Raw genomic sequence first — 57,131 nt, 5'->3', positions numbered from 1 at the left:
GCGCAGGTGTTGGTGGACAATACCTTCGCCACCCCGTACCTGCAGAACCCCCTCGCACTGGGTGCGGACCACGTCTTGCACTCCACCACGAAGTACTTGGGTGGGCACTCCGATGTCCTCGGTGGCGCCGTAGTTACCAATGACCCCGAGGTGGACGAGCAGCTGCTGTATTTCCAGGGCAACGTGGGCGCGGTCGCCTCGCCCTTCGATGCCTACCTGACTGCGCGTGGCATTAAGACCCTCGGCGTGCGCATGGATCGCCACTGCGCCAATGCGCAAAAGGTGGCGGAATTCTTACAGGCCCGCCCAGAGGTCAAACAGGTGCGCTACCCGGGATTGGCGGAGCACCCGGGCCACGAGCTGGCGGCGCAGCAGATGCGTGGGTTCGGCGGCATGATGTCCGTGCGCTTCCACGACCCAGAGCACGCCAAGCAGATTTGTTTGAATACGCGCCTTATCTGCCTGGCAGAATCGCTGGGTGGGGTGGAATCGCTCATCGAGCACCCGCAGAATATGACCCACGTTTCGGCCGAAGGCTCCGAATTGGTGCCGCCGGAAGATATGGTGCGCATCTCCATCGGCATCGAAGACATCGATGACCTGCTAGCGGATCTGCAGCAGGCGCTCGACGCCCTCTAAATCGCGCTCACAGCGCAACCGCGAACTTACTGGCCACCGGCAACCTTGAGCAGGGAGCCGGCGGTCTTATCGGTTTCCTGCAGCATGAGCGGATCCGTTCCCGGCATGGGGGAAATCGTTGTATCCGGCCACTGCGCATAGGTGGGAATGCCCACGATATGGAGTCGTGCATCCAGGCTGCCGTCCGGATGGACGGTGCGCCGCGTGGCACCATCGGTTTCGGGGGAACCGGTGGCCTGCCCGTGATCGGCAAACGGGCGCACCCGTCCACCCTCGATCAATCCGCGGGTGAGCGGGTCGCCGGCGACGCGGATATCGGGCTTGTGCATAAAGGCATCGACAAGCGTGGGCGCCGATGCCGAGCGCGGGCCAGAAGTCAGGGTGTAATGATCTGACTCGATCGCGAGGGTGGGGTGATCGCCGAGGAAGTGGACTAGGTGGGCATCGACAAGCGCGAGCAGCTGGCGCACGCGGAAAAGCGGAGGTCCCGAGCCCACCATCTGCCCAAAGGACATGAATTGCGCGTAGCGGCCTGTGCGGGACTCGCGGGTATAGCGGCCTTCTGCGCCGAGGATGGAGGCGGGCTTGCGCGACTGGGACAGTGACCACAGCGCGGCCTTCATGGGCGAATCGTGCCCGGCGGCCGCCTCCTGGATATCACCCGCCAGGCTATCCGCAATGTGGGCGGTGAGCGCCGAAATATCGCCGGTAAAACCAGCGACTTGGTACATCAGCTCGGTCATATCCCAGGGCTGGGTGACCAGGGGAGTAAGGGCGGCGCCGAGATCGTCAGGCGCGGTGGCATCGATGACCGCGAGGATCTCTTCCCGCGGGCGGAGCAGCGCGGCCGGATTCACCCGTTCCAGCGTGGTGATATACGCCTCGTAGCTATCGCGGGCGATGGCGGGCCAAACCTGGGCATCGAAATCGATGTCCTCAGTGCCCTGGAGTTTATCGATGACCTCTTGCAACCGCCGCCGCGGCATCGTGGGCGGCAGCTCGTTGTACTCGGACTTGGGGTGGAAGGGATAACCGCGGCCGGATGAAACGATGAAATGGGGTTCGTTCCCGCTCGCCTCGTAGCGCAGGCCAGAGCGAGTGGTGGCATCCTCGACGAACCTGCCGCCGCGCTCGAGGGTGGTTAGCGCCATGATGTCGTAAAAGCCCATGCCAAGACCGCGCACCAGCACGTCTTCGCCGGCGGGAATGGCGGCATAGTCTTGTTCCACGGGGTTGCCCGGTGCGATCCAGCGCAGCCCGGACTCCGCCAAGCGCTGTTCCTCGTCATTAAAGCGCGGCGCCATCCAGCCATAGGCTAGGACCGTGGCATCGGCGCGCACCTGCGAGCCATCGTCCAAGTGCAGGACATCGACCGCGCCGTCCGCGGTAACGGTGTCCACGCGGTGGTGGTGGTTGACCGTAGAAATGCTCTCCGGCAAGCGCGCTAGCACAACGTCATACACCCAGCGCAGGTACTCGCCGTATAAAGCGCGCGTGGGGTTGGATTCCGGGCGGGTAGCGGCGAGTTCCGCGCGGTACTCGGTGGCAATATGCGGGGCCGGAGGGTGCTGGGTAAAAAGCTCGCGCTTGGCAGCAGCGACCTTATCGCCCTCGCCGCGCAGCAGCTGGATCCACTCGTATTGCGTCGGCCCCTCGAGGACTGGGGCGCTTACCGTCGCGCCGGGCTCAGTAAAAAGCGTGACGGCGCCCGCGCGCGTATTCATGCACAGGGTCTTGGTTTGGGCGGTGTCCCAGACCCGGCCGGCGCCGTGCTGGGCTTCGTCGATGAGATGGACGGTAACGGGGGAGCTGGAATCATTCATGCGGGCGGCGAGGCGTTCCATGATAGAGATGCCGCGCGGGCCCATGCCGACGATCGCGATTGCAGGAGTAGCCATAACCCCTATCGTTCCACACCGCACCCTGGACGGTTTTATTGGACTCTCCGGTTTTAGATAAGTAGACCAAGATGTCTACCTTAAAATTAGTAAACCGTAATGAGTGCTGGGTAGAGGGTAGACCGAGCGGTCTTGTGTTTGTGGTGGCGGTGTGTTCTAATGGGCTGGTCCAACTTCAACCTTTAAGGAATTGACCTCCCTTATGAAGTATCTACATCGGCTTTTTAAGCCTCTCGCCGCGGTGGTTGCCAGCACCGCGCTCGTTGTAACGCTCAGTTCTTGCGCGAATACTACCCACGCGGCCGAAGATGGCATGGTGACCTATGCCGAGCCGAATATGTTCAATAACCTCTATCCACCGGCGGGCGGCTATTATCCCAACGGCGGCGTGCTCAATAACATCGCGGACCGCCTGCTCTGGCAGGACCCAGAAACCTTGGAGCTTCACCCATGGATTGCGGAGGACCTGCCTGACACCAATGCGGATGACACGGAATTTACGTTCCATATTCGTAAAGGCGTGACCTATTCCGATGGTTCCGTGCTGGATGCAGCAAACGTGAAAAAGAATTATGACCTGTATGCCAAGGGTGATGATTCCCGCATGCTTACCCCGTCGGAGCAGCTTCCAAATTACGTGAAATCCGAGGTCATTGATGACTACACGGTGAAGTTTTACTTCAGCGAGCCGTCCCCAGGTTTCCCGCAATCCACGTCTGTAATGAATCAGGCCCTGTTGTCTAATGACACCTTGGACTTGGATGACACGGGCTTTTCACCTGGCCACGCAACGGATATTTCTGGTTCGGGGCCCTTTGTTATTGAGGAAGAGGATATGGGCACCAAGCTGGTGCTAAAGGCGCGCAAGGACTATGACTGGGCGCCGCCCGCCCGGAAAGACCACCAAGGCCCTGCGGAAATTGAGGGCATCAATGTGGTGTTGGCGGCCGAAGATTCCGTGCGCGTGGGTTCCCTCGTGGCTCATCAATCCGATATCGCCCGTCAGATCGAAGCCCCCGATGAGAAGCATTTGAAAGATAAGAACCTTCAGGTCCTTGCTGCGCCAACCCGGGGTGTGAATAATAGCTACCACTTCCACTTCCGGCACCCGCTATTGGCAGATAAGCGCGTACGCCAAGCACTGATTCACGCCATCGACCGCGATAATATCCTGAGTACCTTGTATTCGGATTCTTATCCCAAGGGTTCATCTATCCTTGCTCGCACCGCCGTAGGCTTTAAGGATCAATCCGAAAATTATGCCTTTGATCCAGATAAATCCCGACACCTACTCGATGAAGCCGGCTGGATTCCAGGCGAGGATGGCATCCGCGTGAAAGATGGGAAGCGGCTTTCTCTGACATTCAATGAGTCCGTCCCACAGCCTCGTTCCCGCGAGATGTTTACCAAGGTCCAAGAGATGCTGAAAAACATCGGGGTTGAAGCCAACCTCTATCCGGGAGACCGGACTGCACAGGATAAAGCCATGAAGGACCAGGATTCCGTACAGGTCCGCCACTCCATGGTTGGGCGCGCCAACGTGGATACCTTGGCTACCTGGATCAACGGCAAGGGTCGCAATTCCTTCCTCAATTATGACGAAGGAACCGATTCCTTCGGTGACCCCAAGCTGCAGGACATGGTGGAGGAGCATTTCTCTTTAAAGAGCGAAAAAGAACGTCTCGAAATGAGCGGCCGGATGCAGGATTACCTTTCGGAGCAGGCCTATATTCTGCCGCTCTTTGAGGAACCACAAGTTTATGGCTTCCAGCCCTATGTGGAGGGCCTTACCACCGAAGCCATCGGGCGCCCTTCCTTTTATGCGGTGAAGATCAATGCGGAAGAAGGGCAGGAATAAGACATGAGTCCAACATCGATTGCGTTGCGAATAGGTCAAGCCGTTGTGGTCATCTGGGCCACGTTTACCGTGGCATTTATCCTGCTTACAGCGCTTCCTGGGGATGCCGTTGCCTCCCGGTACGACAACCCCAACTTGGGTCTTACGCCTGAGCAGCTCGCCACCATTCGAGAGGTTTACGGGGCCGATGAGCCGCTAGTTAATCGTTATATAAATGCTCTAGGCGGGTTTATTACCGGTGATTTCGGCTTTTCCGTGGCTACTGGTACGCCAGTGGCAGACATGCTTGCTGATGCCCTACCGTCTACCCTCGCCCTTGCGCTGCTTGCCTTCCTATTTGGGGTGGTTCTGGCCTTTGTCATTGCTATTGCCGCTACCTTTGGCCCGCTCGTCTGGTTGCGTGGTTTCTTTCGCGGCCTGCCTTCCGTCTTGGTGTCGGCCCCAACGTTTTGGGTAGGCATCATCTTGATCCAAGTATTTTCCTTCGCGCTGGGCTGGGTTCCAGTCATTGGTGCTTCTACAGCGCAGGGGCTGGTCCTACCGGTGATTACCTTGGGACTTTTCGTCTCCGCGCCGTTGGCCCAGGTGCTGATGCGCTCTATCGATGAGGTGATGGATATGTCATTTGTACAGGTAGTACGCGCTAAAGGGGCCAGCGAAGCCTGGCTGTTGTGGCGCAATGTCTTGCGCAACGCCATCCTGCCGGCACTTACCATGGCTGGTCTAACCTTCGGCGAGCTAGTGGGCGGTTCCGTGGTGACGGAGGCCGTCTTCGCGCGCCACGGTATCGGTGCACTGACCGTGGATGCCGTAGCAAATCGCGATACCTCGGTGCTACTCGCCATCGTAGTGCTGGCGGCTACCATATTTGTCCTCATCAACCTTGTGGTGGACTTGCTTTACCCAGTTCTCGACGTTCGCCTACGTGACCGAGATAAGGGTAGTGCCACTTCCGTCGCAACGTCGCATGCCACTCACCACGTTGGGGTGCAACACGCGGCCCGTGAAGCGGATGAAAAGAAGGCTCAAGCATGAATCTTAAGACGAAGAAACTCCTGACCTCTCCCGGCTCTGTAATTTCCGTGTTGGTCTTAGCTTTCGCTGTTGTATGCGCGCTATTTCCGCATCTTTTTGCCTCCCAGGATCCTAACCAGGGCGGCGATACACAGGCACTATTGGCTCCCAGCTCGCAACACTGGTTCGGTACCGATGCCGTAGGACGCGATCTCTATACTCGCGTTATCTACGGCGCACGCCAATCCTTGCTCGGTGCCCTCATCGCGGTGCTCTTCGGTCTTACCGTAGGCACCGTGCTTGGCATTATTGCCGGCGTACAGAAAGGCTGGGTGGATGCGGTCATTATGCGCGTTGTGGATGTGCTTCTATCCATTCCGGGCCTCCTGCTATCGCTATCTGTCATCATCGTTTTGGGGCATGGCACCTTTAACGCCGCTATTGCTGTCGGTATTACTTCTGTTGCCACTTTTGCCCGCTTGGCCCGCTCGCAGGTATTAAGCGTGGCCGAATCGGACTTTGTGGAGGCGGCCTATGGCTCGGGTGGCACGCCTTTCCAAGTGCTAACTCGCCATATTTTGCCTAACTCCTTGACCGCAGTTTTTGCAGTCGCGGCATTGCAATTTGGCTTGGCCATTTTGCAGCTGGCAACCCTGGGATTTTTGGGTTATGGCACTCCGCCACCTACGCCGGAATGGGGGTTATTGATTTCGGAATCACGTGACTATATCGCCACCGCCGGCTGGCTAACCCTAGCCCCCGGCGCCGTCATCGTCGCCGTAGTACTTGCGGCTAATCACTTAAGCCAGACACTGCGAAAGGCTGCCTGATGTCTCTTCTAAGCGTAAAAGATCTGTCCATTACCTATCGCACAGACAAAGGCGATTTTCAGGCCGCCAGCGGCATTAACCTTGAGGTAAATGCCGGGGAAATGACCGCCATTGTCGGCGAATCTGGTTCCGGTAAGTCCACCTCCGCAATGGCAGCCATTGGTCTGTTGCCGGAAAATGCCTCCATCGTATCCGGTTCCATTTCTTTCGATGGCCGCGATGTCACGCAATATTCGCAGAAACAGTGGCGTGAATTGCGTGGTCGGCGCATCGCTTTGATCCCGCAGGATCCCAATAATTCCCTGAACCCCCTAAAAACCATCGGTGCCGCGGTGGAAGAAGGCATGGCCGTGCATTCGCAGGGCACTAAACACTCTCGCCGCCAGCGCGCGGTGGAGCTCTTGGAACGCGTCGGCATTGATGATCCTGAGCGCCGCTACGGCCAGTATCCCCATGAACTTTCCGGTGGTATGAAACAGCGTGCGTTGATTGCCGCAGCCGTAGCATTGGAACCGGAACTTATCATTGCGGATGAGCCCACCTCGGCGCTCGATGTCACCGTGCAGAAGATCATTCTGGATTTGTTGGATGATATGCGCGATGAACTAACTATGGGCATATTGTTTATTACCCACGATCTTGCCGTGGCCGGGGATCGCGCTAATTCCATCGTAGTAATGGAAAAGGGCCATGTGCGCGAGTCTGGAGTGGCCGCCAATGTGTTAACCGCGCCCCAGCATGAGTACTCCAAGCGCCTGCTTGCCGATGCCCCCTCATTGTCCACTCCCACCCTCACTCGCCGCACCGCAACCGAAGGGGCCACGCCTTTATTGGAGGTGGAAGGGCTGAGCAAACGGTTCGGGGAGTTTAGTGCCGTGCGCGATATAAGTTTTACGGTTGCGCGAGGCACCACCCACGCCCTTGTAGGTGAGTCAGGTTCGGGTAAAACCACCACCGGCCGTGCTATCTCCCTTTTTTCTCGGCCCACCGAAGGAACCATTCGGCTCTCGGGTGAGGAATTGACCGGTGTGAAGGGAAAGCGCCTGCGGGAACTGCGGCAAAAGATTCAACTGGTGTACCAAAATCCTTTTAGTTCGCTCGATCCGCGCCTGAGTATTGGGGAAACGATTGCTGAGCCGGTCCGGAACTTTACGCGTGCTTCGCGGCGCGATGCCAATAAAAAGGCACAGAAGTTCTTGGACTTGGTTGCTCTTGATTCAGCGATGGCAGGCCGCAAGCCGAAGGAGCTATCCGGCGGGCAGCGACAGCGCGTAGCTATCGCCCGTGCCATGATCGTCGAGCCGGAGCTGGTGGTGCTTGATGAAGCCGTTTCGGCGCTTGACGTTACAGTGCAAGCGCAGATCCTACGCCTACTTGATGAGCTGCAAAAAGAACTAGGTCTAACGTATATCTTTATTTCGCACGATTTGGCCGTGGTCAATCAGATTTCGGATACGGTATCCGTGCTGTCACATGGGCAGCAGGTGGAATCGGGCCGAACCGCAGAGGTCTTTGCACATCCGGAAACGGCCTATACCCGCGAACTTATTGCGGCCATTCCCGGCTCTCGCTACCGCGCGGGCGACCTAAACTTAGGGCTGTAGTCCAACTAGGCCCCTCCATTCGCATTAAGCATAACGATAGAAAGGTGACACCGATGGTAGATATTATCAACGAACTCTCCGGTGCTTCTCAGGAGGTACAGCGCCTGCGCACAGCACGCCCGCAAGCCCAAGACAATGCCCAATTAAGCTTTAGTGCATTGCTCGAACCGGAAGACCCTGGCACCTTTTCTTATGCCGAACGCTACGCGATTGCTGCCTTTACCGCGGCCATCAATCATGCGCCCGCGGCGGAATTCTATTTCGACCTGCTCAGCGATGAAGCAAGCGAGCCCCTTGTAGCCGCAATTCGCGCCGCGGCCCGACGCGGGGCATCGACGGGGCCGTACCAAGACGCGGATTTTCTCGTCTTCGGCGAAAATACGACTGGGGAAGCCCAAGACTCCGAAGGAGCATTAGGGAAGCGCTTATCCGCTGCATGTGACTGGGCGCATCTTTTGTCTTTCCACCCCAAGGACGCGTCCCCGCAGGCACTTGGTCATCTCGATGCCGCTGGGTGGTCTGCCACCGATATCGTGAGCCTTTCCCAGCTCGTTTCTTTCCTCGCCTTTCAACTCCGCGTGGCCCACGGGCTGAGCGTGCTTTCGGGGCAGGCTCCGACTGTCTCGGAAGCGCGCCGGGCTACCGGCGGAGTCCAACCTGATTGGGAAGCAACCGAGAATACTCTTCAGCCCGAAGGGGTTATCCCAGACCATTTTGTTAATCATTCACTCGGTTGGCTGCCGTGGGTGGCACCGCTTCCCAAAGAGGACTTCACCCCGGCGCATATGGATGCGCTTATCAAGCCCGAGCGCATTGACTCTGAGTACTTCCGCGTGCTCGCGCGAGATCCCGCCGCCCTGAAGGCGCGTACCCTGACGGACTTGGATATTTTCTACAACACCGAAGGAGGATTATCGCGCGCGGATAGGGAACTGGCCGCTACTGTTGTGTCGCGTTTCAATGGGTGCGCTTACTGCGCATCCGTGCACCAGGCGCGGTGCGTGAAAGAAGGCGGGGAGAGGGAAATCGTGGATCGCCTTCTTGCAGAAGGTATTAAGGCGGATCTTGGTTCTCAAGAATGGGATCTTATTCGCCGTGCTGCTCTGGCGCTGACTTCATCGCCGATAAGCTTTGATGCTGAGCTTTGCGATGAGCTGCGCGATTCCGGATTCGACGATCAGTCCATCGTGGATATCATTTATGCATCCTCCTTTTTCAACTGGGCTAATCGCCTTATGCTTACCTTGGGCCAGGCCAACGTTCCGGAGCGTTTTCGGTAGGGAGAGGACACTGCGGTGTCGCGTCAGGGACACAGCATTTTGCCTATGATGGGGCGGCATGACTGATACCACGAATGTGCCAGAGAAAATCGCCGTCGTTACCGGTGCCACCGGTGGCATGGGGCGCGAGATCATCAAGGACCTCGCCCGCGATCACCACGTGTATGCGCTGGGCCGCAGCGCCGATGAGCTCCCGGAAGCCGCAAATATCACGCCGGTTGCCAGCGACTTGGTCGCCGGATTGGATGAGGGCATGCAGCTGCCCGAGCTAGAGCGGGTCGATGTGCTTGTGCACGGCGCGGCGCGCGCCAAGAAGTTCTCGGTGGAAGAGGCCACCCCGCACGATTGGCGCGTCCACATGGACTTAAACGTCCACGCGCCAGCAGAGGTTACCCGCGCGCTCTTGCCGCAGCTGCGCAAGGCGGAGGGCACCGTCGTCTTCATCAACTCGGGGGCGGGGCGCAAGAGCTACGGCGATAACGTGGTTTATGCCGCCACGAAGCACGCGCTCTATGCGCTTGCCGATGCCCTGCGTATCTCCGAACCCGGCATTCGCGTCTCCACCGTGGCGCCAGGCCCCACCGACACCCCGATGCTGGAGGGCCTGCAGGCCTACAACCCAAACGAGGTTATTGCGCCCGTGGAGGTGGCGCGCGCCATCCGCACCGTCGTGGAGGCTGGGCCCACCACCCAGCTCACGGAGATTCAGGTGCGCCCGCGCATCGAACTGAACCTCCGCAAGAACTAAGCATTAAGCGGCGTCGACCTCGCGGTTGCGGAGGGCGCGGGCCACGCGGTCGCGCTGCTCGGTAATCGTGCGGCGCAGGCCGCCTGTCAGATCCTTCTGCAGGAAGGCATCGGCGCGATCGAGGCCGTCTTGGCTGATATCCCAGGAGGGGAATAACCCAGTCACGGTGGTCAGGCCCACTTCGGAGGACTGGGAATCCCAGATCTTTTCGGCCACCTCGAAGAATTCCGCGGTGGGCAAGAGATCATCGGAGTGCGGGTAGTTTAAGCCCTCCAGCTTGGAGGTGAGCTCGCGGTTGGTGAGATCCCCGGCTACGATTTCTTCCCATACCGCGCGCTTATTTTCCGCGGTGGCAATCGCGGCGCGGGCGCGCAGGGAAGAGTAGTAGCCGGTAGCGGAATTATCGCGCTTGAGTTGGGCGGCGATGGCGGCCTCGGCATCGGCAAGCGCGCCCGCGGCAGCGAGCGCTGCGACGGCGGACCAGCGCAGCCCGGCATCATCGGAATCCGCGAGGAGATCGTGCAGGTAGTCGAGGGCCGGCTGGTGCAGCCGAATCCTAGACAGCGCCTGCGTGCAGATGATGGAACGCTGCGTATCGGTGCTCCGGGCGCCATCGACAAGCGCCTGCGCCAAAACAGTGCTATCTTTCGCCCACGCCGGATCGGCGTAGTTCTTCAGCGCGGTAGAAGCCTGCGAGACGATGCGCTCGAGGACGGCGAGCTCAGTTTCCGCCTTCATGCCGCGGGCCACCAATCGTATAAAGTCGCGGGCGCGCATGGTGCCGGCGCGGGTCATCTCCCAGGCGGTGGACCAGCAGAGGGTGCGCGCCATGGGGTCGTCGAATTTCTCGATATTATCCAGCAGGAATTGCAGGGATCCCGCATCCAGATCGATGAGGCAGTAGGTCAGATCGTCATCGTTGGGCAGGATGAAATCGATGTCATTGAGGTTCCGTCCGACCAACTCTGGAATCTCGGTGGCTTCCCCTTCCACGTCCATTTCGAGGCGCTCGGTGCGCACGACCTTGCCGTCTTGGGTGCCGTACAGACCCACTGCAATGCGGTGGGTACGCAGGGTATCGCCGCGCTGGGCAAGTTGCGCCTGGGTGATGGTGCCGTCATCATTGGCCTCCGTGGCCACCGCCAGGGTATTGATGCCGGTGGTCTTGAGCCACTGCTGCGCCCAGAAGGATAGATCGCGCCCGGATGCCTCCTCGAGGTGGCGGAGTAGATCGTCGAAGGTGGCATTGCCCCACGCGTGGGCGGCGAAGTGGCGGCGCACGCCGGCGAGGAAGTTCTCGCGGCCGACATAAGCTTGCAGCTGCTTGAGCACTGAGGCGCCCTTGGCGTAGGTAATACCGTCGAAGTTTTGCTCCACGGTCTCGATATCGCTGGCATCGGTGGAAATGGGGTGGGTAGTAGGCAGCTGATCCTGCTGGTAAGCCCAGGACTTTTCCACGTTGGCGAAGGTGACCCAGGCGGTATCGTATTCGGTTTCTTCCGCCTGCGAGATTGCTGCGGACCAGGTGGCGAAGGACTCGTTGAGCCATAGGTCATTCCACCACTGCATGGTCACGAGGTCACCGAACCACATGTGGGCGAGCTCGTGCAGAATGGTATCGGCGCGGCGCTCGTATTTGTAGTGCGTGGCCTGCGAGGTAAAGACGTATTCATCGCGGATGGTTACGCACCCGGCGTTTTCCATCGCACCTGCGTTGAACTCGGGGACGAAAATCTGGTCGTACTTGCCAAAGGGGTAGGGGAAGCCGAAGTTGCGGTGGTAGAAGTCGAAGCCCTGCTTGGTCTCGGTAAATAGGCGCTCGGCATCGAGGGAATCAGCCAGCGAGGCGCGGCAGTAAATGCCAAGCGGGACCTCGAGCTGCTGGGCCGGCTTGCCCTCGGGGTGCTCGGTCAGCTCGCCGCGCCAGGTATCGGTGACCTCGTGGTATGGGCCAGCGCACAGGGCAACCAGGTAGGTCGACAGCGGGTAGTCGATCTCGGAGTGGGTGGTATCGCCCTCGCGGGTGACCGGGCCATTGGTGATAATGGTCCACTCCTCCGGAGCCTTAAAGTGCAGGGAATAGGTGGCCTTCAAATCCGGTTGATCGAAGCAGGCAAAAACGCGTTTGGCATCGGCGGTTTCAAACTGGGTGTATAGGTAGGCCTCGCCATCGGCAGGGTCCACGAAGCGGTGTAGGCCCTCACCGGTGCGGGAGAAGGGGATCTCAGCGGTGACCTCGAGCGTGTAGTCCGCTACCTGCAGCCCGGAAAGGGGAATGCCGTAGGTGGAGTCATAGGACTGCGTGGGCAGCGGGTTTCCATTCAGGCGCACCTCGTGCAGCTTGTCCGCACGCAGATCGATGAAGGTAGAACCGGCTTCCTGGGTGCTAAAGCGCACCGTGGTGGTGGACAGGAAGTGGGTATCGGAATGCTTAAGGTCTAAAGCGACATCGTAATGGTCAACCTGGAGCATCTGGGAGCGATTTTTTGCTTCCTCCCACGTGAGGTTTACAGAGGTCATTGCCTAGATTCTCCTTTGCTAACGAAAATAGTGATGCATCAAGGTTAGCAGCGCGTTTACAGTGGTGGGGCAAACTGCACTTATTTCAAGGAGGAATAATGACTACCCCAGTTAAGTTTTGGTTCGACGCTTCCTGCCCGTTCGCATGGGCAACGTCCCGCTGGATCAAAGAGGTAGAAAAGGTCCGCGATATTGCGGTGGAATTTGAGCCGATGTCCCTGTCGGTGCTGAATGACGGCCGCGATCTCGACCCCGAATACATGGAAATGATGGAGGCCAACTGGGGCCCTGCCCGCGTATTCGCCAAGGTAAAGACCGAGCAGCCAGAAAAGGTAGATGAGCTTTATACCGCCATGGGCACCTTGATTCACGCCAAGGGCAACGGCGGCAAGAAGGGCGATGGCGGCTATGACGAAATCATCGCCCAGGCATTAGAGCAGGTTGGCCTCCCCGCAGACTTTGCGGAGGTCGCCCACACCGAGGAGTACGACGAGAAGCTGCGCGAGTACCACCACAACGGCATTTCTTCCGTGGGCGATGAGGTAGGAACCCCGGTTATTAAGCTGGGCGATACCGCTTTCTTTGGCCCGGTTATTACCCGCGTTCCCAAGGGTGAGGAAGCCGGCGAGCTTTTCGATGCCTCCGTGCGCCTAGCCCAGTTCCCTTACTTCTTCGAGCTCAAGCGCTCCCGCACGGAGATGCCGCAGGTAGAAGAGGACTAGTTATGAGCGCTGCTGGCCTTGCTTGCGGCGCACGGCGGCGGCGAGGCAGCACACCGCGATGATCGGCGTGAGTAAAAACGCTGGCACCCCGGCGATATTGATGATGGGCAGGGCCGTCTGAGCCTGGAATTCTGACCAAGCGGCGGCCACCCACGTAGCCCATGATGCCGCGGTGAGCAGGGATAAAATCCCAATCGCCGCAGCCAAACCCCCGAGACGATTTTTCTTTAGCACCCGCTGATTCAGCCACCACAGCCCCAGAACAAGGTGGGCGACAGTGAACAGTGCGGTATGGATAAGCGGCACGAGGTAGTTCTTATTGGTTAAGAAAATATTTGCCGCAAATAACAGCACCGCGATGGCAAGGATGCTGCCGTAGAGGGCGAGGACGCGAGGGCTCATGTTTTAGCCTTTCTGTGCAGCACGTAATCTGCGCTTTAGCTTAACAGCGCCGGACTATGAGCGAAATAGGTTATGCAAAGTGGTGCCCAGAAGGCGGCGGTGCCGGTACTGTAGGGGTTATGCGCGTATATCTTGGAGCTGACCACGCAGGTTTTGAGACTAAAAACCTGATTTCTGAACACCTCACCAAACAAGGCCATGACGTTATCGACTGCGGCGCTCATACCTATGACGCCGAGGATGATTATCCCGCATTCTGCATTGAAGCGGCGCTATGCACCGTCAACGATCCAGGTTCCCTGGGAATCGTGCTGGGCGGATCCGGAAATGGAGAGCAGATTGCCGCCAATAAGGTCAAGGGTGCGCGCTGTGCGCTGGCATGGTCGCCAGAAACGGCACGCCTAGCCCGCGAGCACAATAATGCGCAGCTCATCGGCATCGGCGGGCGCATGCACTCGCAAGAAGAAGTCCTAGAAATCGTGGATGCCTTCGTGGATCAAGAATGGTCCCGCGCCGAGCGTCACCAGCGTCGCATCGATATCCTCGCAGAATACGAGCGCACCAATATCCCACCCGAGCTGCCTAAGGACCCGCGCTAAAACCGCCAGGATCCTTGAATAGACATAAGTGAACGCCGCGGGCCATTGTGGCCACGCGGCGTTTTATGTGGTGGTTACACCAAGCGCATTAGGCGTCGTTCATGTCATTGGGGTGGTGCCCACCGCGGCCGTCTTCGCCTTCCTCCAAAGAGGTAATGGCGGCCATCTCTGCATCAGTGAGCTCGAAGCCGAAGACATCGAAGTTTTCTGCAATGCGCGATGGCGTCGAGGACTTGGGGAAGAGGATGACCCCATTTTGCAGGTGCCAGCGAATAATGGCCTGGGCTGGAGAAACACCGTGCGCCTCGGCGGCTTCAGTAACCTCTGGTGCCTCCAAGATATCGCTCTTGCCCTGACCCAGCGGGCCCCATGCCTCGATGGCGATGCCGTGGGCGCGGCCAGCGTCCAGTTCGCGCCAGCGCTGCAGGTAAGGGTGCAGCTCCACTTGGTTAATCGCGGGGACGACGTCCGTGTGTGACTCCAACTGATCTAAGTGCTCCGGCTCAAAGTTGGACACGCCGATGGACTTCGCCTTGCCCTCTTTACGCAGTTCAATGAGCTGCTTCCAAGCTTCAACGTACGTGCCCTTGGCTGGGGTAGGCCAGTGGATGAGGTATAGGTCAACGTAGTCAAGGCCCAGCTTCTGTAGGGATTCATCCAGTGCGGCAGCGGCATCGGTGTGGCGGTCATTCCATAGCTTGGTGGTGATGAAGATCTCCTCGCGCGGGATTCCGGAGTTGGCGATGGCCTTGCCCACGCCCTCCTCATTGCCGTAAATGGCCGCGGTATCGATGTGGCGGTAGCCCACGCGCAGCGCTTCGGCTACGTATTCCTCGGTCTTTTCCGGGTCCATTTGGAAGACACCAAAGCCCAACTGGGGGATTGTATTGCCATCGTTCAAAGTAATATTAGGTACGGTCATGGACACCAGATTACGCTTTTCTGGCCACCGCCCCAATGTGATGTATTTATAGCCGCGCTTGGCGGGAGATGGGCGGCGGGATGGAGGGAGGCGCCGGCAAGCAGGGGCCTCGATAAAACTAAGGAACCAGCAAGGAGGCCTAACGGCGGAGCTGGCTGGGTGACCCCGGCCGGGACGCATGCCAGCGCTTAATATCCTCAGCAAGCCACAATGCGCTACGGCCATCGAGCATGGCCACAGGGGCGGGTGTGCGCTCATTTGCGTAATAACTCGCCCACGTGCGTGTGGTGATGCTGCAGTACTCGGCGCACTCTGCAGTGCGCCACAGCTCTTTTCCTGTGTCCGCGTCAATGATTTTAGGCTGCACGGTTTTTCCTCCCTTGGGTAGTGGCTGTAGCTAGGTTGTAGCCGGATAGTGCCGCTAAGGCTATGACAATAAGCCAGATGGGCGAATCGGCAATTATCGAGTAGGCGGCGGCGACTACGATGCCTGAGACGGCGGAGGCCTGTTTCAATGTCACTGTAATGTGTCCGTTCGGTATATTGGGAGGTGTGCCCCTAGAGGCTATTTGCGATGCCTACCCGATTTGGCGGGTGGTCGTTGCGGTACTGCTTTATCTGAATAGCTAGGCTACACAGTGAAATTATTAGCGCCGCGACCTCCATCACCTCTTCAGTTTTGTAAGTGCCGTGCAGACTTACATTTACTAGTATAACATATTAATGCGTTATTGGTAAACTGGAAGAACGAACATTTTAAGAATATTTCCCAAAACAGCCCAACCCCGCACCACACAAGCCGGATGGGGGCCGCCCGCCGTGGCCGCACTCTGGAAGAAACTCTAACCAAAGCTAAAACTATTCAAACCCCACAGACTATACAATCCGTGAGGGTTTAAACATGCCAACCAAGATGGTTCTACCAACGGTTCCACTTACTGCCAATAACCAGCTACGATAGTCAATTATTGCAGTACAAACATGGAGGGAATGACGGGAATCGAACCCGCGTCTTCAGCTTGGAAGGCTGAGGTATTAGCCACTATACGACATTCCCACAGCGTTGCCTTGAACGCTGTCGGCTACTTTAGCGCATGAGCGCCCCAAAACGAAAATAGGGAACACGCGCAGTGGGTAGGCCGTTAAAATAGGTAGGACCAATTCCAGTAAAGAAAGCGATGATTGTTGTGGAACTCCTACTTCTTGTAGTCGTACTCGGTGGCGGCGCGTGGTATCTATCCTCGCGCAGCTCAAAAAAGAGCCGGGAGGAGCGAGAGGCGCAGCAGTTAGCGGATGCCCAGGCGGATGCGCGTCGGTGGATTGAGCGCCTAGGCGGCCAGGTCATGCAGATTTCCGGTACGGATACCGCCTCGCAGCAGGCAATGGCGGATGCATCGGAGCGCTTTACCGCGGCCAATTCCGCTATTTCGCGGGCCACTACGGTCAAGCAGGCCAACTTGGCCCGTGAATCGGCGCTTGAGGGCATGCATTACGTCAATGCTGCCCGCGAGATTATGGATATGAATCCGGGGCCGGAATTGCCGCCGCTGGAAGGCCAGCGCGCCGCGGGCAAGGTCACCGAGAAGCGCACGGTGGATGCGAATGGAGAGCAGCTGACTGCGTCCCCGTACGCCTCCGAGGAAACCCCGAACTATTACCCCGGCGGAACCGTGGCTGGGCGCCCCGTTCCGGCCGGTTGGTACTCCCGCCCTTGGTGGGCGGATGCCCTGCAAACGGGCGTGTGGATGATGGGTTATTCCATGATGTTTAACGCCATGTTTGCCGGCATGTCCGGCGTGGGCTATTCCGCAGCCGCCGCAGAAAACGGCGACTGGGGCGGCGCCGAGGGCGGCGACGGCATGGACGGCGCCGACGGCGGCGGAGACGCAGGAGATGCCGGAGACGCCGGGGACGCCGGCGATATGGGCGGCGATGCCGGAGGGGGAGACGCCGGTGATGGAGGCGGCTTCTTCGACGGACTATCTGACGGCGATGGCGGCGGATTCTTTGATGGCATGTTTGATTTTGATTTCTAAGTCAAGCGGCCGGAAATTATGCCGCTAACCTGCGTCTACGCCCTCAACAGGGGGTTGATTTAGGAGATTTAAATCCAACACGCTAAACTGTCTCAGGTATGCAACGCAGCCAAGGCAACTTGGTGGCCTACATACGGGGCGTGGCGCAGTTTGGTAGCGCACCTGCTTTGGGAGCAGGGGGTCGCAGGTTCAAATCCTGTCGCCCCGACGTATGGGGGTCTGAAAATGCCCTAATAAGGTTTTTCAGACCCCCTTTAATTTTTATGTACGTAGAAAAACAATGAAGCCAGGGAGATTCACTCGTGAAGACCACCGTAGACAAGCTGAGCGATACCCGCGTTAAGCTCACCGTCAACGTTCCGTTTGCGGAGCTGGACCAGGAAATCGATCAAGCTTACGCGGCAATCGCGCAGCAAGTTTCTATTCCAGGTTTCCGTAAGGGCAAGGCCCCGCGCCAGCTGATCGACGCTCGCTTCGGCCGCGGCCCGATTCTGGAGCAGGTCGTCAATGACATGCTGCCTTCCCGCTACGAGCAGGCTGTTCAGTCGGAAGACCTGAAGGTCATCGGCCAGCCGGACGTGGACATTTCCAAGATTGAGGACAAGGACTTCGTCGAGTTCACCGCCGAGGTTGATGTTCGCCCTGAGTTTGAGGTTCCGGACTTCTCTGAAATCTCCATCACCGTCCCCGCCATCAAGGCCGGCGAAGAAGATGTGGACAAGGCCCTCGAGGACCTTGCAGAGCGCTTCGGTGAGCTGAAGGACACCAAGCGCAAGATGAAGACCGGTGACTACGCCATCATCGACATCACCGCCGAGGTAGACGGTGAGAAGATCGAGGATGCTTCGACCGAAGGTCTGTCCTACTCCATCGGTGATGACAACCTCATCAAGGGCCTGGACACCGCACTGCGCGGCATGAAGACCGGCGAGGATAACGAGTTCACCTCCACCATCCAGTCCGGTGAGCACAAGGACGAAGAAGCTACCTTCAAGGTCCACGTGCAGCAGACCAAGGAGCGCAAGCTGCCGGACATGGACGATGAGTTCGCCCAGATGGCCTCTGAGTACGACACCATCGAGGAGCTGCGCGAAGCTACCAAGACCGAGGTCGAGGAGTCCAAGAAGGCTGAGCAGGCCGGCCAGATCCGCGATGAGGTTCTGAAGGCTGCGCTTGCCGATGTCGACTTTGAACTGCCACAGTCCGTCGTCGACGAGCAGGCTCACGCCCAGCTGCACCAGATCCTGGGCCAGCTGGCACACGATGAGAAGGCACTGGCACAGCTGCTCGAGGCACAGGGCACCTCCCGCGAAGAGTTTGATAAGCAGACCCGCGAGCAGGCTGAAGAGTCCGTACGCACGCAGATTTTCTTGGATGCTGTGGCAGAAAAGGAAGAGCCGGAAGTTTCCCAGCAGGAGCTCTCGGACCACATCCTGTTCACCGCGCAGTCCTACGGCATGGACCCGAACCAGTTCATCCAGCAGCTGCAGTCCAACGGCCAGATTGCCAACCTGTTCTCTGACGTACGCCGCGGTAAGGCACTGGCTGCCGCCATTTGCCGTACCACCGTCAAGGACGAAGAGGGCAACGACGTTGACGTTGAGCAGTACTTCGGTGAGGTAGAAGAAGACGAGAACGAAGCTACCGACGCGGAGTAAATCTTCTGCTTAAAAGCCCAGCTTGACCCCTCGCACCGGCGAGGAAGTCTGGCTGGGCTTTTCTCATCGCCGGGTCGAAAAAGCAGACAAAGATCGGTGCAAACGCTGATAGCGAACAGACCCCACAATTATCGCCACATTAAGTAGTGTGGTGGCATTAGAGATTAACCGTCCTCAAGGAGACTTTTCGAATGTCTAAGAAATCTGACCAGCTTCAGATGACCACCCCAGCAGGCTCCGGCCTGAACTTGGGTGACAGCGTCTATGAGCGCCTGTTGCACGAGCGCATTATCTTTTTGGGCACCCAGGTAGACGATGAAATTGCTAATAAGTTGTGCGCACAGATCCTGCTGCTTTCCGCAGAGGATCCGACGCGCGATATTTCGCTTTACATCAACTCCCCGGGTGGCTCCGTGACCGCGGGCATGGCCATTTATGACACGATGAAGTACTCGCCCTGCGATATCTCCACCTACGGCATGGGCTTGGCTGCTTCCATGGGCCAGTTCCTGCTTTCCGGTGGTACGAAGGGCAAGCGCTATGCGCTGCCGCACGCTCGCATCATGATGCACCAGCCTTCCGCTGGTGTGGGCGGTACCGCTGCCGATATCGCCATCCAAGCGGAGCAATTCGCCCAGACCAAGCGCGAGATGGCTGAGCTCATTGCAGAGCACACCGGCCAAACCTTCGAGCAGATCACCAAGGACTCTGACCGCGACCGCTGGATGACTGCGCAGCAAGCCAAGGACTACGGCATTGTTGACCACGTTATCGAGTCCGTGAACGGCCCACTGAGCAACTAGGGAATAAGGAGAAAATCATTATGAATAAGTCGCAGATGCCAAGTTCCCGTTACGTACTGCCTTCCTTTATTGAGCAGTCCGCTCAGGGGACGAAGGAAACCAACCCGTACTCCAAGCTCTTTGAAGAGCGCATCATCTTCTTGGGCACCCAGGTCGATGACACCTCTGCCAATGACATCATGGCCCAGTTGCTGGTTCTTGAGAGCCAGGACCCAGACCGTGACATCACCATGTACATCAACTCGCCTGGTGGTTCCTTTACTGCCTTGATGGCAATTTATGACACCATGCGCTACGTGCGTCCTGATGTGCAGACCGTGTGCCTGGGCCAGGCGGCTTCTGCTGCCGCAGTGCTGTTGGCTGCTGGTGCTCCGGGCAAGCGTGCGGCGCTGCCGAACTCCCGCGTATTGATCCACCAGCCTGCAACCCAGGGCACCCAGGGTCAGGTCTCGGACTTGGAAATCCAGGCCGCAGAGATTGAGCGTATGCGCACCTTGATGGAAAACACCCTGGCGGAGCACACCGGCCGTACGGCCGAGCAAATCCGCATCGACACCGACCGCGATAAGATCCTGACCGCGGAAGATGCCGTGGAATACGGAATCATCGATACCGTCTTTGAGTACCGCAAGCTCAATTCTTAATACGGTCCTGATGGACTGAATCCATCAGTGGAGGCCCTGCGAGGCCGCTTCGAGAGGAGCGCTCGCAGGGCTTTTATTATTTGCGCATAAGTGACTGCAGTATATTCCTATGAGGGGTATGTCAGGGGAGCAACGGAGGGCGAACATCTACCCCAAACGGGGTGAATCTTTCAGAGAAATATCTGCAGGTCGTTAGGCAGATTAATATAGTGCGATGTTTCACGTATAATGGCCGATTTGTGAATTAGGCCTCTGAGTGGTCGTATTATGTTATGACAAATAAGGAACCAGAAGCGGAGGATCGAACCTCCGCACCCGCTGCTTCGAGCGGGGAGCGCACATTTTTCGGCCACCCGTGGGGGCTGGCTAACCTGTTCGGCGTGGAGATGTGGGAGCGCTTCAGCTTCTACGGCATGCAGTCCATCGTGCTGCTGTACATGTACTACGCCACCACCGATGGCGGTCTAGGCCTCGACCGCGGCGACGCGACGTCGATCGTCGGTGCCTACGGCGGCTTGGTGTACATGGCATGCCTGTTGGCATCGTTGGTAGCTGACCGCATCCTTGGTGCGGAGCGCACCCTGTTCTACTCCGCAATCATGGTGATGGCTGGTCACCTCGTCTTGGCCTTCATTCCTGCCGTAACCGGCCTGGCTATCGGCCTGATCCTCATCGCCGTTGGTTCCGGCGGTGTAAAGACTACCGCTTCGGTGGTGCTGGGGTCGCTGTATAGCCGCGACGATCCTCGCCGTGACGGCGGCTTCTCCGTCTTCTACATGGGCGTTAATATAGGTGCCCTCTTCGGACCGCTTCTTACCACCGCAATGTGGGGCTGGAAGGGCTTCCACTGGGGCTTCGGTATCGCTGCCGTCGGTATGGCCCTAGGCCTTATCCAGTACACTGCCATGCGTAAGACCACGATTAAGGACGCTGGCCACGAAATTCCTAATCCTGCAGATTTTAAACAGCGCATGCTGGGCTTGGGCGCGATTGTCGTCGCTGTCCTCGTCATGGTTATCGGCCTGGGTACTGGGATCATCAAGGTAGAGTGGCTGTCTAATATCGTCACCGCCGTTGCCCTGATCGCCGCCGTGTACTTCTGGATTCAGATGTACACCTCTGATTTGGTGACCCGGAAAGAAAAGAACCGCCTCTTGGGCTTTATTCCAATGTTCATCTCCGGTGTGCTGTTCTTCGGTATCTTCCAGCAGCAATTTACAGTGATGACCATCTACGCCGATGTGCGCCTGGACCGCCACATCTTTGGTATCGAGATTCCGCCGTCATTGGTGCAGTCCATTAACCCGATTTTCATCGTTATCTTCTCTGCAATCTTCGCGGCTATGTGGACGAAGCTCGGTGACCGTCAGTGGTCCACGCCGGTGAAGTTCGGCGTGGCCAATATCATCATCGGTATCTCGCTGTTCTTCTTCCTGCCATTCTCCGGCTCGGGCGCAAACTCCACGCCAATGTATGTCATTATCTGGATCCTCTTCCTATTCACCATGGGTGAGCTGATGTTGTCCCCAGTGGGCAACTCTCTGGCCACCAAGGTGGCACCTGAGGCGTTCCCATCGCGCATGATGGCCGTGTGGATGATGGCCGTGGCCATGGGTACCGCACTTGCCGGTTCGCTGGCTAGCTTCTACAACCCAGAGGATGCGGGTGCGGAAAACACCTTCTTTATTTCCTTAGGTGTCGTCTCCATCGCACTGGGCATCGTCCTACTCGTGCTGAGCCGCTGGGTGGTCAAGAAGTTTGCTACCTTCCGCTAAAAAGGGAAGCTAAAACCTTTATTTCGAGAGGTGTGTTGGTGTTAAGCCGGCGCACCTCTCTAAGTGTTTTCTACCACGCTATTAAAGGATGAAAATAGATTAGGTGTCTTAAAAATTGCTGGTAAACCGCAGATCTTTGGCAGGTGCCTAGCGCTCAGGCATATGTGGAAGGTTAACACTAGGCAAAGTGCAGTTTACTTCTTAGAAAAGCTATTGGCTCAACTTATTGTTGCGGAGTACGCTGCACTTCGTACGCGACGCGTGATGGCGCCGCAATAACACTTTCTTCTCATTTGTTAATTGCTTACAAGGGGCCAATGCTGTGACAGCGACTCTGATTATCTTGGGCATTGTGGTGTTTACCGCCTTAGCCTTCGACTTCACCAATGGTTTTCACGACACAGCCAATGCGATGGCAACCTCCATTGCTACTGGCGCGCTGAAGCCATTTACTGCGGTGGCGATTTCTGCCGTACTTAACCTCGTTGGCGCGTTCTTGTCCGTGAATGTCGCGGCAACGGTGGCCAAAGGCATCGTCAACCTCGATTCCTATGACCTTTCGGGTGCAGCCGCCGACTCGGATGGCCAAGCCCTGTTGATGGTGGTCTTTACCGGCCTTATCGGCGGTATTTTGTGGAACCTTTTCACTTGGTTGCTCGGGCTACCGTCCAGCTCTTCCCACGCCCTTTTCGGCGGCCTTATCGGTGCAGGCTTTGCAGCGATGGGCACTGGGGGAGTGGAGTGGACCTCCATTATGGCCAAGATCATCATTCCGGCGGTGGCGTCCCCGATTATCGCCGCCTTGGTATCTGCGTGCGCCACCTTCCTCGTTTATTGGGTGACCAACACCATTCCGAATAAGGAAAAGAACGAGCACTTCCGCCATGGCCAGATTGTGACCGCCTGCTTGGTATCGCTGGCACACGGTGCCGGTGACGCTCAGAAAACCATGGGCGTTATCTTCCTCGCCCTCGTGGCTTCGGGCCACGCGGCTGCCGATGCCCGCATTCCAACCTGGGTCATCTTCGGCTGTGCGATTGCCATTGCGGCCGGTACCTTGTCCGGCGGTTGGCGCGTTATCCGCACCCTGGGTAAGGGCTTGGTGGAGATCGAATCCCCGCAAGGTATGGCAGCCGAGGCTACCTCCGCGGCCATCATCTTGACTTCCTCAGCCGGTGGTATGGCTCTGTCTACGACCCACGTGTCCACCGGCTCTATCCTTGGTACTGGTTTGGGCCGCCGTGGCGCGGAAGTGCGCTGGGGTGTTGCAATGCGCATGGTGGCTGCCTGGCTCATTACGCTGCCCTGTGCCGCCTTTGTTGGCTTCGCATCGTGGTGGTTGGCGCACGGCGTCTCTTCCGCTACCAATGTGGCAACCGGCGCTATCGTGGACTTCGTTCTACTCTTGGCCATGACGGCGCTCATCGTCATCCGCTCCCGTATGAACCCAGTTGATGCATCCAACGTTAATAATGACTGGGATGAGAACGCTGAGTCCGTGGATTCGTCCTTGGAGCCACGCGTTGGTGCGAAAGAGTCTGTCGCAGCTTCAGGGGGCATGACCCCGGTAGCGGCGGTCAACGGGGACAACGACTCCACCTCATCTACTCCACAAGAGGAGCGCTAAAACATGACTGTTGCAGAAATCTTCGAATCTATACTCCGCGTCGCTGGCCTGGCCCTCGTCTTCGGTGCTGGTATCCCGTTGCTCTTCGCCTTGGGCATGCGTTCCATGACGGGTGATCCCATTCGGGATGACAATGGTGTGGTGGTAGGAGATACTCCCGCTAGCCGCCAAATGAAGCTGCTGGGTTGGACCGTTTATGCCGTACTGGGTGTCATTATCGTGGTGGCAATCGCGTGGATCGCGCGCGATTCCCTGGACCACTACTTTGGTTTCGCACCATTTGGCGACCTTTAAGAATAACTCGCGGACTATATAGCAAGCCCGTGACCATGGAATATTCCTCAGAGCCACTTAAAGTTAACAAGAGATAAACTTTAAGTGGCTTAGGGGTTGCTTAGTGGGTAAGTACCAAGTATATTTGTACCTATCAACAAAGCAACATTGAGAGGTGAGAGAGATGAACACGATGCGGACCTTCATTGGTGGCATTAGCGATATGTTCAAGGACTCCACCACGGGTACGGGTTTGGATACCGTGTCTCAGGCACCGGTTTCTGCCCGCGTAGCGGAAAATCTCGTTGACGCGGGGCTTACCCCCGCGACGACCAAGGACGTCGCTGAGTCCTTCGCATTCGTTGTCGGCCATGCGCCAGATGAGCTGGAAATGCTCGATGTCGAGGCATTCTTGCTCGACTTTGACTGGCTGCAATAAAAACCGTACGAGATAACCCCGCCGCGCACCATAACGGTGTCGGCGGGGTTATCTGTGTCTTAGGGCAGGGCATCGGTAAGCGCTAGCCGGGCAGGCGCAGGCTAGCGCGGCGGCAGGATGGCCTCGGGGGTTTCGGGCAAGAGCTGGCCCCCGTCAATAATGAGCGTTTGTCCGGTGATGTATCCGGCCTCGGTGGAAGCGAGGAAGGCCGCGGCATTGCCAATATCGCGGGGGCTGCCAAGCCGGTGCAGGGGAATGGAGCGCGTCATCTCATCCAGGTACTCCTGGCCCTGCGCCTCGAGGCCCTCGGTGAGGATATTTCCGGGCAATACGCCATTGATGGTGATGCCATCGCGGGCGATTTCCAGGGCTGCGGAGCGGATAAAGCCTTGTTGGGCCGCCTTGGAGGCGCCGTAATGCGCCCAGCCGGGAAAGCCGGTGTGCGAGCCAGTAATGGAGGTGGTGATGACGATGCGCCCGTAGCCGCGCTCCTTCATATACGGCAGGGCTTCTTGCACGACCTTGAACGTGCCGTGGGTATTGATTTCAAACATGGTTTCCCACTGCTTATCCGTCATCTCTTCCAGTGGGCAGTTAGGGAAGACCCCGGCATTGGAACAGACGATGTCGATCGCCCCGTGCGCGGCGTGGACCTTGGCAAACATTTCTTTGATGGAGGCCCTATCGGTGACATCGACGGGGTAGGCGGTCGCGCCGAGCTCTGCGGCGGTGGCTTCGGCCTTATCGGTATCGATATCGGCAATGACGACGCTGGCGCCGGCTTCACGCAGGGAGGCAACGATGCCCTTGCCGATGCCCGCAGCCCCGCCCGTGACAATCGCGGTACGGTTGGTGAGGTCAAACATGAAATGGCTCCTTCGGCGGTGGTGGAGGAATGTGGAGGATCCAATCCCAAGTTTAGTGGTGTGGGAGGACAAAGTTCTGCGAATTTCGCCACGCGGAGGGAATGAATAGGAGCCGTGTCGGGTTGATTTACTAAGGTAGATTTTTGAACAAGCAACCGCGGGGACGGAAGTGAGCGAGCCTTCCGCCCCACCTTTAAAAAGCGGTAAACAAGAGCGAGTGTGAAAGTACTGAATGGCACGTATGCAAGAAAGCGCTGATCTCCTGAAGTGTTCCTTCTGCGGAAAGAGCCAAAAGCAGGTGAAAAAGCTCATCGCCGGCGGCGGGGTCTACATCTGCGATGAGTGCATCGAGCTCTGCAATGAGATTATTGAGGAAGAGCTCGGCCACGAGCAGGCCGAGGAGTCTTCCGAGGCGGAGGTGCGCCTGCCCAAGCCTTCGCAGATTTCTTCCTTTTTGGATAAGTACGTCATTGGCCAGGACAAGGCCAAGCGCGTGCTGTCGGTTGCGGTGTATAACCACTACAAGCGCATTAAGGCAGAAGAATCCGCTGCGTTAGATGCACGCCGGAAGAAGGCCGAGGGCGAAGAGGTAGAGATCTCCAAGTCCAATATTTTGATGCTGGGGCCCACCGGTTCCGGTAAGACCTACCTGGCGCAAACCTTGGCGCGCCTGCTGGATGTGCCTTTCGCTATCGCGGATGCCACCAGCCTGACCGAGGCCGGCTATGTGGGCGAGGACGTAGAAAACATCCTCTTGAAGCTGCTGCAGGCAGCGGATTTTGATGTGGAGCGCGCCCAACGCGGCATCATCTACGTTGACGAGGTAGATAAGATCTCCCGCAAGTCTGAAAACCCCTCCATTACCCGCGATGTTTCCGGCGAAGGCGTGCAGCAGGCGCTGCTGAAGATCCTGGAGGGAACTGTGGCTGCTATTCCGCCGCAGGGCGGGCGCAAGCACCCGAACCAGGAATTTATCCAGCTGGATACCTCCAATATCCTCTTCATTGTCGCCGGCGCGTTTGCGGGCCTCGACCAGGTGATCGCGGATCGCGTGGGTAAGAAGGGCGTTGGCTTTGGTGCCAAGCTGGGCACCGAAGACGAGCGGGAAAAGGTGGACCTATTCTCCCAGGTGCGTCCGGAAGACCTCGTGAAGTTCGGCTTGATTCCAGAATTTATCGGCCGTCTGCCCGTGGTGGCGACGGTGGATAACTTGGACCGCGAGGCCCTGGTCAAGGTATTGACCGAGCCCAAGAACTCCTTGCTCAAGCAGTACAGCCGCCTATTTGAGATGGATGACTGTGAGCTGGACATGGATGCCGGGGCGCTGGATGCCATCGCAGAGCTCGCCCTCGAGCGCAAAACCGGCGCGCGCGGTTTGCGCGCGATTCTGGAAGAACTGCTCGTGCCGGTGATGTTTGAGCTGCCAGACCGGGAAGATATTTCCGCCGTGCACATCACCGCAGAGTGCGTTACCCAGGGCGCAGAGCCCGAATTTACCTATAAGGATGAGGCAAAGGAATCGGCCTAGCGAGGGGAAGGCTGCAGTAGGAAAGAGGGGCATCGGCAAGCAGCCGGTGCCTTCTTTTTATGCTTCGCCGTAGATATCTTGTGGGGAGGCCTCGTCGCCCTCGTCGGCATCGGAAGACACTAAATAAGACTCGTGGCCGGAATCGGGGATATTGGCGGTGAGAAACGCCAGCACGGTATCGACGGTAAGCCTGTGCAGGCCGTCGATATTTGCTTGGCTGGACATATCTACGCCTAGAAGGTTGTCCATCATTGCCCGGTTGGTCACGCGGTACGAGGTGAGCGAGGCGATGATGGTGAAAATATCGTTGGTGGAAATGCCTGGGCGGAAGGCGCCGGCGTCTTGACCCAGCATGAGCAGGCGGTCTAGGTGAAGGGCGACGCCGCTGAAATCTGCGACGGGATGAGTAGAAGAACCCACGATGGACTGGGCGGTTTCCCAGGTCATCATGCGAATGGCCTCGGGGTGATTGACGTACCGCCAGAAAATCCAGTCCACTAGCTTGCGCACACCCTCGACTGGGACCGCGGAATCGAGCTCCAGATCTTCTTCGTCGGGGCGGAGGCGCTCGGCGGCGGTGCTTAAAGCGCTCAAGTACAGGCCCTGCTTATCGCCAAAGTGGTAGTGAATCATGCGCTTGGACATGCCGGATTCCGCGGCGATGGTATCCAGCTTGGTTTCAGAAAAACCCAATGCGGAAAACTGGGAAATGGCAATATCCACCACGGCATCGGTGCTGATGGAATCCGCAGCGTGAGCGTCGGAGTCCTCCGCCTGCTCCGCAGCGTGCAGCGGTTCGATGTGATCAGTGCTCATAGCATGTGTCCTATCTCTGCTTCGCGGCGCCGATGTGGCGATGGTGGGTAGTGTCTCGGGAACTGCACGGCCGGCCTCATGCTGGTTCGATGCGGCAGTGGTTGGCCACCGTGCAGCCGCCCACAGGCAGTGAATGCATCCCTGCGAGCGCGCTCCCCAGTGGGGTCTGTGCCGCTTCCATCATGCCCGATTAGCCCCACCCCGCGGGAGGAATGTGCCCATTGGGGGCGTTAATTTGGAGGTAAACGGGGGTAATATCCGGAAATTTGGCGGCGTTTTCCCTCCGAAAGAGGGGGATAAATTTCACAACACGTTACCTCCGTATAGCGCTAAGCTCGGGGGTGGATACATCCCGTGGAGGGTGGCGTGCATGAGGGGCGCTTACAACTCCACGACATATGAGGAGGAATGAGCATGACCCAGCCAGTAAAAGTTACCGTTACCGGCGCCGCCGGAAATATCGCCTACTCGCTGCTGTGGCGGATTGCCGCGGGCGACGTATTTGGCAAGGACACCCCGGTAGACTTTGCCCTGTTGGAAATCCCCGCGGTAGTAGAAAAGGCCGAGGGCGTGGCCATGGAGCTGCGCGATTCCGCCCTGCCGCTGGTGAATTCGATTGCGGTGACTGATGACCTCAAGGTGGCCTTCGAGGATGCCTCCGCCGCATTCCTCGTCGGCTCCCGCCCGCGCAGCAAGGGCATGGAGCGCGCAGATCTGCTCGAGGCCAACGGCGCCATCTTTACTGAGCAGGGCAAGGCCATCAATGACTATGCGGCGCGCGATGTCCGCGTGCTGGTGGTGGGCAACCCGGCCAATACCAACGCGCTGATTGCCGCGCATAGCGCGCCGGATCTGGATAACTCCCAGTTCAACGCGCTCATGCGCTTGGACCACAACCGCACCTTGGGCCAGTTGGCGGCCCAGACCGGCAAGGCCACCAAGGACTTTTCCAAGATTGCGGTCTGGGGCAACCACTCCGCCACCCAGTTCCCGGATATCGCTTTCTCCAACGCGGAGGTAGATGAGCAGTGGTACCGCGAGGAGATGATCCCCAAGGTGGCCAAGCGCGGCGCGGAGATCATTGAGGTGCGCGGCAGCTCGTCCGCGGCGTCGGCGGCATCTGCCGCCGTGGACCACATGCACGATTGGGTCCACGGCACCGAGGATTGGCGCACCGCCGCCGTGCCTTCGGATGGCTCCTATGGCGTGGACGAGGGCCTCGTCGCAGGTTTCCCCACCGTCTCCCGCGACGGCAAGTGGGAAATCGTCCAAGGCCTGGAGCTCAGCGATTTCCAGAAGGAGCGCATCGAGGCCTCCGTGCAGGAGCTGCGTGAGGAGCGCGAGGCCGTAGCCCACCTGCTGAAAGGTTAAGCCTCCAGCACCAAGTTATCGATGAGCCGCACCGGCCCCACATGCGCTGCTACCAGCGCCAAGGCGGGCCGGTGTTGTGCATCTACGGGCTCGAGCGTGGCCGGGTCCACCACGGTGAGGTAATCCACCGTCACGCCGGGGGAGGAAGCGAGCTGGGCCTCAGCTTCTTCACGTGAGGCGCCATCCTGCAGCGCGAAGAGTGCCTGGGATAAGGCGACCGCCTGCTCACGCTCGGCGGCACTGAGGCGCGCATTGCGGCTGGACTCGGCCACGCCGTCCGTTGCGCGCACGATGGGCACGCTGATGATGTCCAGCGGCAGGTCGAGGTCCGCCACCAGGCGGCGGATGATCGCTACTTGCTGCGCATCCTTTTGCCCAAAATAAGCGCGGTCTGGTGTGACAAGGTGAAACAGCTTGCTCACCACGGTGGCCACGCCGTCAAAGTGGCCGGGGCGCGAGGCACCTTCCAAGACCGAGCCCATCTCACCCGTGCGCACCCACACCCGCGGGGTGCCACCCGGGTACATTTCCTCCACGCTGGGGGCGAAGACCGCATCGACTCCCAACGAGTCCAGCAGTGCGGCATCCGCGTCGAGGGTGCGCGGGTAGGCGCGGTAGTCTTCGCAGTCGCCCAGGTCCGTGAACTGGAGGGGATTGACAAAGACCGAGCACACCACGGTGTCGTTGTCTTCGCGGGCGCGGCGAATGAGGGAAGCGTGGCCGTCGTGAAGCGCGCCCATCGTGGGCACCAAACCCACGGAACCGGACGCTGCCGCGCGGAAGGCACGGAGTTCGGATTTAGTTGTGAGGATCTGCATGGCTTAAGACCTTAGTCCTCGAAAGACTCCTCGGCGTTGGGGAAGGAACGTTCACCCACATCTGCGACATAGTCCTTCGCTCCTTCCAGCAGCGCGCCGCGCAGATTCGCGTAGCGGCGCACAAAACGCGGCGCCTTGGGACCTCCCAGGCCGAAGGCATCGGTCCACACCAGAATCTGACCGTCGGTCTGCGCGCCGGCGCCGATGCCGATGGTGGGGATGGGCAGCTCCTTGGTCACCTGCTCAGCAAGGGCTGCCGGGACCATCTCCAGCACCACGGCGAAGGCGCCGGCCTCGGCGAGGGCGCGGGCGTCGTCGTGAAGCTTCTCCGCACCGGCACCCCGGCCTTGGACCACGAAGCCGCCCAAGGCGTGGACCTGCTGGGGTGTAAAGCCAATGTGGGCGCAGACCGGGATGCCGGCGGCGACAAGCGCGGCAACAATGGGAGCGCGCTCCGCACCGCCCTCCAGCTTCACGGCCTGCGCGCCGGTTTCCTTCATGACGCGCACCGCGGTCTCCAGCGCCTGGGAGGGGCCGTCCTCATAGGAGCCGAAGGGAAGGTCCACCACCACGAAGGCGCGGGAGGTCGAAGCAACCACCGCGCGGGCCAGCGGGATCATCTCATCGAGGGTGAGCGAGAGCGTGGTTTCGCGGCCCAGCACCACGTTGGCCAGGGAATCGCCGACGAGCAGGAGATCGACCCCGGCTTCATCGAAGATTTCGGCGGTCAAGCAGTCGTAGCTCGTCAGGCACGCGAAGGCCTGAGAGTTGTCTTTGGCTTGGGTGAAGTAACGGGTGTGGAGGCGGGCGCGGTGGCCAGGGTTGTGAGACATGCCCTTACTCTAGACAGGCCGGTGGTGCCAGTTGACGCACAGGGTAGAGTTGGCCAGGTGACTGATCAGAATAAAGAGCAACTCGTTGGCACCAACCGCGCGGACCAGCTTCCCAAGTCCTGGGAGCCGCAGGCAGTAGAAAAAGACCTCTACGAAGGCTGGGTAAGCGCCGGTTACTTCACCCCGGATGCATCCTCGGAGGCGGAGCCCTATTCCATCGTGCTGCCGCCGCCGAACGTCACCGGCCAGCTGCACATGGGCCACGCCTTGGACCACACTCTGATCGACTCCATCATTCGCCGCAAGCGCATGCAGGGCTATGCCACCCTGTGGCTGCCGGGCGCTGACCACGCAGGCATCGCCACCCAGACCAAGGTGGAGGCCCGTCTGCGTGAGCAGGAGGGAAAGAAGCGCTGGGACTATGAGCGCGAGGAATTCATCAACAAGGTCTGGGAATGGAAGGAAGAATTCGGTGGCACCATCCAGAACCAGATGCGCGCCATCGGTGACTCCGTGGACTGGACCCGCGAGCGCTTTACCCTGGATGAGGGCCTGTCGCGTGCGGTACAGACCATCTTTAAGAACCTCTACGATGAGGGCATGATTTACCGGGCCAACCGCCTGGTCAACTGGTCACCGGTGCTAGAGACCGCCGTTTCTGATATCGAGGTCGTCTACAAGGACGTCGAGGGCGAGCTGGTCTCCATCCGTTATGGCTCGCTCAATGACGATGAGCCGCACCTCATTGTTGCCACCACGCGTGTGGAAACCATGCTTGGCGATGTCGCCATTGCCGTCCACCCCGACGATGAGCGCTACGCCCACCTCGTGGGCCAGGAATTGGATCACCCCTTCCGCGATGACTTGAAGCTGAAGATCATCGCCGATGATTACGTGGACATGGAATTTGGTACCGGTGCGGTAAAGATCACCCCAGCCCACGATCCCAATGACTACGCCATGGGCACCCGCCATAACTTGGATATGCCGACGGTGATGGATACCACCGGCCACATCGCGCATACCGGCACCCGTTTTGATGGCCTGACGCGCGAAGAGGCGCGCGTGGAAATTCGAGAGGCGCTGCGGGAGCAGGGGCGCATCGTCAAAGAAATCCGCCCCTATGTCCACTCCGTGGGCCACTCGGAGCGTTCCGGCGAGCCCATCGAGCCGCGGCTATCGCTGCAGTGGTTCGTCGATGTAGCGCAGATGGCGAAGGCCTCTGGCGATGCCGTGCGTGAGGGCGATACCGTCTTGCACCCGCAGTCGCTGGAGCCGCGCTACTTCGAATGGGTCGATGACATGCACGATTGGTGCATCTCCCGCCAGCTGTGGTGGGGCCACCGCATCCCCATTTGGTACGGCCCGGAGCGCACGAACGAGTCCGGTGAGATCGAGCGTGACATCGTGTGCGTCGGCCCCGATGAGGAGCCGCCGGCAGGCTACGAGCAGGATCCGGATGTCCTCGATACCTGGTTCTCTTCGGCGCTGTGGCCATTCTCCACCTTGGGCTGGCCCGATAAAACCCCGGACCTGGAGAAGTTCTATCCCACTAACGTGCTGGTAACGGCCTATGACATCTTGTTCTTCTGGGTCGCACGCATGATGATGTTCGGCACCTTCGCCGGCACCAAAACCCCAGAGCTTTTGGGTAAGGGCACCGATGGCCGCCCGCAGATTCCTTTCAAGGACCTCTACCTGCACGGCCTCGTGCGCGATGAGCAGGGCCGCAAGATGTCCAAGTCCCTGGGCAATGGCATTGACCCCATGGACTGGGTGCGCGATTACGGCGCCGATGCGCTGCGCTTTACCCTTGCCCGCGGCGCCAACCCGGGCGTGGATTTGCCGCTGGGCTCTGATGCCGCCGCGGCATCGCGCAACTTTGCCACCAAGCTCTTTAATGCCACCAAGTTTGCGCTGATGAACGGCGCCGGCGTGGCACCACTGCCAAAACGCACGGAGCTTTCCGATGCCGACCGCTGGATCCTCGACCGCGCCGAAGAGGTGCGCACCCAGGTCGATGCCTACTTGGACGATTATCAATTTGCCAAGGCCAACGAGCTGCTTTACCACTTCACCTGGGATGAGCTCTGTGACTGGTACCTGGAGATTGCCAAGACGCAGATCCCACGCGATGGCGAAACGGTAGAAGGCCGCAATACCCAGATCGTCCTGGGCCGCGTCATCGACGTCGTGCTGCGCCTATTGCACCCCACCATGCCGTATGTGACCGAGGTGCTGTGGAAGGCGTTGACCGGCGGGGAATCCATCGTCATCGCCCCATGGCCCACGGTGGCCGATACCAACGGTGGCGCCACGAAGGATGCGGTGGCCGCCCGCCGCATCGACGATGCCGATAAGCTCATTACCGAGCTGCGCCGCTTCCGCTCCGATCAGGGCGTTAAGCCTTCGCAAAAGGTGCCCGGCCGCCTCGACTTCGCCGCGGCTGACCTGCAGGGCCAGGAGGAATTGGTCCGCAACCTGGCCAATACCACCGCGCCGGGCGAGGACTTTAACCCCTCGGCCTCCATTGAGGTGCGCCTGTCCCAGGCCACCGTGGAGGTAACGCTGGATACCCACGGCGCGGTCGACGTCGAAGCAGAGCGCAAGCGCCTGGAAAAGGATCTGGCCAAGGCCAATAAGGAACTGGAACAGACCGGCAAGAAGCTGGGCAATGAAAACTTCCTGGCCAAGGCGCCGGAAGAGGTGGTCACTAAGATTCGGGCGCGCCAAGACATCGCGCGCGAGGAAGTCGAGCGCATTACCAGCCGTTTGGAGGGCCTTAAGTAGTGACAGATCAGCGCTTCAATCACGACGCCAACGGCAATGGCGAGGCCACCGGGGGAGAGGACGATTTTGAGATCGTCGATGCCCTCAAGGAAGGCACCGATGGCACCCCGGTGGAGATCACGGAATCGGGCCTGACCCTCAACCTGGGCATGGGCGAAAACGAAGAATATAACGACGCCGCGCCTCAAGAGGTATCCCCGGAGGAGCTGCAGGCGCTCGGTGAGGTGGAAGACGAGCTCAACCAGCGCTGGCCGGAGACCAAGATTGAGCCCACCCTGGAGCGCATCGAGATGCTCATGGATTTGCTGGGACATCCCGAGCAGTCCTTTGATGTCATCCACATCGCGGGCACCAACGGCAAGTCTTCTACCGCGCGTATGGTCGATTCGCTGCTGCGTTCCTTCCACCGCCGCGTGGGCCTGGTCACCAGCCCGCACCTGCAGCGGGTTACCGAGCGCATCGGCATCGATGGCCGGCCCATCCACCCGCGCGACTACGTGCGCCTGTGGCACGAAATCAAGCCGTACGTGGAGATGGTGGATGCGCGCTCCGAGGTCCCCATGTCCAAGTTCGAGGTCTTGGTGGGCCTGTCCTATGCAGCGTTTGCCGATGCCCCCGTTGATGTCGCCGTCGTCGAGGTCGGCCTCGGCGGGCTGTGGGATGCCACGAACGTGATCAATGCGGACGTCTCCGTAATCACCCCGGTGGGCCTTGACCACACGGATTACCTGGGCAGCGATATTCGGGAGATCGCGGGGGAGAAGGCGGGCATCATCAAGCGCCGCGCCGATGCCGAAGACCCGCTGACCCCGAATGAAAACATCGCCATCATTGCTGAGCAAGACCCTGAGGCCATGCAGGTCATCCTGCAGCGCTCGGTGGATATGGATGCGGGCGTGGCCCGCTCCGGCGCAGAGTTCGCGGCCCTAGAATCCCGCATCGCGGTCGGTGGCCAGCAGGTCAATATCCAGGGCCTCGGTGGCATGTACGAGGATATTTTCTTGCCGCTGCACGGCGAGCACCAGGCTAAGAACGCGGCCGTTGCCCTTGCAGCGGTGGAGGCCTTCTTCGGTGCTTCCTCCGGACATCCTCTGGATATTGCCTCGGTGCGCACTGGTTTTGCCAAGACGATTTCGCCCGGCCGCCTCGAGCGCGTGCGTACTTCGCCTACGACGTTTATCGATGCCGCCCACAATCCCCACGGCGCCAAGGCGCTCGGCGCAGCGCTCGACCGCGACTTCGATTTCGCCCGGCTTATCGGCGTGGTCTCCATCTTTGGCGATAAAGACGCCCAGGGCATCCTTGCCGCGCTGGAGCCGTACTTGAGCGAGGTGGTCATCACCCAAAACTCCTCGCCGCGCGCGATCGATGCCTATGAGCTAGCGGAAACGGCCCGCGATATTTATGGCGAAGAACGCGTCTATGTGGCCGATGATCTGCCCGGCGCCTACGCGCAAGCCGTGGAGCTAGCCGAGGAATCCGAGGTGCAATCCGGCTCCGGTATCGTGATTACCGGTTCGGTGGTTACCGCCGGCGAAGCCCGCGCGATGTTTGGAAAGGAGCCCGCATGACCAGCCCCAATCCTAGGTCCCGCCCGGATCGTCCGCCGCGGCGTAGCGACGACATCGCGGAGAATGAAATCGGCCCATTGGGCTTGGGACAGGACCCCGTCAAGGATCCGCTCAAGAGCTTTAACGGCATGGTCATCGCCAGCTCGCTCATCATGGAGTCGATCACCCTCGTCTTGGCCCTGCCGCTGTTATACAAGCTGTATGACGGCACGCTGTGGACGCCGTTTAACTACGGCCTGGTGATTGGCGCCCTGATTTTCCACGTGGGCATGATCGCGTTTATGAATAAGAAGTGGGCGCTGACCGTCATCGTCTGGGCGCAGCTATTGGGCCTTATCTTGGGTTTTATGGCGCACTGGTCCATCGCCGCGATCTTCATCATCTTTGGCATGGAGTGGCTCCTTGCGGCCTATTTGCGCAGTAACTTAATCGCCCGCATGAAGCGCGGTTACTTAACTACCCAGCACCTCAACCAGAAGTAGGGGCCATGCGCACCATCTATCTCGTCCTCGCAGCCCTTGCCTGCATTGCCGCGGTCGTTGCCCGCGCGGCCACGGGCGCGCCGTGGCTGCCGCTAGTAGCGCTCATCATTGCCGCCGTATTTTTGGCCCTGGCCCTGCGCGCTAATTTTCAGCGGGCAGAAGAAGCCACCATTGATGATTTGGATAAAGAGCAGCGTGCAGAGATTAAGCGTTTGCTAGGCAACGGCCAGTTTGGCACGGCGGTTAACCAAGTGCGCCTGTGGTTTCGGGGTACCTCCCACGAGCGCGCGACGGAGATAGTCCAGCAGCTTACTTAGTACTTACTTAATGCTGCCCACTGCGCTGCCCCCGCTTGTAGCCCTCGGTCGTGGACGGGTTGTGGGTATTCGGTACAGTATGGGGCATGACTGAACGTACATTGATCCTCATTAAGCCGGACGGCGTAAAGAACGGCCACGTGGGCGAGATCATCGCCCGCATCGAGCGCAAGGGCCTCAAGCTGGCCGAGCTGGACCTGCGCGTGGCTGACCGCGAGACCGCAGAAAAGCACTACGAAGAGCACAAGGACAAGCCATTCTTCGGCGAGCTGGTGGACTTCATCACCTCCGCACCGCTGATTGCCGGCATTGTTGAAGGCGAGCGCGCCATCGAGGCATGGCGCCAGCTGGCCGGCGGCACCGACCCAGTCTCCAAGGCCGCACCGGGTTCCATCCGCGGTGACTTCGCACTCAGCGTGGGCGAGAACATCGTGCACGGCTCCGACTCCCCAGAGTCCGCAGAGCGCGAGATCGGAATTTGGTTCCCCAACCTCTAAGCACTGAATCTACCTAGATTTCAAGGAGACCCGAGCGTTAAGCTCGGGCCTTTTCCTTTAAGAGGGGGTTTATTGCGGGGCGAAATACTTTGATTGACTCACAGTGTTGCAAACATATAAGGCCAAGATTTCATTGTTAGTGGCTGTTTAGTCGAAAGAGAGTAGTTCGCGCAGTGCAGTGAAAGCTTGTTTTTGCACTTCATGGGTGACGGTGCGGCCAGTCTGTCGTTTGGCTAAGAGGTCAGCATCCCGCAATTTTGCAAGATGGTGAGACACCGTCGGCTGACTCAGACCGGATAATGCGGTCAGTTCTGAGACGCTCATCGGGCCGCAGCCTTCATCGCACAAAATGGACAAAAGGCGAAGGCGCGCGGGATCTGCAAGTACCTTGAACTGCTGGGCAAAGTGCACGGCATTGTCTTGATCTAGGGGGCCGTTGCTAAGCGAACAGCATTCGTTGATGTAGGGATTTTTGGTCATGCCGTGCGAAGAAACCATGTATTCAGTATATGGGCGTTTTCCCACCCATTCATATTGACAGGTATCGATATAAATGGTTACAGTGCTGCACGGTACCGTGCGAATTGGGTCAATAAAGGAGACTGGTATGGCTACCTCACAGCAGCCGCGTTTGGCTTTTCTCGATCGCTTTCTTCCCGTGTGGATCATCATAGCTATGGTTCTTGGCCTGCTTATAGGTCATTTTCTTCCAGGAATAGGGAATGCGCTCTCAGCTCTGGAAATTGGAGGTATTTCCCTCCCAATCGCTTTAGGGCTGCTGGTGATGATGTATCCACCGCTTGCTAAAGTGCGCTATGAAAAGACTCGGGAGATTGCCACTGATAGACGGCTGATGACCGTGTCGATCGTTTTGAATTGGCTCGTAGGGCCAGCATTCATGTTCGTACTGGCCTGGATATTTTTGGCGGATCAACCAGAATTGCGCACGGGTCTTATTATTGTCGGCCTTGCCCGCTGCATCGCTATGGTCTTGGTATGGTCAGACCTATCCTGCGGTGACCGGGAAGCCACGGCAGTACTAGTAGCAATCAACTCCGTTTTCCAGGTTGCGATGTTCGGAGTCCTGGGTTGGTTTTATTTGCAGATACTGCCGGGGTGGCTGGGCCTTGATACCACATCTGTCGAATTTTCTTTCTGGTCCATTGTTACTTCGGTGCTCGTGTTCCTAGGTATTCCGCTTTTGCTCGGGGTCATCTCCCGATTATGGGCAGAGAAAACTAAAGGGCGTGAGTGGTTTGAAAACCGTTACCTTCCCGCCGTGTCTCCTTTGGCAATGATCGGTTTGCTGTACACAATTGTCTTACTGTTCTCCCTGCAGGGAGAACAGCTCGTGGAGCAGCCCATAGCGGTAGTTAGGGTAGCGGTGCCTCTGATGCTGTACTTTGTCGGGATGTTCTGTTTGGCTTTGGGCGTAGCTAAGGCTGTCGGAATGAACTATGCACAATCTGCCTCGGTGGCCTTTACCGCAGCGGGAAACAATTTTGAGTTAGCCATCGCGGTGTCCATCGGTACCTTTGGAGCTACCTCTGCTCAAGCATTGGCCGGTACTATCGGACCCCTTGTCGAAATTCCGGTTTTGGTTGGCCTGGTATACGTAATGCTCTGGATTGGTCCCAAGTTATTTCCTGGAGACCGGACTCTGCCGAATTAGCGCCTGCCAAGTTGATATAAGCACCGCACGCCAGTAGGGGAGAGGGTGATGCGCCAGCTTTCTACTTTCGAGCGCAGTCCAATATCTTCTACCTTCACGAGCCCATGCTTTTTTAGTTCCTGGAGCGCATCGGACAGGGTATCTAGCTCCACCTGCATCAGTCGGGACAAGGCCTTGGTGGTGGTTGTATTGCCCTGGACGGCCCCGGCGGCGACGAGGGCGGTGAGGATGTCGAGGTGGGCATCGGCAAGCTGCATGGCACTATCTGTGACCCCTTCTAGTGGATCTTCAGCCACGATGCGCTGCATGCGGCGGCGGCCAATGCGAAAGGACTGGGAAAACATGGCCCACGAGCCCAGCGGAAATGCGAACGCCGACACCGCGCCGGTTAAGATACCTTCCACGGGTGGGGCCAGGGAAAAGTCCGGCAACCAGCCAGCCGCGGATAGCGGGGCCATGGCCAGCGGTAGAGCAAGTGGAATTACTGGCGCCCAATAAGCAATGGTGGGGTAATCGCCTTCGAGGTAGACATCCTGGCTAGCCCCAATTGAGCGGGGATAGTGGCGGATGAGGGGCACTAATCCGATGACCGCAAAGACCGCAAAAACGGCGGCGCCTATCAGCATGTAGCCGGTCTCCGTTTGGGCAAAACCGAGGGCAAAGCCGGCCGGGACGCCGAATAAGCACGCGTCTTTCGGCGTAATCTCATTGCGCTGCCGGTACTGCGATAATGTCCGGGCGGGACGTGGTGCCAGTTCTGCCATAATTTCAAACGTAGCATCGCCCACAGCCTGCTCGCCCCGCCAGGATTCTGTGACACAATGGAACTCACGCGCAGCACGCGCGCATAATTTCATAACCTCACAAGCTTTAACGCAGTGCGTTAATCGTGGCTATTCGTGCGGCAGCGGCACAGTTCCTCTAGAGGCTGTGCCTGCGCCCGAGTAGCTGGCGCACCATACAATCGAAGTACAGGAGTAAGCCCAACTAATGGTGGCACAGAACTCTCAAGAAACAACTGAAAACCTACAGGCAGCTGCGGCTTTGGCCCAGCGGATAGACCCGAGCGAGCTGAAAGATAAAACTCGCGTGTATGCGATGGCCAAAAAGCTCGGCCTATCATCACGCCAGCTGGTAGCCCAGCTGAAGGACATGGGCCTGAATAAGACCGCGCAGAGCTCCATTACCCGCGCGGAAGCAGGCGACCTCTTTGCCGCTTTGGCGCTCCACGCAGGGGCTGCAGAGGCGGGGCAGCAGGAAGCCACAGACGAGAACCCAGAGGACGCAAAGCCCGCGAATAAGGCCAAGACCACCAAGCGCGCTCAGCGCACCCGTAAGGCCACGAAGAAGTCCGCGCCCGCGGCAAAGAAGGAACCGGCACAGGCCGATGTCGCGGAAGCAGACGCTGCCCCGGCTGACAACACCGCAGCCGATGCGGAAGAGGAAAAGAACCTGCGCTACCGCGTGCGCAAGAACGTGGACAATGAAATCTCCCAGATTGAGGAAAAAGTCGATGCTTCGCTGGTAAAAAGCGCATTGCCGGATATAAAGCAGGCACCGGACCGTCTGCCGGATCCTGAGCCGGCGAAAGCACCCGCGCGCGCTGAAGACGTTACAGACGCTGAAGATGCCGATGCTGGCGCTGCGGATGCCGGTGAGGGTGACGCGACGGGGACCGTGGATCCAGCCAAGCTGCATGAGGCTCTAGCAGAGGCCGGCGAGGACTTCGACGATGATTACTATGCGCCGCGCATAGTCCCGCGCGCGGAGACGGACGACGATTCCGCCGCGTATGACTTCGCACCGCTATTTATGCCACCGCAGCAGCAGGAAACCGCCGATCTCGGTGAGGACGCGGCCGCGGACATGGCGGCGATCGCTGAAGCCGCAGATGCGGCGGACCCTGCCGAAGACTCCGAGGCCGACGAGGCTGAGGCCGGCAATAAGGCAGCGCGCGGGGGCTCCGACAAGCGACGCCGCGGCCGCCGCGGTACCTCCCGTGGGCGCGGCGGGAACGAGAATTCCAAGAATGATGCGGCGGATAAGGAGCCGGAGCTTATCGATGAGCCCAAGGCCATCCGTGGCTCCACCCGCATCGAGGCGCAGAAGCGCCGTCGCGCAGAATTGCGCGAAAAGGGTCGCGAGCGCCAGCATATCGTGTCCCAGGCGGAATTTTTGGCGCGGCGCGAGGCCGTGGAGCGCACCATGGTGGTCCGCGATAAGCAGCGCGAGGACGGCGCGGGCATCGTCACGCAGGTGGGCGTGCTTGAAGATGACCTCTTGGTCGAGCACTTCGTTACCACTGAGGCCCAGGCTTCCCTCATCGGCAATATCTACTTGGGCCGCGTGCAAAACGTCTTGCCGTCCATGGAGGCGGCGTTCGTGGACATCGGCCAGGGCCGCAATGGCGTGCTCTACGCCGGCGAGATTGATTGGCGCAAGACCAAATTGCATGGGCGCTCCCGGAAGGTAGAAAATACCCTGAAATCCGGCGACCAAATCTTGGTGCAGGTGGCAAAGGACCCGATTGGCCACAAGGGCGCGCGCCTGACCACCCGGATCTCCTTGGCCGGCCGCTACCTCGTCTACGTTCCAGGTGGGCGCAGCGCCGGAATTTCGCGCAAGCTGCCGGCACCGGAGCGCAAGCGCTTAAAGGACATCCTGGGCCGCGTGGTGCCAGGCGATGGCGGCGCCATCATCCGCACCGCTGCCGAAAACGTCCCCGAAGAGGCCATCGCAACCGATGTGCAGCGCCTGCATAACCGGTGGGAAGATATTTCCGCCCAGGCCAAGAAGGAAAAATCCTCCAAGGGTGCTAAGCCGGTCACGCTGTATGAAGAGCCGAATATGCTCATCAAGGTTGTCCGCGATCTCTTCAATGAAGACTTCCACCGCCTGATCGTGGATGGGAAGCGGTCCTTTAATACGGTCAATGCCTACGTGGAATCCATGGCCCCGGATCTTGCAGACCGCGTGGTGCGCTATAAGCCGAAGGACCACGGTGGCCAGGACGCCTTTGCCGCCTACCGCATTGATGAGCAGCTACATAAGGCACTCTCGCGCAAGGTGTGGCTGCCATCCGGCGGCACCTTGGTCATCGACCGCACTGAGGCCATGACCGTCATCGACGTCAACACCGGCAAGTTCACCGGCTCCGGCGGCAACCTGGAAGAGACCGTGACCCGCAATAACCTGGAGGCGGCCGAAGAAATCGTGCGCCAGATGCGCCTGCGCGATCTGGGCGGCATGATCGTGGTGGACTTTATTGACATGGTCCTGCCGGAAAACCAGGACCTGGTTTTGCGCCGCCTGAAGGAGGCCTTGGGCCGCGATCGCACGCGCCACCAAGTATCCGAGGTCACTTCCCTGGGCTTGGTGCAAATGACGCGCAAGCGTTTAGGCACCGGCCTGGTAGAGACCTTTTCTACCGAGTGTGAGCACTGCCATGGCCGCGGCATCATCATCCACGAGTACCCGGTCGATGAAGCTGAAGACAACCACTCCGGCCACCATTCGCACGGTTCCTCTAAGTCGCACAAGAAGCCTGACCACGATCCCCAGCAGCACCCTACTGCCGTGGCCATGCACGAGCACGACGATGAAGACGAACGAGCAGTGAAGAAGGGGCAGAAGCACCACAAGGGGCATAGGGCCGCTCACCAGCCGCAGAAGTACCAGAAGACAAACGCTCCCCTCTATGGCAGCCAGGATGAGCAGTCACCGTCCTTGGAGGAGCTGGTGGCCAACGTCGTCGTAGATGATGAGCCCGCCGAGTCCACACAGAAGGGAGCGCAGAAGCGCGGCGAAGACGCGCGCGGATACCGTGACGAGCGCGGCCGCGGCGAGGGCAAGCAGAACAAGCGCCGCCGAGCGCAGAAGAAGTCTGAGGTCTCTGAAATCGAGGCCATCGCCTATGCCGCGGCGGAAAACGCTGCCGAAAGCGATGAGGTACAGGAATTTAATTCCTATGTGCCCGATGGCCAAGAAACACCGGCGAAGGAGAAAAACCGCACCCAGCGGGGCAAGAAGCCGCGCCGGGCAACGCGGACCTCGCCCGCGTCCCGTCGCGCGCAGGAGCGGCCGAACCAGCGCCAGCAGGCCGCTGTAGCGAAGGCTGAAGACAAGAAGGCGGTAGCTACCGATGCCCCAGAGAAGACCTACGAGGAGGCAGTAGCCGAGTTTGAGGCTTCTCCGCGCCGGAAGCGGCGCACGCGCGGGAATTCGCGTTCCGATAATCGCCCGCGCCCAGAGGATTTCGCCCAGCCACAAAAAGAGGAATCCACGGGTGCCTCGCAGGAAGCTCGCGATGACGATGCGGCACAGCAGGACGCCGAGCAGCAAAAGCCCCGCAGCACGTCACGCGGGCGCGGTCGGCGTCGCAGCGTTCGTACCCAGCCGAACTCCCGCCGGGCAAATGTGCAGGCCTCGCACCGGGTAAAAGCGCAGGATGGAAAGCAAGGTGATAAGCGCGAGGATACGTTGCGGACGGCGGAACAGCGCCACGAGAATATCACTGGCGGGAAGAAGAATTCCTCGGCACAGGGAGGCCGTCGCGGCAAGCGCCGGGTAGTGCGTACCAACCCGAGGGACAAGGCCACCTCGCACAATGCGGGTTCCCCAACGGCTACACCTGCTCAAGGGGAGAAGGGTTCCCAGAAGGCTAGTGTTCCGCAGGCCGAAACGAAGGTTATTCGCCGCGGAAAGAAGCGCGCGGTGAAAAAGACTGGGGCGCCGGCAGCGGCCGCGCGGCAGCAACGTGCTGGGGAAAAGGCACCCACTAACGTGCCTGAGACCCCGCAAACTGGTGCTAAGGACGCGGGTCGGCGGCGGCGCCGCGTAACACGGCGGGCTACTTCCTAGGGCATCGCCACGCGGGTGCGAAGTGCGTGGTTTGTATTTTGTACCCGCGGCGGGGTAGTCTTTGACAGTCGCTGTTTAGAACTCTCGGCGCTGGATCAGCCCACAATTGCCGCCCGGTGATTGCGGATATGTTCGCGCGAGGTCTGAACGCAATATGTAAGTGTCCATTCGGATGACGGCCTGGATGCCGTGTCCGAGCGAGTTTAGATAAGGGGTAACCCTCTATGTACGCGATCGTCAAGACCGGCGGCAAGCAGTACAAGGTTGCTGAAGGTGACCTCGTCAAGGTCGAGAAGATCGAGGGTGAGCCAGGCTCTGCCGTGGCTCTCACCCCGGTTCTGCTCGTCGATGGCGCCGCTGTGAAGTCCAAGGCTTCCGACCTGGAGAAGGTTTCCGTCGCTGCGGAAATCGTTGAACAGGGTAAAGGTCCAAAGATTGATATCCTGAAGTACAAGAACAAGACTGGTTACAAGAGGCGTTTGGGTCACCGCCAGCCTCAGACCACCTTGAAGATCACCGGTATCAAGTAAGCCTTAACCGGGCTGCAAATCATCCCCGAAGGAGGGAAACGACATGGCACACAAGAAGGGTGCTTCCAGCTCCAGCAACGGTCGCGATTCCGAGTCCAAGCGCCTCGGCGTCAAGCGCTTCGGTGGTCAGCAGGTTAACGCCGGCGAGATCATCGTGCGTCAGCGCGGCACCAAGTTCCACCCAGGTGAGAACGTTGGTCGCGGCGGCGACGACACCTTGTTCGCACTTGCTGCTGGCTCCGTGAAGTTCGGCATCAAGCGCGGCCGCCGGATGGTCAACATCATCCCGGCTGAAGAGGTTGCTGCAGAAGCTACTGCTTAAGCACGACCGCAGCGGTCAATCCTCGGGCAGCTTTCACTACGGGTGAGGGCGGCTCGAGGATTTTCTCGTTTTACCTCCCGCTGTGCTGGCAGGGCATGGGTTGGAGTCCGAGCTTGGCTACGCATTACACTGGCTAAGACAATAGATTTAAATAAGAAGGGTGTGGCACATCATGGCACGATTTATTGACCGCGTCGTCTTGCACTTGCAGGCTGGCGACGGTGGGCATGGCTGTGTGTCTGTCCACCGCGAGAAATTCAAGCCATTGGGTGGACCAGATGGCGGCAATGGTGGCCACGGTGGCGACATCATCTTGGAAGTCTCGGAGCAGATCCATACCTTGATGGACTTCCACTACCGCCCGCATATTAAGGCCGAGCGCGGTGGCAACGGCGCCGGCGATATGCGCAATGGCGCGCGCGGTGAGGACCTGATTCTGGAGGTTCCCGCGGGTACGGTTGTGCGTACGGAAAAGGGTGAGACCCTGGCTGATCTCACCGTGCCGGGCACGCGTTTTGTTGCGGCCGAGGGCGGTTTCGGTGGCCTGGGCAACGCGGCGCTGGCGTCTAAGAACCGCAAGGCACCGGGCTTTGCGCTGCAGGGCGAGCCGGGCCAAGCTCATGATTTGGTGCTCGAGCTGAAGTCCATGGCGGATGTGGGGCTCGTGGGCTTTCCTTCGGCAGGCAAGTCCTCGTTGATCTCTGTGCTCTCTGCAGCCAAGCCGAAGATTGGTGACTACCCGTTTACCACCCTGCAGCCCAACTTGGGTGTGGTGGATATGGGCGATAGCTCCTTTACCATTGCCGATGTCCCCGGCCTTATCCCTGGCGCCGCCGATGGCAAAGGCTTGGGTCTAGACTTCTTGCGCCACATCGAGCGCACGGCCGTGCTGGCCCACGTGGTTGATACCGCATCCATCGAGCCGGGCCGCGATCCGGAATCCGATATTGAAGCGCTGGAAAATGAGCTGGCTAAGTACCAGGAGGCGCTAGAAAGCGATACCGGTTTGGGTGACCTGCGCGAGCGCCCGCGCGTCATCATTTTGAATAAGGCCGATGTGCCGGAAGCAGAAGAGCTTGCGGAGTTCGTCAAGGATGACCTCAAGGAAAAGTTCGGCTGGCCGGTGTTCATCATTTCTGCGGCAGCGCGTAAGGGCTTGGACCCGCTGAAATTCAAGCTCATGGAAATGGTCACTGAGCACCACAAGGCACAGCCTAAGCCGAAGCGGGATCCTTCCCATACCGTTATTCACCCCAAGGCCCAGGCGCATAAGAAAAACACCGGCAGCTTCGCAGACTTTAGCGTGCGACCGGATCCAGAAGTGCAGGGCGGTTTCATCGTGGAAGGCGAAAAGATCGAGCGCTGGATTAGCCAGACCGACTTTGAAAACGATGAGGCCGTGGGCTACTTGGCGGACCGCCTGGCCAAGGCCGGAGTGGAAGACGAGTTGCACAAGCAGGGCGCGGTGGAAGGCTGCCCCGTGACCATCGGCGGCATTACCTTCGAGTGGGAGCCGATGACAGGCGGCGATCCCACTATGGCTAGCCGCGGCGAGGATGCCCGCCTCAAGGGCACCAACCGTGTGTCGGCGGCGGAGCGCAAGCGTGCCTCCCAAGCCCGGCGTGGCTTGGTCGATGAACTCGACTACGGGGACGAGGAAGAGATCACCCGCGAAGGCGCTAACCGTGACCGGTGGCAGGGTTAGTCGTTAACTCCTGAGGCAGGGAAGTGGGGGCAATTCCACCGGATGATTGCCCCCAGTTCAGACGCATTATACTGCGCACATGGGGGAAATGTGCCCCAATGAAGGGGGCGGGCGGCATAAGCTTTGTACACTATTGAGTTATGTCTGCTGATCAACAGAAAGAGCCCATTCTTCCGCTCCCCGTAGAGCCGTTTGATGGCCCTACCGCTGATACTCCGTTCCCCGAAGCCCTAGATGAAAACCCGATAGCCTCCGGGTTTGAATCCGAATTGCGCAACTCTATCGCTGAGGCGAAGCGCGTCGTTGTCAAGATTGGTTCCTCGTCGCTGACGGATGAGAATTTCCGCGTGGCGCAGGAAAAGATCGACCACATCGTTGATGCTGTCCACGCACGCATGGGACGCTCCGATGTCATCATCGTTTCCTCCGGTGCGGTTGCCGCCGGTATGGGTCCGCTCGGCCTGCACCAGCGCCCCACCGACCTGGCTACGAAGCAGGCCTCGGCGTCTGTGGGTCAGGTTCACCTCGCCTATGAGTGGGGCCGGTCCTTCGCGCGCTACCAGCGCACCATCGGTCAGGTGCTGCTTACGGCGTCTGATGCCGGGCACCGCGACCGCGCCCGCAACGCGCAGCGCACCATTGACCGTCTGCGCCAGCTGCGCACCATTCCCATCGTGAACGAAAACGACGCCGTTGCTACCTCGGAGATGCACTTTGGCGATAACGACCGCTTATCGGCCTTGGTCGCCAACTTGGTGGGCGCAGACGCGCTCTTCCTGTTCTCTGACGTTGATGGCCTCTATGACAAGAACCCGGCCGAGCCGGATGCGAAGTTCATCGACGAGGTGCGCACCGGTAAGGACCTCAAGGGCGTTGTTGCCGGCGATGGCGGCAAGGTCGGCACCGGCGGCATGGCCACGAAGGTCTCCGCCGCCCGCCTGGCCACCCGCGGCGGCATTCCAGTGCTGTTGACCTCCACCGATAATATTGGCCCCGCGCTTTCCGATGCCTCCGTGGGTACCGTCTTCCACACCCGCGAGGAACGCCAGCTTTCGGCCTGGAAGTTCTGGGCGCTCTACTGCGCCGATACCGGCGGAGCCGTCCGCCTGGATGAGGGTGCGAAGGAAGCCGTGACCAAGGGCGGTACCTCTTTGCTCGCCGTGGGTATTACTGATGTCCGCGGTGAATTCAACAAGGGCGAGATCATCGATATCTTGGGCCCGAAGGGCGAGGTTATCGGCCGCGGCGAGGTGCGCTTCGATTCCGAGGAATTGAACGCCATCAAGGGCATGCAGATGAGCGAGCTTCCAGAAGATAAGCGCCGCTCGGTCGTGCACGCGGATTACCTGTCTAACTTCGCCTCGCGCATCTAGCCGCGTACCGTACGCTGGTTCCCATGAAGTATTTTATGGGACCAGAAACCTGGCAGCCGACGGTCGATGACTTGAGTGCTGCCGGCCACGAGCGCGTAGAAAACCTCGACGACGCAGAGGTCTATGTCAATACCACACCCAGCCCGCGCCGCATCCCAGAGATGCCGGACAATATCGGCTGGGTGCAGCATTGTTTTACCGGCGTCAATCAACTCATCGATGCCGGATTGATTACCCCTGAGGGGTTGCCGTGGTGCAATTCCGCCGACGCCTTTGCCAAACCTGTGGCCGAATGCGCCCTAGGCCTGCTGCTTTCCCAGGCGCACCAGCACAAGGCCTTTGCGCAGGCCGGCACGTGGTCGGTGGCCAAGGAGCTGGATGAGGCGCAAGAGTGGATCTATGACCAGCAGGGGCCGAAGAAGGTTGCGATTTTGGGCGCTGGGGGCATCGGCAAGCAGCTCATTGCCTTGCTCAAGCCCTTTGGGGTCCACATCACCGCCGTGAATCGCTCCGGCCGCCCGGTGGAGGGCGCCGATGAGGTGGTGGCCATGGCTGATGCCGCGCACGTGTGGGGCGAGGCTGATGTTATTTTTTGTATCCTCCCCGCAACGGCGGAAACGGAGGGGCTTATCGATGCCGCCAAGTTCCGCGCCATGAAGCCGTCCGCGCTGTTTATCAACGTCGGGCGCGGCAGCACCGTGGTTACCGATGATTTGGTGGATGCCCTGCGCGAGGGCGAGATTGCCGGCGCCGGCTTGGAGGTCGTGGACCCAGAGCCGCTTCCCGATGACCACCCGCTGCTCTCCTTGTCCAATTGCACCATGACCCCGCATATCGGGGCGACAAAGCACGTGGCGCAGTACCACATGGGCGATATTTTCAACGCCAACGCCGCCGCGTGGGAGAAGGGCGAGCCCATGCCTACCCAGGTAGATCCGGAGGCGGGATACTAGAAAAATCAAAAGCCACGGACAGTGAAGGCTGAGTGCGTCGTGTGTGTACCGAAGAAAGGACGTACCGCCCACTGTCCGTGGCAAGTAAAATAAAAGTTCAACGTATTGAACTACTATTAATTTAGCACTTATCCCAGGACGACACAAGCACGATCATTAAGATGGTGGGCATGCACCTAGAAGAACTCCCTACCCGTAGCCAGGACTACCTTAAGGTTCTGTGGGACTTATCGGAGCATTCCGGCGGCGCCCCGGTGGCGCTAAAGGATGTGGCGGGCCGCCTGGAACAAAAGGTGCCCACCGCCTCCGAGGCGATTAAAAAGCTCGCCGCCCAAGGTCTGGTGGAGCATGAGCGCTATCAGGGCGTCTCATTGAGCCCGGCCGGACGCGAGCTGGCGATGCAGATGGTGCGCCGACACCGCCTATTAGAAACCTTCTTGGTAGAGACCCTGGATTATTCCTGGGACGAGGTGCACGAGGACGCCGACCGCCTCGAGCACGCCTGCTCCGATCGTTTTATTGGCCGCATCGATGCGCTGCTGGGATCCCCCGACCGCGACCCGCACGGCGATCCCATTCCCGATGTCGGCGGTGGCATCGAGGATCTCGGCACGCTCACGCTCGCCAGCGCCCCGCTCGATGCGCCCGTGACCGTGGAGCGCGTTTGCGATGAGGATCCTGACCTGTTGCGCTACCTCGACCGCTTTGGGGTGGAGCTGGGCAATGAGTTGCGCGTAAGCGATAGCGTGGCCGGCTTATTGACGGTGCAGACCGAAGGCGGCGAGATGTCGCTGGCGGAGGTGGCCGCCCGCGAGATCACAGTTCGCCTGGCTTCGAACAATTAACCTGCGACGCAGCGCTATGTTGCTGCGTCGCGCTGCGCCATCCCGCGCCGCGCGTTAGGAAATCGCCTTATAGGCCGTCATGCTGGCGAGGTAAAACACGCCCGCCACAATCGCGATGGTGCCGCCGGCCGAAAGGCTCAAGTGTGCGGCGATAAACAGTCCGGCAACCGCGATGGTGATGCCGATGATGCCCGCCCCGATAAGCAGCGCCTCCGGGCGCGATACCCACGGGCGCAGTCCCGCGGCCGGGGCCACGAGCAAGGCGATGGACAAGATGGTGCCGACGGCGGGGATGACGGCGGCCATCGTCAAGCAGATAAGGCCGAGCGTCAGGGCATCGTAAAGCCCGCCATGCGGGGACGTGGTGGGGTCGAAATACGCCTGGAAGAGGCGGCGCCGGCAGGCTAGTACCGCCAGCAGGCAGATAATGACCAGGCCAGCTGCGACGGCGACATCGCGGCGGTTGACCGTGGTAAGCGAGCCCACCAGGAAGCTATCGACGTGCAGCGGTAGCGGCTGGAACCAGCGCAGCAACAAGATGCCCAGCGCAAAGCCCAGGGTGAGCGTGGTGCCCGCCGCGGCGGTGGAGGAGACGCCATGTACCTTGCCCAGGTAATGCATGAAAATCGCCAGCGGAATGCAGACCGCCACGGAGCCGAGCATGAGCCCATCACTCAAGTTGGCGCCCAGCGCATTGGCCACGACGACGCCGAGGACCGCGCCGGGAAAAGTGCCGTGGGAGAGGCTCTCAGCAAAAAAGACGCGGTTGCCCAGCACCATGAGTGTGCCCACCAGCCCAGAGAGGCAACCCACCGCAATGGCTTCGAAGAATGGCAATGTTAAGACACCCATATGCGCCTGCCTAAAAGTGCGAGCGGAACGGTCAGGGATAGCGACAGCGCGACGATGGCCTGCGGGGAAATCTGGTGGGAGGTCACCGAAAGCATGAGCCACAGGCCCACGCATACGGCTAGCACCGCGCCCAGCAGCGCCCACAGGAGCATCTGCACCGGGGTGCTGGCTAAGACGCGCCCGACCAGGCCCGGGACCACCACGAAACCCAAAACGAGCAATACGCCGATGGCGGAGCTCGCGGCGACGACGATAAGGCCCACCGCAACGTTGGCGATGACATCGATTAGCCCCACGCGGATGCCGGTGGCGCGCGCGGATTCCCGGTCAAAGGCCACGGCGACTTGTAAGCGCCAGGTAGCCACGATGAGCAGGGCGGCAACCATGCACAAGATGATGGAAGGCACCATCCGGTCGGTAGTGAGATCGAGCAGGCGGCCAAACATAAGCGCCTCAAGCTGGCCGGAGCGATCCCCCACGGCGAGGCTGATGACCACGCCGATGCCATACATCAAGGTCAGTACCACGGCGGTGCCGGATTCATGGTCGTGGCCATCGCTGCCGGAATTCAGGCGCGCCAAAATGAGCACGGCGACGCCCGCAGCGACGGCGGCACCGGGCAAGATGCCGGGAAAACCCGCCACGGCCAGGCCGATGACGATGCCCGGGAATACCGAGTGGACCAGCGCCTCGACGCTAAATTCCATGCGACGCAGGTTGACCACCACGCTGACCACCGCGCCGGTCAGGGCTACGCACAGCAAAAACAGGGCGGCGCGCTGCATATAGGGGGCGGTAAGCAGAAGCGTCACATTTCCCCCTGCAATACCGACGTGGCCTCCAGGTAGCGCTCGACTGCATCTTCGGTATCGAGGACCTCGCTGTGACCGTCCACGATGAGCATTCCGGCATCGCAGGCGCGCTGCGCCAAAATGGGATCGTGGGTGGAAATGAGCAGGGCAACCCCGCTTTCCTTAAGCTTGCCGATGATCCCTAAAAGCACCTGCCTGCTGTCTTGGTCCAGACCATTGAAGGGCTCGTCCATGAGCACGAGATCCGGGTGGGCGGCGAGTGCGCGGGCGATAAATATGCGTTGGCGCTGCCCGCCCGAAAGCTTGTCCCAGCGCGTTTTAGCCTTATCCGCCATGCCGACAAGCTCTAACGCTTGCGTGATCTGCGGGCGCAGGCGTCGCATGCTGCCCATGCGCTCCCACCACGAGGCCTTAGTAAGCAGGCCCATTTCCACGACCCTGCCGGCGGTGACGGGGAAGGTGGGATCGCAGGTGTGGTGTTGGGGAACATAGCCCAGCGTGGCCGTTCGCTGGTGCTCGCCGCGCAGCGTGGCAAGGCCAGCGATGGCCTTAAGGAGCGTGGACTTACCAGCGCCATTAGCCCCCAACAGCGCGATGGCCTCACCTTCGTGGATGGTCAAGGAGACATCTTCCACGATGGTGGTGGTGCCATAGCCGCAGGAGGCGTGGGAAAGCTCTAAAAGCGGTGCACTCATTGTGCGTCGTCCAGGCTTTCTGGCAGATCGGCCGCTTCACCGTCCCAGGCATCTACGAGGGTGGTGACGTTGTGGATGATGGAGCCAATGTAGGTGGCGCCGTCGCTATTCGGCACGCCCAAAGAGTCGCCGTATAGCGCGTCTTCATCCGTAATAGCCTTGACCCCAGCGGCGCGAGCGATGGCTTCGATGGACTTAGAGTTATTGGAGTTTTCCGCGAAGATGGCCTTGGCGCCGGAATCGCGGACCTCCTTGGCGGCGTCCTCGATGTGTGAAGAGGTGGCGTCTTGCTGGTTATTAAAGTCCGTGAGCGCGGAGCCGATGAACTTCACGTCGTAGTCGTTAGAGAAGTAGCCGAAGGCATCGTGCGAGGTAAAGAGCATGCGGTCCTGCTCAGGGACGGTCTCCAAAGACTCGGTTACCCACTTATCCAGCTCATCGAGCTGCTTGGTGTATTTTTCACCGACCTCCTTAACGGAAGGTTCCTTATCGGCCAAGGCATCGACGATGTTTTCTACCTGGATCTTGGCGTTCTTAGGGGAGGTCCATACGTGCGGATCGTGGGTGAATTCTGGTTCCTCACCGTCCTCGCCGGGGAAGGGCCACGGGCGAAGGTCTACCTTGTGGTTGGAATCGTCATCGCCTGCGGTGACGATGGTCTCGCCATCGAAGCCGGAGGACTCCACGGCGTTATCGAGGAAGTGCTCGAGGTCGACGCCGTTTTTAAAGAGGAAGTCCGCATCTGCCATGGCACTCATCTGCTGCGGGGTCATCTCGTGCTCGTGCGCGCTGGCATTCGGTGCCAACAGGCAGGTGAGATCGAGGGTGGTATCACCATCGCCCTCGGTGGTCTCCTTGCCGCTGGAATCCACCTTGTGCAGCGTCATGCCGCCCTGGGCAATCTGGGTGAGGTAATCGCAGATCTGCGTGGTGGTGGCAACCGCTTTGATGGTCTGATCGTCGCCCGAACCGGAGTCCGCGTCGGAACCATTGCCGCCGTCGTTCGTGCTGCAGGCGGCGAGGGCAACCCCGCTCAGGGTCAGCATCAGGCCCAGCTTGGCCACGTTCTTTTTCATGAATGCTCCTTTTTGCAGTGAAACCTATCAAGCAAAGAATAAACATACCCAAGTAGATTTTTCAAGGTATTGAACTATAGGATTTAAATTTGTGATCTTTACTGCACTTTCGGGCACGGGGAGAGGGGGAGTTTTCACTGCGCAGCCCGCCCAATTTAGGAAAAGTGTGAGGTAAAAGGCGGGTGGCTGAAAAACTTGGGCAGGTACGTTACTCTGGTATGACATGAGCAACACTGAACGCGAAGAAGTTCTGTCCAAAGCCCGTGCTGCTAAGGACGTTGCGCCCGTCGTGGCGCAGCTGTCCACGCCGCGCAAGAATGAAATCTTGCAGCGCGCAGCCGAAAATCTTATTGCCCACACCGATGACATCCTTGCTGCCAACCAGCAGGATATTGAGGCAGGCCGCGAGCGCGGCATGTCCGATTCCCTGATTGACCGCCTGACCTTGGACGCTGCCCGCGTCGAAGGCATTGCCGATGGCCTCCGTCAGGTCGCTGGCCTGCAAGATCCAGTAGGCGAGATCCTGCAGGGCCGCACCATGGATAACGGCATCCAGATGAAGCAGGTGCGCGTCCCGCTCGGCGTGATGGGCATGGTGTACGAGGCACGCCCTAATGTCACCGTCGATGCCTTTGGCCTGGCGCTGAAGTCCGGCAATGTGCCGCTGCTGCGCGGTTCTAAGTCCGCGCGCAACTCCAATACCAAGCTAGTAGAGCTCCTGCAGGACACCCTCGCAGAGTTCGATCTGCCGCGCGAGGTAGTCCAGCTCCTGCCGTGCGAGACCCACGATTCCGTCCAGGACCTGATTACCGCGCGTGGCCTGGTGGATCTGGTTATCCCCCGCGGCGGTGCCAAGCTTATCGAGGCCGTGGTTACCGGCGCTACCGTTCCGGCCATTGAGACCGGTACCGGCAACTGCCACTTCTACATCGATGCCTCGGCCGATATGGACAAGGCCATCGACATGGTCATCAACGGCAAGACCCGCCGCACCTCGGTCTGCAACTCTACGGAGTGCGTGCTTATCGATGCCGCGCTTGATGATGCCACCAAGCTGCGCATCGTCCGCGCCCTCCAGGACGCAGACGTCACCGTCCACGGTGACGTAGACGAGCTCGAGGGCTTCGGTGCCACGGACGTCGTCCAGGCTACCGAGGAGGACTGGCGCGAAGAGTCGCTGTCCATGGACATCTGTGCCAAGGTGGTTGACGGCGTTGACGCTGCCATCGCGCACATCGCGGAATTTACCACCGGCCACACCGAGGGTATCGCGGCCCAGGATGCGGACGTCTTGGTTAAGTTCGGCAACGAGGTCGATGCTGCGGCCGTCATGCTGAACGCCTCCACTGCCTTTACCGATGGTGAGGTCTACGGCATGGGTGCAGAAATCGGTATTTCCACCCAGAAGCTGCACGCCCGTGGCCCAATGGCCCTGCCTGAGCTGACCTCTTCCAAGTGGGTTCTGCAGGGCACCGGTCACGTACGCCCATAAGAACGTGCGTCTTTTTCCTCTCTCTCGCGCCGCCGCTGGCTTTGTAGCTATCTCCGCCACGGCGGCGCTTGGCATGTCTGTGCTCACACCTGTCGCGGCAGCGGGGGAGACTCATCCGCCGGCCGAGACCTGCCCCGACTATGTATTCCTTGCCGCGCGCGGCTCGGACCAAAATGAGGAACACGGGGAGTACTTCGGCCCGCAGCGCTATTCGGACCAGGGCGCGGAATCCAATGGCTATGAAGGTCCCAACCTCGCAGCGCTCTTCCACCTGGTAGAACAACGCCACCCCGGAACCATGGATAATGCCTACGTGCTGGCGTTGGATGCGGATGCATATCCGGCCTCTATGAACCTTCCACCGTTGGCCCAAGAGGGCGAAAACCTGGGCCCGCTGCAGCTGATGCGCCGCTTGGGCGGGGTGCTGCTGGAACACCCCTTGCACGAGCTGGTCTATCAGGTCACCGTCGGCTTTGTGCAGAGCCTGCGCAGTGGCATGAACAACGCGCCGCGCGTGGTGGAGAAGTACGAAGAGGAAACGGGTTGCAGCCCGCGCTATATCACCGCTGGGTATTCGCAAGGAGCCATTATCGCCACCAGCGCGGAGCGCTACCTCGCGTCCCAGGACAAGCTTGCCGGGGCGATCTACCTGGGCAATCCCTTGCGGCGTCCCGACGGCATGGCCGGGCCGATTCCGCGATATCTCATTCCTCACAGCGCCGCACTGCAGGCCGATCGCCGGATCGATTACTGCCTTGCCGGCGACTTCGTCTGCGACCTCAACCTGCGCAATGCCAAAGACGCCCTGGCCACCAAGGCCGCCCACCACGCCTCATATTTCCGCGATAGCGAAGGCGATGCGGCAGTGGAACAGGACAATGCCCGCGTGGCCGATACCGTGGCTGGCTGGCTTAACTCCCCAGCAGGGTAGCGGCTATACTCTCCAGCCATGACCAATTCCCAGCGCATTGGGATCATGGGCGGCACCTTTGATCCAATCCACAATGGCCACCTGGTCGCCGCCAGCGAGGCGGCGCACCGCTTTGCCCTCGATACCGTAGTCTTTGTGCCCACCGGTCAGCCGTGGCAGAAATCCTCCCGCGAGGTCACCGCCGCGGAGCATCGGTATTTGATGACGATGGTTGCCACGGCCTCCAACCCCCGCTTTACCGTCTCCCGCGTGGACATCGACCGCAAGGGCCCTACCTATACCATCGATACCCTGCGCGATCTGCGTGAGCTTTTTCCGGGTGCCGAGTTTTACTTCATTACCGGTGCGGATTCCCTGCAATCCATCATGAGCTGGCATAACTGGGAAGAGATGCTGGACATGGCGCACTTCGTGGGCGTCACGCGCCCGGGCTACGAGCTGAGTACGGACATGCTGCCGGCCGGCTCGCGGGAGGATATCAACCTTATCGATATCCCCGCCATGGCCATTTCTTCCACGGATTGCCGCGAGCGCGCCGCCCAAAACCGCCCGGTGTGGTACCTGGTTCCAGATGGGGTGGTGCAATACATCACCAAAAATAATCTCTACTCGGCGCAGCCGGATAAACCTTTATAGTTCAAGTTTGGGCACAATCGCGCCGAACGTGCAAGAATAGACAGCTAAAAGACACTTCCTCACCAGACGCGAAAAGGGAATTTTTATACATTGTCTATTTCTGATCTCGCCCGCCGCATGGCGGCAACCGCGGCGCACGCCGCACAGGACAAGCTAGCAAGCAATATCGCGGCAATCGATGTCTCCGATGTCCTCGCCATCACCGAGGTTTTCGTGCTGGCTTCTGCCGATAATGAGCGCCAGGTCGGCTCCATCGTGGATGAGGTGGAGGACCAGATGACGGCCCAGGGCTTCGAGCCGCAGCGCCGTGAGGGCAACCGTGAAAACCGCTGGGTGCTTCTGGATTATGGCAATATCGTCATCCACGTGCAGCGCACCGATCAGCGCGAGTACTACGGCCTCGACCGCCTCTACCACGATTGCCCCTTGGTGGAGATCGAGGGTATTGAGCCGCCCGAGCGCCCCGGCGATTGGACCAATGGCGTTAATCCGCGCACCGTGGATTCCATTGATGAGCTGCCATTGGCGCAAAAGGCCCCTGGCGAGGACGAGGAGCTTTAACCCCACCATGAGCCGCCGCCTGATTCTGATCCGCCACGGACAAACCACCTACAATGCCTCCGGCCGCATGCAGGGCCACTTGGACACTGAGCTTTCCGATGTCGGCTACGAACAGGCCCGCGCCGCCGCGCGCCTGCTCCGGGATCAGGGCGTGGTAAAAATCGTCGCCTCCGATTTGCAGCGCGCGCGAGAAACCGCGCGGGTGGTGGCAGAATCTCTCGGCTTGGACTTTTCTACGGATCCCCGCCTGCGCGAGACCAATTTGGGGCAGTGGCAGGGCAAAAGCTCTGCCGAAGTGGATGCGGAATTTCCCGGCGCCCGCGCCATCTGGCGCCATGACCCCACCTGGGCCCCGCCAGAAGGCGAGTCCCGCGTGGACGTGGCGCGGCGGGCTCGTCCGGTCATCGACGAGCTCATGCAGGAATTTTCCGGTTGGGATGATGGAGCCGTGCTCATCGTCGCCCACGGTGGCGCAATCTCCGCGCTCACGTGCCACCTTTTAGGCTTGGATCACGGTCAGTACAGTATTTTGTCCGGCCTGAAAAATACTCACTGGTCACAGCTGACCGCCCGCCCGGATTTCAATCCGGAAACCTCCGTAAACTCGCTGGAATTTACGCCGGAGACGGTGGCGAGCGCGCAGTGGTACTTTGACGGCTGGAATATGGGCGGCGAGGTCACCGGTGATGGAGGGGCAGATACCTAGTGACCGTTCGCGTCATTACTGACTCCGCGGCCAGCCTGCCCCCAGAAATTGCTGCAGAACTCGATATCACCGTCATTGATCTACACGTGATGGATAGCGAGGATAAGGGCGGAAAATTGCGCACCACCTCGGGCCTGTCTTCACTCGAATTGGCCGCGGCCTACGGCCAGGAGATGGAAAAGGCGCAGGATGATGGCGTTATCGCCATCCACTTGTCCAAGGAGCTTTCGTCCACCTGGTCGGCGGCGGTGGCCGCGGCTGGGGTTTTCCCTGATACGGTGCGCGTTATCGACTCCGGCTCGGCCGGCATGGTCATGGGCGCGGCGGCGATGGCGGCTGCCACTAAGGCGACACAGGGCGCGGCGCTGGAAGAATGCCACGCGGCGGCGCTAGATAGCATTGAGCGCGCGGCTACCTGGGTGTACCTGCATTCCACGGAGGATATGCGCCGCTCGGGCCGCATGTCCGCGGCCACCGCGATGTTGTCCACCGCGCTTTTAGCCACCAAGCCGATTATGTCCATCGTGGACGGCAAGCTGGAGCTGGTGGGAAAAACCCGCACGCAGACCAAGGCCTTTACCAAGGTGGTAGAGATCATCGCCGCCCGCGCCGCCGGAGAGCCCGCCTTCATCGCCATTCAGCACAACCAGGCCGGCGAAGCGGCAGACAAGCTGCAGGGCCTCTTGCGCGATGCCCTGCCAGAAGGCACGTCCTTTATCACCACGCCCCTAACCGAGGTGCTCGCCGTGCACGCCGGCCCCTCCGCCATTGGGGTCTCAGCCGTATTTAGCTCCTAGACCCTCGCACGCACGGGCGAAGCAGGACGGCCTGTGCGCCCCCGATTGTGGATAACCAGGGTTAAACGACAAAACGTGTTGTTTTTCGGCGTGTCGAGTTAAACGACATTTTGTGTTGGTGGGGGTAGGGGTT

General features: G+C 59.6%; 52 protein-coding genes and 2 tRNA genes (1 of these 54 running past the window's edge). 39 read left to right on the top strand and 15 right to left on the bottom strand.

The annotated features are described in order from the left end of the window. Positions 1-639 carry the 3' portion of a cystathionine gamma-synthase gene (locus tag ABRP87_RS05455; RefSeq protein WP_039885788.1) on the top strand. Its footprint begins 519 nt before the window's first position, so the window shows 639 of its 1,158 coding nt (coding positions 520-1,158); its start codon lies off the left edge, out of view; the stop codon is at positions 637-639. Positions 640-665: 26 nt separating this feature from the next. On the opposite strand, the gene ABRP87_RS05450 is transcribed toward ABRP87_RS05455, so the two are convergent. Beyond that, a complete protein-coding gene (locus tag ABRP87_RS05450; protein WP_349867986.1) occupies positions 666-2,537 on the bottom strand; it encodes an FAD/NAD(P)-binding protein in 1,872 nt (623 codons plus the stop codon). A gap of 202 nt (positions 2,538-2,739) precedes the next feature. Between ABRP87_RS05450 and ABRP87_RS05445 the strand changes: the two genes are divergently transcribed. The 6 genes from ABRP87_RS05445 to ABRP87_RS05420 are packed head-to-tail and all read left to right on the top strand — an operon-like array spanning position 2,740 to position 9,871. After that, on the top strand, positions 2,740-4,395 hold the full coding sequence (locus ABRP87_RS05445) for a TIGR04028 family ABC transporter substrate-binding protein (RefSeq protein WP_349867985.1): 1,656 nt from the start codon (positions 2,740-2,742) through the stop codon (positions 4,393-4,395). Positions 4,396-4,398: 3 nt separating this feature from the next. Continuing rightward, positions 4,399-5,430: an ABC transporter permease gene (locus ABRP87_RS05440; protein WP_284631067.1), complete on the top strand. Its 1,032-nt coding sequence runs from the start codon at positions 4,399-4,401 to the stop codon at positions 5,428-5,430. Beyond that, positions 5,427-6,239, top strand: a complete 813-nt coding sequence (locus tag ABRP87_RS05435; protein WP_284631068.1) for an ABC transporter permease — start codon at positions 5,427-5,429, stop codon at positions 6,237-6,239. Before ABRP87_RS05440 ends, ABRP87_RS05435 begins: the two co-directional genes overlap by 4 nt. Further along, a complete protein-coding gene (locus ABRP87_RS05430; RefSeq protein WP_349867984.1) occupies positions 6,239-7,843 on the top strand; it encodes a dipeptide ABC transporter ATP-binding protein in 1,605 nt (534 codons plus the stop codon). The genes ABRP87_RS05435 and ABRP87_RS05430 overlap by 1 nt, the downstream gene beginning before the upstream one ends. Positions 7,844-7,896: 53 nt before the next feature. Continuing rightward, complete coding sequence (locus tag ABRP87_RS05425) at positions 7,897-9,123, top strand: alkylhydroperoxidase domain protein (protein ID WP_349867983.1); 1,227 nt, start codon at positions 7,897-7,899, stop codon at positions 9,121-9,123. A 58-nt stretch (positions 9,124-9,181) separates the two neighbouring features. Then, positions 9,182-9,871 carry an SDR family oxidoreductase gene (locus ABRP87_RS05420; RefSeq protein ID WP_349867982.1) on the top strand — a complete coding sequence of 230 codons (690 nt, stop codon included), beginning with the start codon at positions 9,182-9,184 and terminating at the stop codon, positions 9,869-9,871. A gap of 3 nt (positions 9,872-9,874) precedes the next feature. Here ABRP87_RS05420 and pepN read toward each other — a convergent pair whose 3' ends face one another. Then, the gene (pepN, locus tag ABRP87_RS05415) at positions 9,875-12,391 is read right to left on the bottom strand and encodes an aminopeptidase N (RefSeq protein WP_349867981.1); all 2,517 of its coding nucleotides are present in this window, start codon (positions 12,389-12,391) and stop codon (positions 9,875-9,877) included. A 98-nt stretch (positions 12,392-12,489) separates the two neighbouring features. Here pepN and ABRP87_RS05410 point away from each other — a divergent pair, with 98 nt between their 5' ends. Further along, positions 12,490-13,113, top strand: coding sequence for a mycothiol-dependent nitroreductase Rv2466c family protein (locus ABRP87_RS05410; RefSeq protein WP_284610604.1), 624 nt, complete (start codon positions 12,490-12,492; stop codon positions 13,111-13,113). On the opposite strand, the gene ABRP87_RS05405 is transcribed toward ABRP87_RS05410, so the two are convergent. Beyond that, the gene (locus ABRP87_RS05405; protein WP_349867980.1) at positions 13,114-13,515 is read right to left on the bottom strand and encodes a hypothetical protein; all 402 of its coding nucleotides are present in this window, start codon (positions 13,513-13,515) and stop codon (positions 13,114-13,116) included. Between the two features lie 119 nt (positions 13,516-13,634). Here ABRP87_RS05405 and ABRP87_RS05400 point away from each other — a divergent pair, with 119 nt between their 5' ends. Continuing rightward, complete coding sequence (locus ABRP87_RS05400) at positions 13,635-14,114, top strand: ribose-5-phosphate isomerase (RefSeq protein WP_349867979.1); 480 nt, start codon at positions 13,635-13,637, stop codon at positions 14,112-14,114. Positions 14,115-14,202: 88 nt separating this feature from the next. Here the strand turns inward: ABRP87_RS05400 and ABRP87_RS05395 are convergent, their stop codons facing one another. Continuing rightward, entirely contained in the window at positions 14,203-15,036 is an 834-nt protein-coding gene (locus tag ABRP87_RS05395; protein ID WP_349867978.1) for an aldo/keto reductase, read from the bottom strand. Between the two features lie 982 nt (positions 15,037-16,018). Continuing rightward, a tRNA-Gly gene (locus ABRP87_RS05385) sits at positions 16,019-16,093 on the bottom strand. Between the two features lie 121 nt (positions 16,094-16,214). Here ABRP87_RS05385 and ABRP87_RS05380 point away from each other — a divergent pair. The 9 genes from ABRP87_RS05380 to ABRP87_RS05340 all read left to right on the top strand — a co-directional run bounded on the left by ABRP87_RS05380 (position 16,215) and on the right by ABRP87_RS05340 (position 24,291). Beyond that, positions 16,215-17,072: a DUF1542 domain-containing protein gene (locus tag ABRP87_RS05380; protein WP_349867977.1), complete on the top strand. Its 858-nt coding sequence runs from the start codon at positions 16,215-16,217 to the stop codon at positions 17,070-17,072. Between the two features lie 134 nt (positions 17,073-17,206). Further along, positions 17,207-17,280, top strand: a tRNA-Pro gene (locus ABRP87_RS05375). Between the two features lie 94 nt (positions 17,281-17,374). Then, on the top strand, positions 17,375-18,730 hold the full coding sequence (gene tig, locus ABRP87_RS05370; protein ID WP_349867976.1) for a trigger factor: 1,356 nt from the start codon (positions 17,375-17,377) through the stop codon (positions 18,728-18,730). 191 nt (positions 18,731-18,921) lie between these two features. Further along, positions 18,922-19,533, top strand: a complete 612-nt coding sequence (locus tag ABRP87_RS05365; RefSeq protein WP_023023580.1) for an ATP-dependent Clp protease proteolytic subunit — start codon at positions 18,922-18,924, stop codon at positions 19,531-19,533. Between the two features lie 17 nt (positions 19,534-19,550). Next, a complete protein-coding gene (locus tag ABRP87_RS05360; protein ID WP_198010484.1) occupies positions 19,551-20,177 on the top strand; it encodes an ATP-dependent Clp protease proteolytic subunit in 627 nt (208 codons plus the stop codon). Between the two features lie 272 nt (positions 20,178-20,449). Further along, the gene (locus tag ABRP87_RS05355; RefSeq protein ID WP_349863242.1) at positions 20,450-21,952 is read left to right on the top strand and encodes a peptide MFS transporter; all 1,503 of its coding nucleotides are present in this window, start codon (positions 20,450-20,452) and stop codon (positions 21,950-21,952) included. A gap of 322 nt (positions 21,953-22,274) precedes the next feature. Beyond that, positions 22,275-23,579: an inorganic phosphate transporter gene (locus tag ABRP87_RS05350; RefSeq protein ID WP_023023573.1), complete on the top strand. Its 1,305-nt coding sequence runs from the start codon at positions 22,275-22,277 to the stop codon at positions 23,577-23,579. 3 nt (positions 23,580-23,582) lie between these two features. Then, positions 23,583-23,873, top strand: coding sequence for a hypothetical protein (locus tag ABRP87_RS05345; protein WP_349863240.1), 291 nt, complete (start codon positions 23,583-23,585; stop codon positions 23,871-23,873). 163 nt (positions 23,874-24,036) lie between these two features. Further along, positions 24,037-24,291, top strand: coding sequence for a hypothetical protein (locus ABRP87_RS05340; RefSeq protein WP_349867975.1), 255 nt, complete (start codon positions 24,037-24,039; stop codon positions 24,289-24,291). 101 nt (positions 24,292-24,392) lie between these two features. Here ABRP87_RS05340 and fabG read toward each other — a convergent pair whose 3' ends face one another. Further along, positions 24,393-25,157, bottom strand: coding sequence for a 3-oxoacyl-ACP reductase FabG (fabG, locus tag ABRP87_RS05335; protein WP_349867974.1), 765 nt, complete (start codon positions 25,155-25,157; stop codon positions 24,393-24,395). 232 nt (positions 25,158-25,389) lie between these two features. Here fabG and clpX point away from each other — a divergent pair, with 232 nt between their 5' ends. Beyond that, positions 25,390-26,685: an ATP-dependent Clp protease ATP-binding subunit ClpX gene (clpX, locus tag ABRP87_RS05330; protein WP_284782284.1), complete on the top strand. Its 1,296-nt coding sequence runs from the start codon at positions 25,390-25,392 to the stop codon at positions 26,683-26,685. Positions 26,686-26,742: 57 nt separating this feature from the next. Here the strand turns inward: clpX and ABRP87_RS05325 are convergent, their stop codons facing one another. Beyond that, positions 26,743-27,501: a TetR/AcrR family transcriptional regulator gene (locus tag ABRP87_RS05325; RefSeq protein ID WP_349867973.1), complete on the bottom strand. Its 759-nt coding sequence runs from the start codon at positions 27,499-27,501 to the stop codon at positions 26,743-26,745. Positions 27,502-27,909: 408 nt separating this feature from the next. Between ABRP87_RS05325 and ABRP87_RS05320 the strand changes: the two genes are divergently transcribed. Further along, positions 27,910-28,872 carry a malate dehydrogenase gene (locus ABRP87_RS05320; RefSeq protein WP_349867972.1) on the top strand — a complete coding sequence of 321 codons (963 nt, stop codon included), beginning with the start codon at positions 27,910-27,912 and terminating at the stop codon, positions 28,870-28,872. On the opposite strand, the gene panC is transcribed toward ABRP87_RS05320, so the two are convergent. Both panC and panB read right to left on the bottom strand, forming a co-directional pair. Then, a complete protein-coding gene (gene panC, locus ABRP87_RS05315) occupies positions 28,869-29,690 on the bottom strand; it encodes a pantoate--beta-alanine ligase (protein ID WP_005284412.1) in 822 nt (273 codons plus the stop codon). The two genes, ABRP87_RS05320 and panC, sit on opposite strands and share 4 nt — an antisense overlap. 11 nt (positions 29,691-29,701) lie before the next feature. After that, a complete protein-coding gene (panB, locus tag ABRP87_RS05310; protein WP_349867971.1) occupies positions 29,702-30,523 on the bottom strand; it encodes a 3-methyl-2-oxobutanoate hydroxymethyltransferase in 822 nt (273 codons plus the stop codon). Between the two features lie 57 nt (positions 30,524-30,580). Between panB and ABRP87_RS05305 the strand changes: the two genes are divergently transcribed. From ABRP87_RS05305 to ndk, 5 genes are all read left to right on the top strand, one after another. After that, entirely contained in the window at positions 30,581-33,313 is a 2,733-nt protein-coding gene (locus ABRP87_RS05305) for a valine--tRNA ligase (protein ID WP_349867970.1), read from the top strand. Beyond that, positions 33,313-34,884 (top strand): bifunctional tetrahydrofolate synthase/dihydrofolate synthase, encoded by a 1,572-nt coding sequence (folC, locus tag ABRP87_RS05300; protein ID WP_502879281.1) that lies wholly within the window; start codon positions 33,313-33,315, stop codon positions 34,882-34,884. Before ABRP87_RS05305 ends, folC begins: the two co-directional genes overlap by 1 nt. Further along, positions 34,881-35,366 carry a DUF4233 domain-containing protein gene (locus ABRP87_RS05295; protein WP_349867969.1) on the top strand — a complete coding sequence of 162 codons (486 nt, stop codon included), beginning with the start codon at positions 34,881-34,883 and terminating at the stop codon, positions 35,364-35,366. Before folC ends, ABRP87_RS05295 begins: the two co-directional genes overlap by 4 nt. Before the next feature lie 5 nt (positions 35,367-35,371). Then, positions 35,372-35,683, top strand: coding sequence for a hypothetical protein (locus tag ABRP87_RS05290; RefSeq protein ID WP_349867968.1), 312 nt, complete (start codon positions 35,372-35,374; stop codon positions 35,681-35,683). Between the two features lie 86 nt (positions 35,684-35,769). Continuing rightward, positions 35,770-36,180, top strand: coding sequence for a nucleoside-diphosphate kinase (ndk, locus tag ABRP87_RS05285; RefSeq protein WP_349867967.1), 411 nt, complete (start codon positions 35,770-35,772; stop codon positions 36,178-36,180). Positions 36,181-36,327: 147 nt separating this feature from the next. On the opposite strand, the gene ABRP87_RS05280 is transcribed toward ndk, so the two are convergent. After that, positions 36,328-36,678, bottom strand: coding sequence for a metalloregulator ArsR/SmtB family transcription factor (locus tag ABRP87_RS05280; RefSeq protein WP_349867966.1), 351 nt, complete (start codon positions 36,676-36,678; stop codon positions 36,328-36,330). A gap of 109 nt (positions 36,679-36,787) precedes the next feature. On the opposite strand from ABRP87_RS05280, the gene arsB reads away from it, so the two are divergent. Then, complete coding sequence (gene arsB, locus ABRP87_RS05275; RefSeq protein ID WP_349867965.1) at positions 36,788-37,852, top strand: ACR3 family arsenite efflux transporter; 1,065 nt, start codon at positions 36,788-36,790, stop codon at positions 37,850-37,852. Here arsB and ABRP87_RS05270 read toward each other — a convergent pair. Further along, positions 37,849-38,616, bottom strand: coding sequence for a hypothetical protein (locus tag ABRP87_RS05270; RefSeq protein WP_349867964.1), 768 nt, complete (start codon positions 38,614-38,616; stop codon positions 37,849-37,851). The two genes, arsB and ABRP87_RS05270, sit on opposite strands and share 4 nt — an antisense overlap. 226 nt (positions 38,617-38,842) lie before the next feature. On the opposite strand from ABRP87_RS05270, the gene ABRP87_RS05265 reads away from it, so the two are divergent. The 7 genes from ABRP87_RS05265 (at position 38,843) to ABRP87_RS05235 (ending at position 48,440) form a co-directional block, all read left to right on the top strand. Then, on the top strand, positions 38,843-42,712 hold the full coding sequence (locus ABRP87_RS05265; RefSeq protein ID WP_349867963.1) for a translation initiation factor IF-2 N-terminal domain-containing protein: 3,870 nt from the start codon (positions 38,843-38,845) through the stop codon (positions 42,710-42,712). A gap of 224 nt (positions 42,713-42,936) precedes the next feature. Then, positions 42,937-43,242: a 50S ribosomal protein L21 gene (rplU, locus tag ABRP87_RS05260; protein WP_023023542.1), complete on the top strand. Its 306-nt coding sequence runs from the start codon at positions 42,937-42,939 to the stop codon at positions 43,240-43,242. Positions 43,243-43,285: 43 nt separating this feature from the next. After that, entirely contained in the window at positions 43,286-43,564 is a 279-nt protein-coding gene (rpmA, locus tag ABRP87_RS05255; RefSeq protein ID WP_005277951.1) for a 50S ribosomal protein L27, read from the top strand. A 172-nt stretch (positions 43,565-43,736) separates the two neighbouring features. Beyond that, positions 43,737-45,269: a GTPase ObgE gene (gene obgE / locus ABRP87_RS05250; RefSeq protein ID WP_349863224.1), complete on the top strand. Its 1,533-nt coding sequence runs from the start codon at positions 43,737-43,739 to the stop codon at positions 45,267-45,269. A 140-nt stretch (positions 45,270-45,409) separates the two neighbouring features. Further along, on the top strand, positions 45,410-46,642 hold the full coding sequence (gene proB, locus ABRP87_RS05245) for a glutamate 5-kinase (protein WP_284770221.1): 1,233 nt from the start codon (positions 45,410-45,412) through the stop codon (positions 46,640-46,642). Positions 46,643-46,665: 23 nt separating this feature from the next. After that, entirely contained in the window at positions 46,666-47,595 is a 930-nt protein-coding gene (locus tag ABRP87_RS05240) for a D-isomer specific 2-hydroxyacid dehydrogenase family protein (protein ID WP_349867962.1), read from the top strand. Positions 47,596-47,765: 170 nt separating this feature from the next. Next, positions 47,766-48,440, top strand: coding sequence for a metal-dependent transcriptional regulator (locus tag ABRP87_RS05235; RefSeq protein WP_349867961.1), 675 nt, complete (start codon positions 47,766-47,768; stop codon positions 48,438-48,440). A 54-nt stretch (positions 48,441-48,494) separates the two neighbouring features. Here ABRP87_RS05235 and ABRP87_RS05230 read toward each other — a convergent pair whose 3' ends face one another. From ABRP87_RS05230 to ABRP87_RS05215, 4 genes are read right to left on the bottom strand one after another with little or no spacing between them, the layout of a single operon-like run. Then, on the bottom strand, positions 48,495-49,292 hold the full coding sequence (locus tag ABRP87_RS05230) for a metal ABC transporter permease (protein ID WP_349867960.1): 798 nt from the start codon (positions 49,290-49,292) through the stop codon (positions 48,495-48,497). Then, a complete protein-coding gene (locus tag ABRP87_RS05225) occupies positions 49,280-50,104 on the bottom strand; it encodes a metal ABC transporter permease (protein WP_349867959.1) in 825 nt (274 codons plus the stop codon). Before ABRP87_RS05225 ends, ABRP87_RS05230 begins: the two co-directional genes overlap by 13 nt. After that, entirely contained in the window at positions 50,101-50,799 is a 699-nt protein-coding gene (locus ABRP87_RS05220; protein ID WP_349867958.1) for a metal ABC transporter ATP-binding protein, read from the bottom strand. Before ABRP87_RS05220 ends, ABRP87_RS05225 begins: the two co-directional genes overlap by 4 nt. Then, positions 50,796-51,875 (bottom strand): metal ABC transporter substrate-binding protein, encoded by a 1,080-nt coding sequence (locus tag ABRP87_RS05215; RefSeq protein ID WP_349867957.1) that lies wholly within the window; start codon positions 51,873-51,875, stop codon positions 50,796-50,798. The genes ABRP87_RS05220 and ABRP87_RS05215 overlap by 4 nt, the downstream gene beginning before the upstream one ends. Before the next feature lie 223 nt (positions 51,876-52,098). Between ABRP87_RS05215 and ABRP87_RS05210 the strand changes: the two genes are divergently transcribed. The 6 genes from ABRP87_RS05210 to ABRP87_RS05185 all read left to right on the top strand — a co-directional run bounded on the left by ABRP87_RS05210 (position 52,099) and on the right by ABRP87_RS05185 (position 56,998). After that, a complete protein-coding gene (locus ABRP87_RS05210; protein WP_239268691.1) occupies positions 52,099-53,367 on the top strand; it encodes a glutamate-5-semialdehyde dehydrogenase in 1,269 nt (422 codons plus the stop codon). A 4-nt stretch (positions 53,368-53,371) separates the two neighbouring features. Then, positions 53,372-54,298, top strand: a complete 927-nt coding sequence (locus ABRP87_RS05205; protein WP_023023520.1) for a cutinase family protein — start codon at positions 53,372-53,374, stop codon at positions 54,296-54,298. Positions 54,299-54,316: 18 nt separating this feature from the next. After that, complete coding sequence (gene nadD / locus ABRP87_RS05200) at positions 54,317-54,934, top strand: nicotinate-nucleotide adenylyltransferase (RefSeq protein WP_005284339.1); 618 nt, start codon at positions 54,317-54,319, stop codon at positions 54,932-54,934. Between the two features lie 117 nt (positions 54,935-55,051). Next, complete coding sequence (gene rsfS, locus ABRP87_RS05195) at positions 55,052-55,495, top strand: ribosome silencing factor (RefSeq protein ID WP_502879284.1); 444 nt, start codon at positions 55,052-55,054, stop codon at positions 55,493-55,495. Positions 55,496-55,502: 7 nt separating this feature from the next. Further along, on the top strand, positions 55,503-56,201 hold the full coding sequence (locus ABRP87_RS05190; RefSeq protein ID WP_349867955.1) for a histidine phosphatase family protein: 699 nt from the start codon (positions 55,503-55,505) through the stop codon (positions 56,199-56,201). Continuing rightward, positions 56,201-56,998: a DegV family protein gene (locus tag ABRP87_RS05185; RefSeq protein WP_349867954.1), complete on the top strand. Its 798-nt coding sequence runs from the start codon at positions 56,201-56,203 to the stop codon at positions 56,996-56,998. Before ABRP87_RS05190 ends, ABRP87_RS05185 begins: the two co-directional genes overlap by 1 nt. Positions 56,999-57,131: the final 133 nt, after the last annotated feature.

This window comes from Corynebacterium sp. KPL2830 (assembly GCF_040225635.1).
Classification (GTDB): domain Bacteria; phylum Actinomycetota; class Actinomycetes; order Mycobacteriales; family Mycobacteriaceae; genus Corynebacterium.
Note: the sequence above shows the minus strand (reverse complement) of the source record. Positions and strands in the feature narration are given on the sequence as shown.

Coding starts and splice junctions, on each gene's coding strand:
- ABRP87_RS05435 (WP_284631068.1), top strand. CDS start 5,427: ATGAATCTTAAGACGAAGAAACTCCTGACCTCTCCCGGCTCTGTAATT.
- rsfS (WP_502879284.1), top strand. CDS start 55,052: ATGGCGGCAACCGCGGCGCACGCCGCACAGGACAAGCTAGCAAGCAAT.
- ABRP87_RS05445 (WP_349867985.1), top strand. CDS start 2,740: ATGAAGTATCTACATCGGCTTTTTAAGCCTCTCGCCGCGGTGGTTGCC.
- ABRP87_RS05240 (WP_349867962.1), top strand. CDS start 46,666: ATGAAGTATTTTATGGGACCAGAAACCTGGCAGCCGACGGTCGATGAC.
- ABRP87_RS05440 (WP_284631067.1), top strand. CDS start 4,399: ATGAGTCCAACATCGATTGCGTTGCGAATAGGTCAAGCCGTTGTGGTC.
- ndk (WP_349867967.1), top strand. CDS start 35,770: ATGACTGAACGTACATTGATCCTCATTAAGCCGGACGGCGTAAAGAAC.
- ABRP87_RS05265 (WP_349867963.1), top strand. CDS start 38,843: ATGGTGGCACAGAACTCTCAAGAAACAACTGAAAACCTACAGGCAGCT.
- ABRP87_RS05270 (WP_349867964.1), bottom strand. CDS start 38,616: ATGGCAGAACTGGCACCACGTCCCGCCCGGACATTATCGCAGTACCGG.
- ABRP87_RS05405 (WP_349867980.1), bottom strand. CDS start 13,515: ATGAGCCCTCGCGTCCTCGCCCTCTACGGCAGCATCCTTGCCATCGCG.
- ABRP87_RS05345 (WP_349863240.1), top strand. CDS start 23,583: ATGACTGTTGCAGAAATCTTCGAATCTATACTCCGCGTCGCTGGCCTG.
- ABRP87_RS05210 (WP_239268691.1), top strand. CDS start 52,099: ATGAGCAACACTGAACGCGAAGAAGTTCTGTCCAAAGCCCGTGCTGCT.
- ABRP87_RS05355 (WP_349863242.1), top strand. CDS start 20,450: ATGACAAATAAGGAACCAGAAGCGGAGGATCGAACCTCCGCACCCGCT.
- ABRP87_RS05230 (WP_349867960.1), bottom strand. CDS start 49,292: ATGGGTGTCTTAACATTGCCATTCTTCGAAGCCATTGCGGTGGGTTGC.
- ABRP87_RS05400 (WP_349867979.1), top strand. CDS start 13,635: ATGCGCGTATATCTTGGAGCTGACCACGCAGGTTTTGAGACTAAAAAC.
- arsB (WP_349867965.1), top strand. CDS start 36,788: ATGGCTACCTCACAGCAGCCGCGTTTGGCTTTTCTCGATCGCTTTCTT.
- ABRP87_RS05325 (WP_349867973.1), bottom strand. CDS start 27,501: ATGAGCACTGATCACATCGAACCGCTGCACGCTGCGGAGCAGGCGGAG.
- obgE (WP_349863224.1), top strand. CDS start 43,737: ATGGCACGATTTATTGACCGCGTCGTCTTGCACTTGCAGGCTGGCGAC.
- nadD (WP_005284339.1), top strand. CDS start 54,317: ATGACCAATTCCCAGCGCATTGGGATCATGGGCGGCACCTTTGATCCA.
- ABRP87_RS05420 (WP_349867982.1), top strand. CDS start 9,182: ATGACTGATACCACGAATGTGCCAGAGAAAATCGCCGTCGTTACCGGT.
- clpX (WP_284782284.1), top strand. CDS start 25,390: ATGGCACGTATGCAAGAAAGCGCTGATCTCCTGAAGTGTTCCTTCTGC.
- ABRP87_RS05295 (WP_349867969.1), top strand. CDS start 34,881: ATGACCAGCCCCAATCCTAGGTCCCGCCCGGATCGTCCGCCGCGGCGT.
- ABRP87_RS05340 (WP_349867975.1), top strand. CDS start 24,037: ATGAACACGATGCGGACCTTCATTGGTGGCATTAGCGATATGTTCAAG.
- panC (WP_005284412.1), bottom strand. CDS start 29,690: ATGCAGATCCTCACAACTAAATCCGAACTCCGTGCCTTCCGCGCGGCA.
- proB (WP_284770221.1), top strand. CDS start 45,410: ATGTCTGCTGATCAACAGAAAGAGCCCATTCTTCCGCTCCCCGTAGAG.
- rplU (WP_023023542.1), top strand. CDS start 42,937: ATGTACGCGATCGTCAAGACCGGCGGCAAGCAGTACAAGGTTGCTGAA.
- ABRP87_RS05220 (WP_349867958.1), bottom strand. CDS start 50,799: ATGAGTGCACCGCTTTTAGAGCTTTCCCACGCCTCCTGCGGCTATGGC.
- ABRP87_RS05425 (WP_349867983.1), top strand. CDS start 7,897: ATGGTAGATATTATCAACGAACTCTCCGGTGCTTCTCAGGAGGTACAG.
- fabG (WP_349867974.1), bottom strand. CDS start 25,157: ATGTTTGACCTCACCAACCGTACCGCGATTGTCACGGGCGGGGCTGCG.
- ABRP87_RS05380 (WP_349867977.1), top strand. CDS start 16,215: ATGATTGTTGTGGAACTCCTACTTCTTGTAGTCGTACTCGGTGGCGGC.
- ABRP87_RS05450 (WP_349867986.1), bottom strand. CDS start 2,537: ATGGCTACTCCTGCAATCGCGATCGTCGGCATGGGCCCGCGCGGCATC.
- ABRP87_RS05215 (WP_349867957.1), bottom strand. CDS start 51,875: ATGAAAAAGAACGTGGCCAAGCTGGGCCTGATGCTGACCCTGAGCGGG.
- ABRP87_RS05280 (WP_349867966.1), bottom strand. CDS start 36,678: ATGGTTTCTTCGCACGGCATGACCAAAAATCCCTACATCAACGAATGC.
- pepN (WP_349867981.1), bottom strand. CDS start 12,391: ATGACCTCTGTAAACCTCACGTGGGAGGAAGCAAAAAATCGCTCCCAG.
- ABRP87_RS05430 (WP_349867984.1), top strand. CDS start 6,239: ATGTCTCTTCTAAGCGTAAAAGATCTGTCCATTACCTATCGCACAGAC.
- ABRP87_RS05365 (WP_023023580.1), top strand. CDS start 18,922: ATGTCTAAGAAATCTGACCAGCTTCAGATGACCACCCCAGCAGGCTCC.
- ABRP87_RS05320 (WP_349867972.1), top strand. CDS start 27,910: ATGAGCATGACCCAGCCAGTAAAAGTTACCGTTACCGGCGCCGCCGGA.
- ABRP87_RS05410 (WP_284610604.1), top strand. CDS start 12,490: ATGACTACCCCAGTTAAGTTTTGGTTCGACGCTTCCTGCCCGTTCGCA.
- ABRP87_RS05290 (WP_349867968.1), top strand. CDS start 35,372: ATGCGCACCATCTATCTCGTCCTCGCAGCCCTTGCCTGCATTGCCGCG.
- ABRP87_RS05235 (WP_349867961.1), top strand. CDS start 47,766: ATGCACCTAGAAGAACTCCCTACCCGTAGCCAGGACTACCTTAAGGTT.
- ABRP87_RS05190 (WP_349867955.1), top strand. CDS start 55,503: ATGAGCCGCCGCCTGATTCTGATCCGCCACGGACAAACCACCTACAAT.
- panB (WP_349867971.1), bottom strand. CDS start 30,523: ATGTCTCACAACCCTGGCCACCGCGCCCGCCTCCACACCCGTTACTTC.
- rpmA (WP_005277951.1), top strand. CDS start 43,286: ATGGCACACAAGAAGGGTGCTTCCAGCTCCAGCAACGGTCGCGATTCC.
- ABRP87_RS05395 (WP_349867978.1), bottom strand. CDS start 15,036: ATGACCGTACCTAATATTACTTTGAACGATGGCAATACAATCCCCCAG.